Here is a 49,764-nt window from a genome sequence, read left to right as displayed (position 1 = left end):
TGCGGCGCGATCGCCCGGCCCAGGTGGTAGCCGAGCACCACCACCAGCGTGCCCAGCGCGATGCCACCGAGCTGGAACTCGTCGGTGATGTGCAGCGTCGTGTCGCCCACCGCGATCACGACGCCCGCCGCGACCGGCACCAGGTTCAGCGGATTACCGAAATCGACCCGGTTCTCCTTCCAGATCTTGGCGCCGAGCAGCCCGATCATGCCGTAGAGCACCACGGTGATCCCGCCCAGAACGCCGCCAGGCGTCGCGGAGATGACGGCGCCGAGCTTGGGCGAGCAGCCGAGCAGGATCGCGGTGACGGCGGCCACCACATACGCGGCCGTGGAGTACACCTTGGTCGCGGCCATCACTCCGATGTTCTCGGCGTACGTCGTCGTCGCCGACCCGCCGAACGAGGTCGCCAGCACCGTCCCCGCACCGTCGGCGGCCAACGCGCGCCCCATCAGCCCGTCGGTCTCGGTGCGGGTGATCTCGCCGATCGCCTTGACGTGCCCGGCGTTCTCGGCGATGAGCGCGATGATCCCCGGCACGATGAGCAGCACGAACGCCAGCGAGAAGTCGGGCGCGTGGATGCCCACCACGCCGGCGGCCTCATCCGTCATGGGCGGCAGCCCGATCCACGCGGCCTCCGCGACACCCGACCAGTCGACGCGCAGGTGCTCGGTGACCTCGCCGGCTCCGGCGCTGAACGAGGTGATGGGCCCGCCGACCAGGTCGAGCACCCACGACAGGACGTAGCCGAAGACCAGGGCGAGGAAGATCGCGATCCGCCCGGCGAACCCCCTGAGCCCCACCGTCATTCCGATGAGCACCACCATCACCGCCAGCGCGACCCACTGGTCCTGCGGCCAGTACGTGTCGGCCACCACGGGCGCGAGGTTGAAGCCGAGCAGCATCACGACCGCGCCCGTGACCACCGGCGGGAGGACCGCGGTGACCACCCGGCCGCCCACCACGTGGACGAGCAGGCCCACCACGAACAGCGCCGCGCCGGCGACGAGCATCGCGCCGGTCACCTCGGCGCTCGTGCCGCCCTGGGCGCGGATCGCCGCGACCGCCCCGACAAAGGCCACGGAGGTGCCGAGGTAGCTGGGGACCTGCCCCTTGACCACGGCCAGGAACAGGAGGGTGCACACGCCCGAGAAGAGGATCGCGAGCTGCGGGTTGAGCCCCATGATGATCGGGAAGACGAACGTCGCCCCGAACATCGACACCACGTGCTGCGCGCCGATCCCGATGGTCCGCGGCCAGGTCAGCCGCTCCATGGGGGCCACAACCTCCCCGGGCCTGACGTTCTTGCCGTCGCCGTGTACCGACCAGAGACCCACTACTGCCCCACTCTCGCTGCGTCCGCCCGTCCGCCGCGCGGGCCGTAGGCACAGTACAACGCGGTTACCGTGGGGCCATGTCCTCCCCGCCCGACCAGCCGACCCGCCCGTCCCCCGCCGAGTACCGGGGGCTGCTGCGCGCGCACCTGTCGCCGGTGCTCGACCGCGGCGCGCAGAGCACCCACCTCCCGCTCGCGGCGTGCGCGGACTCGGTGCTGGCGCGGGACCTGCGCGCGTCGGTCGACCTGCCCCTGTTCGTGAACTCGCAGATGGACGGCTACGCGGTGCGGTCGGCGGACGTCGCCGGGGCGGGGCCCGACTCGCCGGCGCGGCTCACCGTGGTGGGGGCCGTGCACGCCGGCCAGGGGCCGGGGCCGGGGGTCGACGACGACGAGGCCTGCAAGATCATGACCGGGGCGCCGCTGCCCGAGGGGGCGGACTGTGTGGTCCCCGTGGAGGACACCTCCGTCGAGGAGTCCGTCGGCCCGGACGGCCGAGCCGCGACGGTCCTGGTCCACGCGCCGCGGTCGCCGGGGGAGTTCGTCCGCCGGCCGGGCGACGACGTCCGGGCCGGCGACGTGGTGCTCCCCGCCGGGACGCGGCTGGCCGCACGACACATGGCGGCGGCGGCCTCCCTCGGCGAGTCGGGCCTCGACGTGCGGCCGCGGCCCCGGGTCGGGGTGGTGGCCACCGGCTCCGAACTCGTCGCGCCGGGCCGCCCGCTGGAGCCCGGCCAGATCTGGGAGTCCAACTCGATCACGCTCGCCGCCGCGCTCAGGGCCTGCGGCTGCGAGGTCACCCGGACCCTCACCTGCGGCGACGACCGCGCGGAGTTCACGGCGACCCTGGACGAGGCCGCCGGCGACGCGGATCTCGTGGTGACCGTCGGGGCCGTGTCGATGGGCGACGCGGAGGTGGTGCGCCAGGTGCTGGCCGCCCGGGAGGGCGCCCGCTTCGCCCCGATCGCCATGCAACCCGGCGGGCCGCAGGGCCTGGCGACGTGGGGCGACACCCCCGTCGTGTGCCTGCCCGGCAACCCGGTGAGCGCCCTGGTGTCCTTCGTGGTTCTGCTGCGGCCGGTGGTCCTCGAGGCCGTGGGCCGGGCGCCGATCCGTCCCGCCAGGGCCCGCCTGTCCCGTGACGTCACCTCCCCCGCGGGGCGGGTGCAGTACCTCCGGGCGACGCTGGCCCCGGACGGCACCGCGGACCCCGTCTCGGGCCCGGGCTCTCACCTCGTGGCGTCGATGGCCCGCGCGGACGTCCTGATCGAGATCCCCGCCGAGGTCACGTTCCTGCCCGCCGGTGCCGGGGTCGAGGTGCTCGCGCTGTAGGCGGGCGGACTGGGTTCCTGACCCTCAGCCCACGCTGTCGAGCGCCTGCTGCCAGAAGTCGCTCTCCAGCCGGGTGGCCGTGCGGAACACCTCGGTGAGTTGGTCGAGCCGGCGATCGCTGAGCCCCCCGGCCGCCAGCCGGTCGAGCTGATCGATCGCGGCGCGGGAGGCGGCGGTGAACTCCTCGCCCGAATACTCTGCGATCCACTCGCGGTAGGGGTGGTCCCCGCTGAGCCCGGGCTGCAACCGCGCGCCGATCTCGGCGTAGCCGATCGTGCAGGGCGCCAGCGCGACGTGCAGGTCGAGCAGGTCGCCTGACATCCCGCAGTCCAGCACATAGCGGGTGTAGGCCACGGTGGCCTGCTTCTCCGGCGCGGCCTCGAGCTGGGCGCGCGGGATGCCCCAGCGCTCGGTCAGCCGCAGGTGCAGCTCGGTCTCGGCGAGGATCGCCCCGGTCGCGGCGTGCGCGGCGGTGATGTCGGCCAGGGTGCGGCTCTTGAACGCCGCGAGGGCGGTGGCGCGCGCGAACTGCACGAGGAAGTGGAAGTCCTGCACCAGGTAGGCCTGGAACACCGCCGTCGGCAGGGTCCCCCGCCCGAGCTGCTCCACGAACTCGTGCTCGGTGTAGTCCACCCACTCGGGGCGGCAGCGGTCCTTCAGGCTCTCGAACAGGCCCATCACGCCCACTTCCCCCGCGTGTACTGGGGCGGGTACGGGGCCTGCCGCCAGTCCAGTCCGAGCTCGGCGGCCGCGCGCTGCGGCCACGCGGGCTCGCGCAGCGCGACGCGCCCCAGGAACACGACGTCCGCGCGGCCGTCGACCAACAACTGCTCGGCGTAGGCCGGGTCGCTGATCAGGCCCACGGCGCTGACCAACAGGGTGCCGGCCAGCACCGCCCCGGACGCCCGGACCTCCTCGGTGAGCGGCACCTGGTACCCCTGCTCGAGCGGCACCGGCGGCCGGTCGGGCGTGTTGGCGGCGGACGAGACGTCCACCAGGTCGACACCGTGCTCGGCGAGCCTGCCCGCCAGCCAGCGGGAGTCCTCCGGCGTCCACCCGCCGGGCACCCAGTCGGTCGCCGAGATGCGCACGAACAGGGGCTTGCCTTCCGGCCAGACCCCGCGGACCGCGTCGCAGACCTCCAGCAGCAGCCGCGCCCGGTTCTCCCGGGAGCCGCCGTACGCGTCCGCCCGCTCGTTGGACAGGGGCGAGAGGAACTCGTGGAGGAGGTACCCGTGAGCGGCGTGGATCTCCACCACGTCGAACCCGGCCTCGTCGGCGCGGCGGGCGGCGTCGGCGAACGCGGCCACCACGCCGCCGATGCCCTCCGCGTCCAGCGCCTCGGGCGTGGCCATGTCCCCGAACGGGACGGCCGACGGCGCGACGGTGGCCCACCCACCCTCCTCCGGCGGCATCGACCCGACGGGGTGGCCCGGCCACGCCCGGTACGCCGACGCCTTGCGTCCGGCGTGGGCCAGCTGGATCCCGATGGCCGCACCCTGTGAGTGCGCGAAGTCCACGATCGGGGCCCACGCGTCGCGCTGGGCGTCGTTCCACAGGCCGGCGTCCTCGGGACTGATGCGCCCCTCCGGCACCACGGCCGACGCCTCGGCGAGGATGAGCCCGAACCCGCCCTGCGCCCGCGCGCCCAGGTGCACGAGGTGCCACGGCGTGGGGACCCCGTCGCGGGCCTCGCACGAGTACTGGCACATGGGCGAGAGCCAGGCCCGATTACGGATCTCGAGGTCGCGGATGCGGATCGGGTCGAAGAGGTGCGCCATACCCGCGATTAAACCCTGCACACCCCGGGGACCGCCCACGCGGCCGACTAGCGTGGACACCATGGACGACGCGCACCCGACCAGCGAGCCGCAGCTCACCCACCTCGACACCGAGGGCCGGGTCCGGATGGTCGACGTGGGCGACAAGGCCGTCACCACCCGGACCGCCACCGCCGAGGGGATCTTCCGCACCCGCCCGGACGTGGTCCGCAGGGTCGCGGGCGACGCGCTCGGCAAGGCGGACGTGCTGGCCACCGCCCGCCTCGCCGGGATCGGGGCAGCCAAGAAGACCTCCGAGCTCATCCCGCTCTGCCACCAGATCCCGCTGGACTCGGTCAAGGTGCGCTTCGACCCGGACGAACCGGCCGGCGAGATCCGGGTGTCGGCCACGGCGAGGACGACCGGTCGCACCGGGGTGGAGATGGAGGCGCTCACCGCGGTCTCGGTGGCGGGGTTGACCTTGCACGACATGGTCAAGGCGGTCGACCCCCTGGCCACCATGGACGGGGTCCGCCTGGCCGCCAAGACCGGGGGGAAGCGCGGCGACTGGACGCGCGGGTCGGACGACCCGGGCGCTCTCGCGCAGCCGGAGCCCGCGGTGCTCGATCCGGGCCGCAGCGCCGTCGTCGTCGTCTCCTCCACCGCCGCCGCCCACGGTCGCCGCGAGGACACCACCGGCCCCGCCATCGAGGGCTGGTTCCTCGAGCGCGGCTTCTCCCCCGTCGAGGTCCACGTTGTGGCCGACGCCGGCATCGCCGCGGCCGTCACCGAGCATATCCGCCGCTCCCCGGCCGTCCTGCTCACCACCGGCGGGACGGGCGTCGCCCCGGACGACCGCACCCCCGAGGCCACCGCGCCGCACCTCGAGCTGGAGCTGCCCGGGGTGGCCGAGGCCATCCGCGCACGGGGGCTGACCGCGACCCCCACCGCCGCGATGAGCCGTGGCCTGGCGGGCTTCGCCGGACGTACCCTTGTGGTGAACCTCTCGGGTTCGGGGGGCGGGGTGCGCGACGGCCTGGCGGTCCTCGACGGGCTGCTGGACCACCTGCTCGACGTCCACGCCCACGGCGGTGGCCACTAGCGGCCCGCGCCTGCCGCCCGGGGCAGTCAGCGCGAGGAGGAACCGATCATGACAGTCCGCAGTCCGCTCGTGCAGATCACCGAGTCCGCGATCGACGCCCGAGACGTCGAGAGGGCCGTCTGGAGCGCCTCCGACGGGGCGATGGTCACGTTCAGCGGCGTGGTGCGCGACCACGACGGCGGCCGTGACGTCCTGGACATCGAGTACTCGGCCCACCCCACGGCCCGCGACGTGCTGGAACGCCTCGCCGGCGAGGTGGCCACCGAGCACATGTCGCGGACACGCGCGACCGGGGAGCCGCTCGACCCGATGCGTACCGTGCGCCTGGCCGCCGTCCACCGCGTGGGCGTGCTGCCGGTCGGCGAGACGGCGGTGGTCGTGGTGGCCGTGGCGCCGCACCGGGCCAAGGCGTTTGCCGCCTGCGCCGATTTCATCGACCGGATCAAACAGGGCGTCCCCATCTGGAAGCGTCAGCGCTTCACCGACGGGGTCGCGGAATGGGTGGGCGTCGGCGACTGCTGACGCCTCACGCGGGGCGGCCACGGGGTCTGCGCCTGTCCGCGCCCGGCGGATTGGTCAGCAGCCCGTCGTCGCCGATGAGACGGTCCGCGAACTCGTCCCACTCGCGTTCCCGGATGTCGTCCCGGGCCCTCGCCAGGGGGCCTCTCGGCCGGGTGCGGTGTTCGTGCCCGGTGTCGGTGGTGATGACCAGGTCGCCGAGGGGACCGAGACGGTAGGCGTTGGTGCCGAACGTCTTCTCCCGATGATGCTTGCGGCACAGGCACATCAGGTTCCATTCGGCGGTCGGGCCGCCGAGCTCGGGATCGGTTCTGTTGAACGCGATCACATGATCCACGTCGCAGTCCCGGGCGGCCACCGAGCACCCGGGGTGACGGCAGGTTCCGTCGCGCAGCCTGATCCTCTCGGCCATCGCCGGAGTGATCACGTAGCGGAGGGCGTGTTCCGGGGAATCCAGGGCACCGGGAGCGGGGTCGAGGAGCTCGAAGCGCACACTCGCGTCGTCGCCCTCCAACAGCTCCCGACAGAGCCATTCGAAGCTGCTGTACGTGCCGTGGACGAACTCGACGCGGTTGGGCAGTCCCCGCGACGCGGCGGCGATCACGCTGATGCGGATGGGCTGCCCGGCCGCTGCGGCGTTGCCCACCGTGGGCCGCGGCAGGTCCGCCCCGAGCGCCACGTCCCCGAGTTCGATGCCGTCGACATCGACTCCGTCCCCGCCGGCACGGTTCGTCGCAGACGCCCGTCCCGCGGGGGCGTAGACCGCCAGCGCGGCCAGGGCGTCGGCACGGAGCTGGTCCATGGTCCCGGTCAGCCCGTCCCGGGATGCGGCGGTGGCGTCGGTCTCGATCCGGCTCCGCAGCAGTTCGGCATCGGTGGCGGAGAGCTTGGCCCACATGGTGGCCATCCCGTTCCGCGCGCGGCGGAACCGGACCGTGCGGGCCTCGGCGGCCGCGGCCTCCGACTCGTCCGCCGTCGCGGGATCGTGGCGCCGGACGGAGTCGTCGATCAGCGAGTCCACCGCGGGGCGACCGGGCCGGTCCCCTCCGGCCAGGTCCTCGGCGATACGCGCCATCACGTCGTCCTCGACGTCGGTCACGATCGAGTCGGGAACATCGGCGAGACGACACGCGATGTCGACGGCCAACTGCTCGGGCACCAGCCCGCGGTCCACCGTCGAGCGCAGGCGGGGCAGGCGGCGGTGGATCTGGACCCCGGCCGTGACCAACCGCGCGGCGTGCCAACACGTGAGCTGACAGGCCGACGCCAGGTGATCGCGAGCCCTGGCCTGCGGATCCAGCCGCGCGTACGCCGGCCTCGAGTCCGCCTGATCGAGCCGGGCGTACTGCTCGACCAGGACGTGGGCCGCCTCCAGCCGCGTGGCCCCGGCCCGGTTCTGCGCGAGCGTCGCGGCCCGCGCGGCCTCGCTGACCACCTTGATGTCGACCATGCCGAGGGGCTCGGGAACGGCGAACAGCACTCTCGTCGTCATCGTCGTCGCCCCTCTCCATCCCCGGCCCTAGTCGAACTTTCATTCGATCCTACCCCTCCGACCGCGGTGGCACAAGTGTTCGATCGAGTCGGCCCCGCCGCTCAGCCCAGCCGGGTGCCGACCCACTCGGCCAGCACGCGGGAGAACGCGTCCACGCTCTCCACCCACGTGGAGCTGGCGACCTCGTCGGCCGTGTCGGACACGTGCTTGACCAGCCGCGTGGGCACGCCGAGCGCCGCCCCCGCCGCCGCCACGGCATATCCCTCCATGTCCACCAGGTCCGCGATCGACGCGAGGCGATCGCGCAGCGGCCCGCCGGCCACGAACCTGTCGCCGGACGCGAGCACCGGGGCCGTCGGACCGCCGGGCGCGGACGGCAGCACGTACCTCGGCTCCGGCATGACCGCCCGGACCGGCGACAGGGCGAGCGGAGGACCGTCGTGGCGGCCGGTGACGGCGTGGAGGGCGGGGTCGTCGAAGTCGTGCTGGAACACCATCGCGATCTCGTGCGTGCCCGCCATCCCCGGGTGCAGCCCCCCGGCGGTGCCCACGTTGACGAGCTCGCGCGGCCGGACCCCGCCCCCGAGCGCGTGCGCGACGGCCATCGCCGCGCGCACCTTGCCCACGCCGGTGACCAGGACGGGAAAATCGGTGACGAAGTGCCGTGCCTCCTGTTCGAGGGCGACGACGACGAGGGGGTGTGCCAGATCGACCGTTCCGAGGAGTTCCACGGCCCACACGGTAGCCGCCGCTGCTCGGTACCCTCCACCGTGTGCTCAGGAATCCGGTCGTCTACTGGGGGGTCGCCTCCTTCGCGTTCGCGTGCGAGTTGGCGCTCGCCGTGGGACTCGGCGTGGTGGCGTGGCGCCTCGCCCACCCCTCCGGCGTGACGATCGGGATCGTGGCGGCGGTGCTGGTGCCGACCGCCTTCATCGGGTTGTGGGCGGTGTTCATGTCGCCGAAGGCCCCGCGTCGGCTGCCGGCGTGGCCGCGCGCGACGATCGCCGGTGTCGCGTGCGTGGCGGTGGGTTCCGGACTGGTCGCGGTGGGGCTGCACGTGCCCGGGATCGCGCTGATCGTGTCCGGCCCGCTGCTGTCGGCGGGTCAGGTCGCCATGGGGTCCGGCCACCCCGACTGACCGCTCCCTCCCAGCGGGAGCCGCGCCACCACCTCGTGGCGTGCGCGCCCGCGCGGGCCCTCGCCGAGGAAGGACTCGACCAGCACGATCTCCGAGACCGTCCATTCGCTGCCGGCGAAGGTGCCCAGGACGCGAAGCCACGAGGTCGCGTCGTCACGGCCGCGCAGGCGCGCGAGGGTGAGGTGGGGCCGGAAGCGGGCGCCGTCCGGGCGGCAGCCGGCGGCGTTGGCGGCCGAGCGCGTCCCGGCCGCGAGTGCGTCCAGAGCCCCGGCGGCCCGGGCGCCCTCGACCCCCGCCCACAGGACCCTGGCCCGCTCGACCGAGGGGAACGCCCCGGCCCCGGCCAGGCGCAGCCGGAACGGCTCGTGCCGGCGGGCGACCGAGGAGAGCCGCTCGACCAACCCGTCGATGCGCCACTCGTCGACGCTCGGACAGAACGTCAGGGTGAGGTGCCACTGCGAGGGGTCGGTCCACGCCAGGCCCGGCCTCGGCTCGAGGAACCGCTCGAGCTCGTCCCGCGCCGCCTCCGGGGGGAGCACGGCCACGAACATCCGGTGTCCCATCACGCCGTGGCCCACACCGACCCGAGCCACAACCCCGCCAGGGCGGCCGCGATCGTCGCGAGCATCGTCCCGCCCCCGTACGCCAGGGCCGTCCCGCGATGACCGGATCGGGCGAGGCGGACCGTGTCGACGCTCGCCGTGCTGAACGTGGTGTACCCGCCCAGCACACCCGTGCCCACCAGGGCCATGGTCGTCGGGCCCGACGCGAGTCCGACGAGCAGACCCAGAACGAGTGACCCCGTGAGGTTGACGAGGAACGTCCCCAGCGGGAAGGTCCGCCGCCACCGTGACGACACCGCCGTGTCGACCGCATACCGCGCGGCCGCGCCCAGGCCGCCGCCCACCGCGGCCCAGCCGATCAGTGCGGCGCCGCCCAGCTGCGCCGCGCTCACGGCGCCGCCCCGCTCCGGCCGGACCCCGCCGCGGCAACACCCGCCGCCGCATTACCTGCCACCGCAACACCTGCCACCGTGGCCAGCGCCCCCGCCACGAGCGTGAGCAGCGCGTACGCGGCTGCGGTCACCGGCGCCGACCCCTGCACGAGCTCGGCTCCGTGCACCGCCACCGCCGAGTAGGTGGTGAACCCCCCGCAGAAGCCGGTCCCGAGGAGCAACCGGACGGCTCGTCGTCGTCGTTCGACGCCGGGGTCCCCACCCCCGGCCGCCCATTCCGCCAGCGCGCCGAACAGGAACGCGCCCACCACGTTGACCAGCAGCGTCGCCGCGGCGCTCGACCCGGGCAGGGCGAGCACCACCGCCGCACGGGACGCCGACCCGGCGGCCCCGCCGGTCGCGACCAGCAGCAGCGCCGTGGAGAGGTGCGGCCTCACGCCGAGAGCCCGGCCTCCAGCGCGGCGTCGAGGCCGGCGCGGTCACCGGCGATCTCGAGCCCGGCGGCGTCGGCGCGCACCCGGCCCCACAGGAGCAGCGCGAGGGTCTCCGGCGGCCCGACCACCTCGACCTCGGGGGCGCCGTCCCCGCCCGGCAGCACCCACTCGAGGACTCCGGGATCCGACGCGCCCACCGGCTCGGCGCCGGTCGCCAGACCCTCGGGAGCCTGGAGGACGGCCCGCAGGCGGATCGTCACGGGGAGCGGGGGCCTGGCGGCGGACGTGAGCGGGTACATCGCGGTGCAGAACTCGTCGACGGTGTCCACGGCCACGTCCTCCGGCAGGGGCGTGGTGGCGGCGGGGCCGCCCAGCGCGTGCTCGAGGTCCCAGCGGTGGATCGCGGTCTCGTGGAGCTGACGGCGTAGCCAGTAGTCGGCCCGTCCCGGCCCGGCGAAGGTCCAGGCGGGGGCGTCGGGGGCGGTGTCGGTGTAGGACCGGATCGCCTCGGCCGCCAGCCCCGCGTACCAGTCGGCGAGCGCGGACACCCCCTCGCCGATCGGCGGGGCCGACTCCATCACCCCGCGCATGCCCCGCGCCCGCGCCTCCGGGTTGCCCTCGCGGACGTTCGCGCCGCCCCACCAGTTGGCGGTCCCCAGGTGGACGACCAGATCGTGCACGGTCCAGCCCGGGCAGGACCCGACGCCAGCGGCCGGGTCCACGACCCCGGGGTCACCGCCACCGGCCAGCGCGAAGCGCACCAGTCCCGCCTGCGCCTCGACCGCGTCGAGCATCCGCTCCCTGGTCAATCTGCCGCTCATACTCGCGTCGCCTCCTCAGATGGGCCGAGCGATCCGCCGCCGTCGCCGGCCCGGCGCGCACCGAAGTCGATCTGCCGCCCCGCGTTGGACACGGCCACCACGGTACCGGTCCCGAACATGCCGTCGCGGTCGAACAGCGTGGCCGTTCCCACCGCCACGCCGGCCTCGCTGATGTGCTCGTCGGCCTCGATCCCGATGTCGCCGGACCGGGGCAGCCGGGCCAGGGCCACGGTGAGGTCGGCGTTGATGAAGCCGATCCCCTCGTCCCCCCAGTGGGTCATGAGGCTGGAGGACTCGGCCAGCGTCACCGCCCGCTGGAACGGGGTCGCGGCCTCGCCGACCACCACGTCGAGCGGGTGGATCCAGAACCGCTTGCGCTGGTCGTTCTGGTGCAGGCCCATGTCCCGGCTCCACGACTCCACGGAGTCTCCGCTGCCGAAGAACACATTTTTTCCGGGTGCCGCCTCGGCGGGGTCCGCGGCGGCGGGGGGCGCGACCTGCCGGCCCGACCGCCACACCCGCCCGGGCGGCTGCTCCCCGCGGCGCAGTTGCACGAGCGTGGCGCGCGCGACGGGTTCGCCGCCCTGGAGGAGCCGCACGTCGGCCACCCGGATGCGGTTGCCCGCCCGGACCTCCTCCGTCACCGCGACCAGCGGCTCGAACCGGACCGGTGCGAAGAGGTCCACGGTCAGCCGCGCCGGCTGGAAGCCCTCGGCTCCGTGCCCGGACTCGAGCGCACGGGCGGCCGCCACCACCACCGCCGGCCCGTTGACCATGGTCTCCGACCAGGCGCTCCGCGCATACCTGGTGGGGTTGTACGCCCCCGAGCCGTCGAGGGTGAAGAACGCGCGATCGCTCACCGGATCAGCCCGCCGTCCCGGTCGAGGAAGCCGCGGTGGGTCCGTCGGCCGCCCAGGACCGCAGTACCGCCGCGAGCTGGGTCTCGAAGTACTGCTCGGCGCTCGGCGACCCGCGCCACGCGCTCAGTTCGAGGGACACCACGCCGTGCAGCGAGGCCCAGATCGACGTCGCGGTCTCGTGGACGTCCGAGGACCGGAACGCTCCCTCGTCCACCAGGGCGTCGACGATCTCCAGCAGCGGCTCCCGCCAGCGCGGGTCACCTGACCCGGGCCCCGTCCGCGGCGAACGGGTCGGCTCCCCCACCACCAGTGCGTAGAGCCCCTCGTTCTCGAGCGCCCACCGCCTGTAGGCGCGGCAGAGGGAGCGCATGTCGGTCTCGAGGCTGTCGTGCCGCAACGCGCCCCTCAGGGTGGCGGCCAGGCTCCGGTCCGCCTCCACCGCGACCGCGGCCAACAGGCCCGACTTTCCGCCGAACATCGTGTAGATCGCCGTGGTGGAGGTGCCCTGCGAGGCGGCCAGCGGCCGCAGACCGAGCTTCTCCGGGACCGCGTCCCGGAGCCTGCGCGTGGCCTCCTCGAGAATCCCCTGCCGCAGGGCCTCGTCGTATTGGGCGTGTGTCGGGGTTCGGGTCACCCGGGCAGGGTACGACGACGGCGTGACGATCCCGTGATAGCACCGTGGCGTGTCCGCAGAACGGGCGACCGCGCAGGCCCCGGACCTCCCGTGACGGTGTTCTCGAGGGCCCGACGACCGCTCCGTCAGTTGGCGGCGGTGTAGGCCTCGATCACGTCGGCCGGGATGCGTCCACGATCGGAGACCTCGAAGCCGTTCTCGCGGGCCCATTCGCGAATGGCCTTGGTATCACCCGAGGACGCCTTGGACGCGGCCTTGCGGGCGGGCTTGGGCCTGCCGCCGGACTGGCGGTGACCTGCCTTGATATACGGGGCCATGACCTCGCGGAATGCCTCTGCATTCTCGTCGCTGAGATCGATCGAGTATTCCTTGCCCTCAAGCGCGAACGAGATGGAATTGGCCTCGCTGCCGAGATCCGTTCCATCGAGGTCGTCGATGTACTGAACCTGGAATTGCTGTGCCATTGGTTCTCCTTGATCAATGCCGGCTGTCTACCGTGGAGATATTATGCACCACAATTCCCGATAAGTGCACGCGCGGCTTATCGAGTGATTGTCGTTAATGTTTTCAGCGTTACTAATCCAGGATTAGTCCGGGCAATTCTCCCCGTATAGACGGACGATCAGATCGACGATCTCCGGGTGCGCGCCGAGCGGCGGCGTGGTCACGTCCGCGCCCGCGTCGGCGAGCCGGTCGGCGAAGAACCCCGGCGCCAGCACGTGGCTCGCGACCGCGATCCGCCGGTGGCCGTCCGCTCGGAACCCGGCGACGGCCTCGGCGACGGTCGGGGTCGCGGCGGAGGCGAAGGCGGCGGCCACCGGCACCCGGAGCAGCCGGGTGAGCGTGTCCGCGAGCGCGCGGGTCTCCGCCCGGGAGGACTCGTCCCGGCTCCCCGCCGCCCCCAGGACCACCGCGTCGGCGGCGTACGCCCCCACCGCCCCGGCCTCGGCCAGTCGCTGGACCAGGGCCCGCACCACCTCCGGCTCGGCGCCCAGGTGCGGGGTGAGCGCGACCGGGCCGGGTGCGCCCCTGCACGCCCCGGCCACGTCGTGGGTGACGTGGTACCCGCGGGCGAGGAAGGCGGGGACCACGACGGTCGGCGCACCGTCGGCGAGGATCCGGTCCGGGCCCGGAGACTGCACGTCCACCCAGGCGAGCCGGCACACCACCCCGTCGAGCCGCTTGCGCACCTCCAGCAGGAGCCGCCCGAGCTCCCGGCGGCCCGCGGAGGACCTGGTCCCGTGCGCCACCAGGAGGAGGCGGGGCCGCCGCCCCGTCGGCCCGGTGGTCGCGGAGCTCGCCGCGGTCCCGCTCGTCGTCATGCCCCGAGCATGCCGCAATCCGGGTGCATCACCGCCGCCGCTCGGCGAGACTGGGGGGATGAACGCAGGCGGCAGGCGGGGTCCGGCGCGGCCAGAGGTGACCGTGAGCAACTACGAGGCCGTCTACGACTTCTACGGGCCGGGCCGCCGCCGCGACGGGTTCACCCACCCCCTGCTCGCGTTTGTCGGCGCGCTGTACGCCCCCGAGCTGAGGATCGACCCGCGGACCGTGGCCGAGCTGCACCGCCTCCACGACGCCGGGGTGGGCATCATCGTGGCCGCCAACCATCCGTCCAAGCACGACCCGTTCGTGCTCTCCTCGGGGGTGTTCGACAAGCGGGTGCGGTTCCTCGCCGGCGGCACCGGCCTGACCAAGGACCCCCTCTTCCGCGGCCCGCTCCGCCCGGTGTTCGAGTACACGGGGACGGTCCCGGTGTTCCGGGCCAAGAACTACGAGGGCACCGCCCGGGAGGTGCACGACGCGGCGGCGGCCCGGCTCATCGGCGTGTGCGTGGACCGGCTGCTCTCCGGGGGCGTGGTGCTGACGTTCGTGGAGGGCACCAACTCCTCGGCGGACGACCTGCGCACGCTCCGGCTCGAGTCGGTGAAGAAGGGCGTGGGCCAGATGGTCCGCGGGGTCCGCGAGAAGGGCGGCCGGGTGGCGGTCCTGCCGGTGGGCATCGTCTACCACGGGCGGGAGCACGCCAGGACGCCGCCGCGTCACCCGGCGGTGGCCGCCGGCCCGCCCATCCTGTGGGAGGGGCCCGGGGCGGCGCCGTCCATCGACGAGGTCCGGCGCGCGGTCCGCGACGGGATCGGCGAGGCCCTCACCCGGGCCTGGGGGTGAGTCAGGCGCCGCCCTCGATCACGCCGGGGATCACCTCGAAGCGCACCCCCACGCCGTCGAGGTGACGGGACTCGGCGGCCAGATCCGCCGCCCCGGCGATCCGCACCACGCCGTGACCGGAGGCGAACCGGGCGGCCACCAGGCGCGCGACCCGATCGGCGGGCAGGTCCGTCCCGACCTCGAGCACCTCGACGTCGTCGTCGAGCTCGGCCAGGAGCCCCGGATCGGGCGCGCCGTCCACCACCAGCACGTCCGCGGCGTGGACGAGGCGCCGGGCTCGCACGGTGAGGAGGTCGCCGTCGTCGCCGCGGCCGCCCACCAGGGCCACCCAGCCGGCATCCGGGCGGCGCCGCGCGCGCAGGCCCGCGGGCGCGGTGGCCAGGGAGCGCGCGACGTGCCGGCCGACCCGCACGGAGCGGCGTGGATCGCCGGAGTCCACGGCGATGCGCACGAGCCCGGCCGGCGTCGCGACCGCCGTGCGCGCGGGGACCCGGGCCGATCCGAGCGCGGCGTCGCCGGCGGTCACGCACCAGATCCGGCGCTGCTCGCACAGCGCGGCCACCCGGGTGTCCACGACGGGGTCGCCGGTGGCGACGTGCACCATCCAGGGCGTGTCCAGGTCGGCGGGGGTGAAGTGCCGGGCGACGACGACGAGCCGGTCACCCGCCCGCGCGGCGAGGTCGGCCATCGCCGGGTCGACACGGGGGGCCACCACCCGGACCGTGGCGCCGGCGTCGAGGAAGGTCCCCGCCCGGCGGGCCGAGACGGGCCCGGCGCCCACGACCAGCACCTCGCGGCCGGCCAGGCCCACGGTCAGCGGGAGGCCGTCCAGCGTCGGGGCGGCGAGGGCGGCTGTCACAGGTGGATGCCGCACTCGGTCTTGGACGACCCCGCCCAGCGACCGGAGCGCGGATCCGCCCCGGCCTCCACGCGCCGGGTGCACGGCTCGCAGCCGATCGACGGGAAGCCGTCGTCCAGCAGCGGGTTGAGCAGGCAGCCGTGCTCGGCGGCGTACGCGTGGACCCGGTCCAGGGTCCAGGCCACCAGCGGGTTGATCTTGATCATGGAGTGCTTGGCGTCCCACTCGACGATCGCGGCGCCGGCGCGGTGGTCGGTGTCGACCCGGCGCAGGCCGGTGATCCACGCCTCGTACCCGGAGAGCGCGGCGTCGAGCGGCTCCACCTTGCGCAGTCGGCAGCAGAGCTCGGGGTCGGTCTCGAACGGGCGCGGGCCGAGCGCGGCCTCGTGCTGGGAGCGGCTGGCCGGGCTGCCCACGTCCACCACGGTGAGCCCGGGCGTCGACGCGAGCGCGTCGCGGACGCCGACCGTCTCGGAGAAGTGGTAGCCGGTGTCGAGGAACAGCACGTCCACGCCGGGGGCGTACCGCGCGGTCATCTCCGGGACCACCGTGTTGGCCATGGAGCAGGCCACTGCCAGGGAGTCCCCGAAGGTCTCCCCGGCCCAGGCCAGGACCTCGCCGGGGTCGATCTCCCCGTGGTGGCCGTAGAGGCCGCGGTCGTCGAAGCGGCGGGCCGCGTCGTGGGCGATCGCCTCGAGCTCCTCGGCGGTCCGGCGCCGGCCTGGTCCGGGGGTGAGGACCGTGCTGCGGGGCAGGAGTTCCAGTCCGACCGCGGTCATACCAGGACCTCCTCGTCCACCCTGTGCGCCCACTCGGCAAAGGTCTCGCCGTTCTCACCGGTCTCCACGTACGTGCGGATCACCCGCTCCACGTAGTCGGGGAGCTCGGTGGACGGCACGCGCAGCCCGCGGACCGTGCGTCCCAGGCCGCCGGACTCCTGGTCCTGCGAGGCCAGCCCGCCGCCCAGGTGGACCTGGAAGCCCGGGGTGTCGCCGTCGAGCAGCTGACCCTTGAGGCCGATGTCCGCGGTCTGGATGCGGGCACAGCTGTTGGGGCAGCCGTTGAGGTGGATGGACAGCGGCGTGCGCAGCGGGGCGTCGTCGGCGAAGCGCCGCTCGAGCTCGCCGATCAGCGCGGTGGCGGTGTCCTTGGTGTCCACAAACGCGAGCTTGCAGAACTCGATGCCGGTGCACGCCATGGTGGCGCGGCGGAACGAGCTGGGCCGGGCGTGCAGCCCGATCGCGGCCAGCCCGTCGACCAGCTGGTCGACCTTCCCCGGCTCCACGTCCAGGACGATGAGCTTCTGGTGCGGGGTGAACCGGACCCGGCGGGAGCCCGCGGCCTCCGCCAGGTCGGCGACCCGCGCCAGCTTCTCGCCGCCCACGCGACCCACGGTCGGCGCGGCTCCCACGTAGTAGCGGCCGTCCTTCTGCTCGTAGACGCCCACGTGATCGGCCGACCCCACGCCCCGCTCGGGCGCGGGGCCGTCCGGGAGCTCCCGGCCCAGGTACTCGTCCTGGAGGACCTGGCGGAACTTCTCCGCGCCCCAGTCCTTGATGAGGAACTTGAGCCGCGCGCGGGTCCGCATCCGGCGGTAGCCGTAGTCGCGGAAGATGCCGATGACCGCGGCCCACACCTCGGAGGCCTCGGACTGGCGGACGAACACGCCAATGCGGGTGGCCAACTGCGGGTTGGTGGACAGGCCGCCGCCCACCCAGAGGTCGTAGCCCGGGCCGAGCTCGGGGTGCTCGACGCCGACCAGCGAGATGTCGTTGATCTCGTGCACCACGTCCAGGCTGGGGTGCCCGGTGATGGCGGACTTGAACTTGCGCGGCAGGTTGGAGAACTCCGGCGTGCCGATGTATTTGGCCTTGATCTCCTCGATCACCGGGGTCGGGTCGAGGATCTCCGACCGGGCCACGCCGGCCACCGGGCTGCCGAGGATCACCCGGGGACAGTCGCCGCAGGCCTCCACCGTGTCGATCCCCGACTCCTCGAGACGACGCCAGACCTCGGGCACGTCCTCGATCGCGATCCAGTGGTACTGGATGTTCTGCCGGTCGGAGATGTCCGCGGTCCCCCGGGCGAAGTCGGTCGAGATGCCGGCGAGGACGCGGAGCTGGTCGGTGGTGACCGCCCCGCCGTCGGTGCGCACGCGCATCATGAAGTACTCGTCCTGCAACTCGTCGGCCTCGAGCTTGGAGGTCCGCGAGCCGTCCAACCCCTGCTTGCGCTGGGTGTACAGGCCCCACCAGCGCATCCGGCCCGAGAGGTCGTCGGGCGGGATGGAGGCGAACCCCTCCTTGGAGTAGGTGTCGAGGATCCGCTGGCGCACGTTGAGCGCGTCGTCGGAGAGCTTGAACTCCTCGTTGTGGTTCAGCGCGAGCTTGCCGTCGATCTTCCACTGCCCCTGCGGCTTGGCCGCGCGCGCGGGACGGGCGGGACGAGGGGCGGCTGCGATATCGGTCATGCTGGCGAGAATAGGTCAGAACAGACCGGTCTGTCTAACAGGGGCGGTCTCGCCCGGACCGACGCCGACGGCCGCCTCCCCGGAGGGGGAGGCGGCCGTTGGCGGTTCGTCCGGGCGACTCAGACCGGCATCGACGAGCCCAGATCCCCGGCGACCCCGAACACGAGCTGCCAGACCACCTGGACGACATGGAACGGGAGGAAACTGAGCGTGTCGACGATCGTCGACCCCGTGTCCTGGACCAGGCTGCCGGCCGCTTCCATCGACGAGCCGGCGAGTTCCGCGATGCTACCCATAACTACTGACTCCTCTTGGAGCGGTTGTGGTGGACCCACCGGTTGGGCCTGCAGACGCTCCGACACGGGTTTAGGCGTTTCCTCACCGAGACGGAACCCTCCTGCGCATGAGGCTCACGGTTCCCTGAGCGACCCGCTCGGACGCGTTCGGGAGGTGGCGCACTTCCGGTGGGAGCCTTAGCGTTCGGGGTGTGGCCCACTCCGACGGGCCCCGACACGAAAGGACTCACCATGATCTCTGACTTCTGGTACGGCCTCTCCGCCGGCTCCGCCGACCTCGTCCCGAACGTCGGCTCGGCGGCCGTCGACGGCCTGCTCGGCCTGCCGGCCTACATCCTCAAGACCCTCGGCGGGGGCGCGGAGCTCTTCGGCTCCTGACAGCCGGTCGGATGCCCCGGTGGTTCGCCACCGGGGCATCTCACATCCCGCAGAAGTCGAGCCAGGTGTCGACCTCCCGCCGCGCCTGCTCCCTGCCCAGCACATAGGCCTCGGCCAGGCGGTCCACCCGGCGCTCGTAGCTGCGGATCATCACCCGCTCCGGACGGAACACCACCGCATCCCCCGACTCCTCCAGGGCCTCGATCTCGTCGAGGGTCTCGTTGTAGAGGGCCCAGCGGTGCTGCAGGGCCTCCCCCACCGCCGGGAACCGCCGGAAATAGGAGCGGTAGAACGGCGTGAGGCGCCGCGGGGGGATCTTCCGATACCCCCGGGGCTGCGTCAGCACCACCAGAAACCTCTCGTATCCGGCGTCCCGGGCCGCCGACAGCGGGATCCCGCCGTCACGCCCCAGGGCCCCGTCCACGTAGTACTCGCCGTCGATCAGCACCGGCGGCATCCACACCGGCATCGTCGACGACGACCTCACCATCCGCATCAGATCGGACATCGTCGAGGAGTCCTCCTCGGTCCAGTAGACCGTGGCGCCGTCCGAGCACCGGAACGTCCCGATCCTGGCCTGCGTGCCACTCGCGGCGTAGGTCTGGAAGTCGTACGGCAGCACCTGGTCGGGGAGCCCGGTCTGTTCGTAGATGTACTCCGCGTTGAACAATCCCTTCCCGCGGGCGAAGCTGCGCCAGTCACCGAAGTTGGGGTCCGCCGCGAGTTCGACGAAGCTCTTGCGGGCCCGGACGCTGTCGCGCGAGACGTAGTTGGCGAGGTGGGAGGCGCCGGCGGAGATCCCCGCCGCCAGTCCGGTGTGGATCCCCGCGTCGATCAGGGTCTCCACCACGCCGGCCGTGTGCACCGCGCGCATCCCTCCGCCCTCGAAGAGCAGGGCGACGTCGGGGGCGGTGGGCGCGAAATCGTTCACGCCTCCAAGGGTAGGTCGCCCGGCGTCGGGCCCGCCCGTCCGCTACGGTCACAGTGTGAGCGCCGTCACCGATTTCATCGTCTCCGTCAACGACGTCTACTGGTATGGGGTCATCGCGCTACTCGTGGGCGCCGGTCTCTACTTCTCCGTCACCACCCTGATCGTCCAGATCAGGATGTTCCCGGAGATGCTCAAGACGATCGTCGAGAAGCCCTCGGATATCGAGGAGGACAAGAAGGGCATCTCCGCCTTCCGGGCGTTCACCATCTCGGCGGCGTCCCGCGTGGGCACGGGCAACGTCGCGGGCGTGGCCATCGCGATCACCGTCGGCGGGCCGGGCGCGGTGTTCTGGATGTGGTTGCTGGCGATCATCGGCGGCGCCACCGCCTTCATCGAGTCCACGCTCGCGCAGCTCTACAAGGTCAAGGGCAGGGACTCCTACGTGGGCGGGCCCGCCTACTACATCCGTGACGGGTTGGGCTGGAAGCCGGTGGCCGTGCTGTTCGCCGTCATCATCACGGTCACCTACGGGTTCGTGTTCAACGCGGTCCAGGCCAACTCCATCGCCCAGTCCGTCCGCAACCAGTTCTCGCTCGAGGGCTTCGCTCCCGGCCTGATCATCGGACTCGTGCTCGCCCTCGTCGTGGGGGTCGTGATCTTCGGTGGCATCCGTCGCCTGTCGGCGGTCACCGAGATCATCGTCCCCGTGATGGCGGTGGCTTACATCATCGTCGCCCTCGTGGTGGTGGCGCTGAACATCTCCGAGGTCCCGGGGATGATCTCCCTCATCGTCGGCCACGCGCTCGGCTTCCGCGAGGTGGCGGGGGCCGCCGTCGGAGCGGCCATCATGCAGGGCATGCGCCGCGGGCTGTTCTCCAACGAGGCCGGCATGGGCTCGGTCCCCAACGCCGCCGCCACCGCGTCCGTCTCCCACCCCGTCAAGCAGGGCCTGGTCCAGGCCCTCGGGGTCTACTTCGACACGATCGTCGTGTGTTCGGCCACCGCGTTCATCATCCTGCTCGCCAACCCGGAGTTCGGCGGTGATCGCGAGGGCATCACCCTCACCCAGAACTCGCTGGCGGCCTCGGTCGGCGACTGGGGCGTGCCCTTCCTCACGGTGGTGATCTTCTTCCTCGCGTTCTCCTCCATCCTGGGCAACTCGTACTACGGCGAGGCCAACATCACCTTCCTGCGCGGGAACCCCGCGTCGCTCCTGACGTTCCGGCTCCTCGTGATCCTCGCGGTCCTGGGCGGGAGCCTGGGCTCGGTCGACCTCATCTGGAACCTGGCCGACCTGTTCATGGGCGTCATGGCCACCATCAACCTCATCGCGATCATCCCGCTCGGCGGTCTCGCGGTGGCCCTTCTGCAGCACTATCTGCAGCAGAAGGCCAAGGGCCACAACCCGGTCTTCCACCGGGACGACCTGCCCCGGGCCAGGAACGTCACATGCTGGGACGGTTCCGATCCGATGACCCTCCAGCACGTGGCCAACCAGGCCCGCGACGTCGAACCGAAGGCGTGAGCGCGCGGGCGACCACCGGACGTCCCGACCCGGCCGGCCGCTACGCCGGGCTGCCCAAGGCGCACCTCCACGTGCACCTCGAGGCGGCGATGCGCGAGTCGACGCTGCGGGAGTTCTGCGCGGAGGACCGCATTGAGGTGCCCCCGCTCGTGGAGTACGCGGACTTCACCGCGTTCCTCGACGCGTACGGACTGCTCATCGGGCTGCTGCGCACCCCGGAGCGGGTCGAGCGGCTGCTCGACGAGGTCGTGGCCGACGCCGCCGCGCAGGGCGTCGTGGCGCTGGAGTACGCCTCCATCCCCGAGAAGGCGGCCGCCTTCGACTCCGCCGAGGCCGCGCTGGAGTTCATCCTCCCGGCCGCCGCCGCGGCCGGGCGACGTCACGGGGTGTGGACCGGGGCCATAGTGAGCATCGACCGCGGGGCCGGCCCCGAGCACGCGCTCGCCGCCGCCCGCCTGGCCGCGCGCTTCGCCGACCGTGGCGTGGTGGCGGTGGGCCTGGTGGCCGACGAGCGGGCCAGCCCGGTCGGCGCGGCAGCGGAGGCGTTCGGGATCGCCCGCGACGCCGGACTCGGGGTGGTGCCCCACGCCGGCGAGCTGGCCGGCCCGGAGGAGGTGCGGTCCGCCATCGAACTGGGCGTGGACCGCATCCAGCACGGCGTCCGCGCCGTGGAGGACCCGCGGGTGGTGGAGCTGCTCGCCGAGCGCGGGATCTGCCTGGACGTCTGCCCCACCTCCAACGTGGTGCTGGGCGTGGTCCCGGCGCTCGAGGACCACCCGCTGCCGGCCCTGCTCGAGGCCGGGGTGCGCTGCTCGATCAACGCCGACGACCCGCTGCTGTTCGGCGTGGACGTGGTGGACGAGTACGTGCTGGCCGGCGAGCGGATGGGCGTCCCAGACGCCCGGCTCGTCGACTGCGCCCGGACCTCGATCGAGTGCTCCTTCGCACCCGACGACCTCAAGCGCGACGCCCTCGCCCGGATCGGCAGATCAGCGGACCTCCGGCAACACCCGCTCGCCGAGCAGCCGTAGCGACTCCCACCCCGCCTCGACCGGGAGGCCGCCGCACAGCGGGTGGGTGGCGATGAGCCCCAGGTCGCCGTCGCGCACGAGCCGTACCAGCTGGTCGGGGGTCGCCACCAGGTAGACGCCCTCGGCGCGCAGCTCGTCGACGGTGCGGGCGTCGGAGTGGACGAAGGAACTCCGGGTGCCGCCGGCGTCGCCGGCGCCGGTCTGCCACGCGCGGTACCCGAGGGCGTCGGCCAGGAGGTGGTGGCCGTGCCGCGCCCAGAACTCATCGGGGTCCTCGGCGCAGAAGACCGTCGCGGGGCCGGGGACGGGTTCGACGACGAGGCCGGGCCGGTGCCCGTGTGCGAGGCACTGCGACCGGTAGAGCGCGGCGAGCGCGGGATCGTCGACCTGCGGCTGGAAGTGCATGCCGAGCCGCCCGGCCCGCCGGGCGGCCGCGGCGCCGCCGCCGAGGAAGATGAGGGGGTGGGGGTCCGAGAACGGCCGCGGGGTGGGCGAGGACCGCGGGGAGCCGTCGGCCGGGTCGTCGCCGACGGGCTCGCCCCGCCAGGCGGCCAGCAGGGTCTCCAGCTGGTAGTCCAGACGGGCGCCCCGGGTCCCCCACTCGCGTGAGTGCAGCGCGTACTCGCTCGGGCGGTAGCCCAGGCCGAAGGTGAAGCTCACCCGGCCCGAGGCGATGTGGTCGAGGACGGAGATGTCCTCGGCCAGCCGGACCGGGTCGTACAGGGGCGCGATCAGGGCCCACACCGTGATGGGGATGCGTCCGGTCACCGCCGCCACCGCCGCGGCCGCGACGAGCGGCGAGGGCAGGTACCCGTCCTCGGAGCCGTGGTGTTCGGAGAGGTTGACGGCGTCGTGGCCGCACTCCTCCGCGTAGCGGGCCATGTCGAGGGCGGCGCGGTAGCGGTCGCGGCGCTCCTCCGGTCCCGCGCCCGGGGCCCGGAAGTCGAACCGGGTGACGACGAAGACCATCAGGGCGCGCCCACTAGTCCCGCGACCCGGACAGCTCCGAGTAGGCCGTGCCCCGCTCGTCGCGCTCCCACCAGGTGTCGGCGGCCGCGCCCGCGCCGACGCCCTCCCTGACCAGCTCCCGCTTGAGGATCTTGTTGGTGGCGGTGGTGGGCAGGGACCCGGCCACCCGCACCCAGCGCGGCCACGCCTTGGTCGAGAGGTCGGCCTGGGCGCCGAGGAACTCCTCGAAGCCCTCGGGGTCGAGGTCGGCGTCGTGCCGGGGCACGATCGCGGCGGCGAGCTGATCGCCCACCCCGCGCGGGTCCGGCAGGCCGTAGACGGCGACCCGGGAGACCGCCGGGTTGCGCAGCAGGATCTCCTCGACGATGCCGGTGGCCATGTTCTCGCCGTCGACCCGCAACCAGTCCCCGCTGCGGCCGGCCATGTAGACGTAGCCGTCCGCGTCGCGGTAGGCCAGGTCGCCGGACCAGTACATCCCGTCGCGCATCCGGTCCGACGTCGAGCGATCGTCCTTGTAGTAGCCGGCGAAGAACCCCGCCCCCTGCGTGTTGACGAGTTCGCCCACACACTCGTCGAGGTTGACCACGGCCCCGTCGTCGTCGAACACCGCGCGGGGACACTCCTCGCCGGTCGCGGGGTCGTACACGGCGACCCCCGGGAACGGTTCCCCGATCGACGCCGGCGGCGAGTTCTCGGTCCGCACGATGATCACCGCGAGCTCGGTGGAGCCGTAGGCGTCGCGGACCTCGCACCCGAACCGCTCCGCGAACGCCGGGATGTCCTTGGCGGCGGCCTCGTTGCCGAACGCGGCGCGAAGCGTGGTCTGCGCGTCGTCGGGCCGGGCCGGGGTGTCGAGGATGTAGGCCAGCGGCTTGCCCACGTAGTTCATGTACGTCACGCCGTAACGGCGGACGTCGTCGCCGAACCGGGTCGCGCTGAAACGGCGGGCCAGCGCCATGGTGGCGCCCGCCGCGATCGCCGGGGAGAAGCCGCTCATGATGGCGTTGGAGTGGAACAGCGGCATGGACAGGTACAGCACGTCGTCGGAGGTGAGGCCGAAGGACGGGGCGAGGTTCTCCCCCGACATCGTCACCGTGAAGTTGCCGACCTGGACCGCCTTGGGGTCGCCCGAGGTGCCCGAGGTGAAGATGAGCATGAACGGGTCCATGGCCCCCACCGGCGGCGGGTCCTGGGGTGCCGAGGACGCGGCCACGATCGCCGCCCACTCGTCGGAGTCGGTGTCGATCACCCGGACGTCGCCGAGGTCCAGCCCGTCGAGCAGCGGGCCGAGCCGGGAGTCGGTGAGGATGATCTGGCACTCGGACCTGCGGATGTCGCTGGCCAGCCCCTCCCCGCGGCGGGTGGCGTTGAGGCCGACGGTGACGTATCCGCCGAACGCGCCGGCGGCCAGCGCGTAGAGCATCTCCGGGGTGTTCTCGAGGAGGGTGCCCACGTGCCGCGGCCGCGTGTCGTCGAGCATCCCCGTGACGGCGCCGGCGCGGGCGTCGGCCCCGGCGAGGTAGTCGCGCCAGGTCACGGCGAGGTCGTCGTAGCGGATCGCGACGACGTCCGAGTCGGCGTGACGGCGCAGTTGCTCGCGGACGGTGTCGGCCATGGGGGAATCCTTCACGTAGGCGGGTGTGATCCAGATCATAGCGACCCCACCTGACATGCGTCAGCACTTGCCTCGGCTCAGTGCGGACCCGCCGGATCGCTGTCGACCTCTACTGTGGCGGGAGACCACGGACCCGACCCGAAAGAGGACCTCACAAGGACGGGCCCCCCCGGGCCCCCCCCGCACCGGGAGGCCCCCCGGGGGAGAACCCGCTCCGGCGGCAGGGGACCCGCCCGGCCGACGTGCTCATCGAGATCGAGTACGCCGGCATCTGCCACTCCGACATCCACCACGTCCGCGGCGAGTGGGGCCGGACCACCTACCCCGTGGCGCCCGGGCACGAGATCGTCGGCATCGTCCGCGAGGTCGGCTCCGAGGTCACCCGGCACGCGGTCGGCGATCGCGTGGGCGTCGGGTGCCTAGTGGGAGCCTGCCACGAGTGCTCGCCGTGCGCGTCCGGTCAGGAGCAGGAGTGCGAGCGCGGGTCGGTCGCGACCTACGGCTCACCGCTGCCCGAGGGCGACCCGGAGGGGCCGGTGACGAACGGCGGCTACTCAACGCACATCGTGGTGGAGGAGCGCATGGTCGTCTCCGTCCCCGAGGGCCTCGACCCGGCCGCGGCCGCACCGCTGCTGTGCGCGGGGATCACCATGTTCTCCCCGCTCAAGCAGTGGAACGTCGGCCCGGGCACGAAGGTCGCGGTGATCGGCATGGGTGGGCTCGGGCACGTCGGCGTGAAGCTCGCGGTGGCGATGGGTGCCGAGGTGACGGTCCTGTCGCAGACCACCTCCAAGCGCGACGACTCGCTGCGGTACGGCGCCGTCGAGCACTACGCCACCGCCGGCGACGAGGGCAAGCAGACGCTCCGCGAGCTCCGGGGCGCCTTCGACGTCATCCTCAACACGGTCTCCGCTCCCCTCCCGCTGGACCGGTTCCTCGCCACGCTCAAGCCGCGCGGCGCGATGGTCGAGATCGGCATCCCGAGCGAGCCCATGACGCTGCGCGCGGGCTCGGTGACCGGCGGCCGCAAGATCCTCACCGGCTCCATGATCGGCGGCATCCCCGAGACCCAGGAGATGCTCGACTTCTGCGCCGAGCACGGGATCACCGCCGAGATCGAGCTCATCTCGGCGGACCGGATCAACGAGGCCTACGACCGCGTGGTCCGTTCGGATGTCCGCTACCGGTTCGTGATCGACGCCAAGACGTTCTGACTCAGCGCCTCGCCACCGCCCCGAGCAGCCCCGCGACGTCCTCGTCCGACGCCTCGAGGAGACGGTGCGCCCCGGCGGCGAAGTCCGCCAACCCGGTGAGCCTGCCGGCGCTGCGTGCGGCGCACGCCGCCGCCGCGCCGCACGCCCGGTCCACCGCCGAGGCGATCGCCGACCCGCCGGGGAGCGCCGCCTCCACCCCCGCCGCCACCTGCGGAAACGTGACCCCCGCCGCCGCATCGCCGGCGTGCCGGAACACCGGGACCGCGCTCGCGATCCGCCCGGCGTCCGCCCTGATCGTCCCGTCGGGCATGTGCTCACCTCGTCGTCGTCGCCCCTACGTCGTCATGGGGTACGACGTCCCCGCCGCACCGATCGGTTCCACCCGCGCCGGCGCGGACCGCTCCGCGCCCCACATGTCGTACCCGTGGTGTCTACTGCAGGTGTGGGAGACGAGCCCCGGCTCTGAGCCCACGACCCGGCGGCGTCGCCCGGCGCCGGGCCCCCTCCCCAGAGGAGTGCACCATGTCCCTGACCTGGACCCCCACCATCGACCGCGCGCTCGCGGTCGCCGCCCGCTGCCACGTCGGCCAGACCCGCAAGGACGACCCGACGCCCTACATCGCCCACCCGGTGGCGGTGGCGATGATCGTGTCCGACTTCACGGACGACCAGGACGTGGCGGTCGCCGCCCTGCTCCACGACGTGCTCGAGGACGTGCCGCCGTCGGTCTACTCGGCCGACGACATGACGGCCGAGTTCGGCGAGCGGGTCACCGAACTCGTCCGCGGCGTCTCCGAGGAGAAGACCGCCGGCGAGGAGACCCCGCCGTGGCGCGTCCGTAAGGAGGGCTACCTCGCGGCCCTGCTCGACGACTCCGAGGAGTGCCTGCTCATCTCGGCGGCCGACAAGATCCACAACCTGCGCTCGATGGTCGCCGCGCACGACAAGCTCGGCGACGAGATGTGGGGGATCTTCAACGCCGGGCCGGAGGAGAAGCTGTGGTTCTACGGCGCCATCGCCGACGCGATCGCCGAACGCCTGGGTGACTGCGCGGCCTCGCGCGAGCTGCGCCGGGCGGTCGACGACGTCGCGGCCCTGGCCCCGTCGGCGTGACCCCCGTGAGTGGTCGGCTCGCCGGCCACGGGGGCTCCCCGCCCCGTCCCACGTCCGATCCGTGGGACGGGTTCGAGCGGTCACTCGCCGTGCATCTCGGTCGCCCGGGGAGCTCCGGGGCGATCGAGTTCTCGGGGCCCCCGGAGCGCTCGGGGCGACGGGGGCGGTGCGTCGTCCACCTCGGCGGTGGCGGGTCCCCCGCCTGGGTAACCGTCGGTACCTCCGATCACCCGCTGGCGCAGGAGCTGCTGGTCCACTCCTCGCCCCCCGACGCCGGCCCCCTGGCGCGGGCGGTCGTCGGCGCCTGCCGGGACCGGCTCGGGGTCCCCCATCCGCAGCTGCTCACGCTGCGGTCGGAGGGCCCGGTCGGGCGTGGCGTCGGGCGCCTCGGATTGGTGCGCACGGACTGCGTGCCCATCGGCCTCGACCCGGCCGACTCCCCCCACCCGGTCGACGTCGCCGTCGAGGTGACCGGCCACGAGGACGTCCGGGAGCGGATCGAGGTGATCGTGGAACGGATCACGGGACGCCCCACGATCGTCGACGACGACGGGGACCTGGTCTTCGACCACGACGGCCACCCCGTGCACGTCACCTGCGCCGAGGACGACGCCTCCGCCCGCATCTGGGCGTGGGTCGCCCGCGGGGTCCGCTCCCGGACGGACGCCGCGGTCGAGTTGGTCCGGCTGAACCGCGAGGAGGAGTGGACGACCTGGGTGCTCGACGGCCGCCACGTCATGCAGCGGACCACGCTGGTGGTCGGACCGTTCCTCCCCCGGCACGTGCAGTTCTCCCTGGAGCATTTCCTGCTCACTTTCGCCACCACCCGAGCCGACCTCGCCGCGCGGCTGGGGCGTCGCTGAGTCACACGGCCGGGAACTCGGCCTTGATCCTCAGCAGGGTCTTGGCCTGGGTCCGCCCCTCCAACCCCAGCACGAGGCCGGCGGACTTGAGCCGCCGGGCGAGGTCGGAGTCCGCGGCGAACTCCGACTCGCTCTCGATGGTGATCTCGACCCGGCGCCCGCCGTTGAGCAGCACGGACTGCTTGGCCGCGTCGAGGCCGGGGATGTTGGTCCACCGGAGCGGCCCGGGGTCGCGGGGCGAGGCCCCGGTACCCGAGAACGAGTAGTCGAAGTCCGTGCTCTGGGTGCGGGTCACCTTGCCCCACCCGGCCATCGGGCCCACCCCCACGCGCGCCGCGACCGCGTTGCGGCGCGCACTGTAGGTCGCGCACTCGATCTCGCAGGCCCCGAGGGTGTTCATCACGCGCAGGGCCTCCTCGAACCGCTGCCGCAGGCTCCAGGCGTCGTACTGGCCGAACGGCACGAGCAGCGGCCGCCCCTCGATGGGTGCCTGGACGTAGACCACGCGGGGGACCACCTCGCCCTCGACCACGTCGTACCCCGACCGCACCTGCATCGGCCGCTGGATGACGTCCGTGAGCAGACCGCGTCTGTCGGTGACGGGCGCGGTCTCGTAGAAGGACACGAGCTGACTCACGTGCGCTCACCTCACTGTTCGGGGTCGGTTCTGGTCGGGAGGGCGGGCTCAGCCGGCCCAGAAGTCGACCATCGGCTGGTCGGAGATCAGGACTCCGCCCTGATAGATCAGCATCCCACCGGGGTCGATCGAGTAGACGACGTCGTTGTTGCTCACCGACGCGTAGTCGCCGGCGACCACCGGGTCGTCCACCTCGACACCGGCGCCACCGGAGGACCCCCGGTAGTAGTAGCGGCCGTTGTCCGGGTTGACGCAGATGGCGAACGCGGACTGCGTGGTACGCCCGATCATCGCGGCGGGGTCACCGGCGTTGCACCGCGCCTGCCGGTCGGAGATCCATCCGGAGCCGTCGGCGCCGGCGGGGTACCCGGCGTTCCGCTGCGGCGGTGCCGCCCCCGGTGCCGGCCGGGTGACCGTGACGGTCTCCCGTTCCGGCGGGGTCGAGTACGCGGTCTCCGTCACCGGGGCCGGCCGGAGGGGCGCCGACGCCGGGCCGGGCGCGTCCCCGGAGAACCCGCCGGGACGGAGGAGGAGGTAGGCGATCGCGCCGACGAGGACCAGGACGAGGACCGCCAGCAGGACGATCATGGCGACCAGCACCGGTGAGGTCCCCCGGTCGGGCTCCTGCCGGTAACCCCGCCCCTGCCACTGCGCGCCGGGATCCCCCCACCCGCCGTCCCCGCCCTGCGACATGGTGCTGCTCCCCCGGTTGATCCGACCACGGTCCCGGTCGGGCTGATCGGAAGATAGCAGGAGGGTGGGAGCGACCCGGACTGTCGTACCCGTCGGGCACGATGGCCCCGTGAACGGATCCCAGGACTCGCCCTCCCCCCTCGCCCCCCTCGTCGCCGAGGTCCGTCGGCTCCGGGGGTCGGACCCGATGGGCCGGATCACCGTCATCGTGGCCTCGTTCGGAGCCGCGAGGGACCTCGTCCGCGCGATGGCGCTGTCCGGGGGCGCGGTCAACGTCGCCGTGCGGACGGCCGCCCAGGTGATCACCGAGCTGTCCGGTCCCGCCCTGGCCCCTCGCGCGGCACTGCCACTCCCGCTTCTGGAGGCGGCGGTGGAGAAGGCCCTCGACGCCGACCCCGGTCGGCTGCGCGCGGTCGCGTCCGAACCGGTGACCGGTCTGGCGGTGGCCCAGGCCTGCCGGCGCCTGGGGACGGTCGAGGAGGGCTCGGTGGCCCCGGAGACCCCGCTTCACGGCGAGGTCCTGCGGCTGGCGGAGCAGGCCCACGCGATGACGGGTCGCACCTACTTCACGCCGTTCGAGGCGGTGTCCGCGGCGCTGGAGCGGCTGGACCTGCTGGGGCGGATCGTGCTGGCGGCGCCGCTCCGGGGGACCGCGGCCGAGCGGCGTCTCCGCGGTGCGCTGCGCGAACGCGGGATCACGCCGGTCCCCGGGACCGGCGCCGACCATCTGGCGTCCGCTGCCGAGCCCGGGGCCGAGAGCGCCGTCACGGGGACCCATGTGCTGCACGCGTCCGACGCGGACGACGAGGTGAGGGCCATCGTCCGGTTCGTCCGCGCGCGGCTGGCCGCCGGGGTCCCCGGGCATCGGATCGGGATCTACTACCCCTCCCCGGACCCCTACCTGCGGTTGCTGCTCCGCGCGTTCGCGGAGGCGGAGATCGCCGTCAACTCCCCCGGGATCACCGGGCCGGGGCGCACCCCCGCCGGCCGCACCCTCACGCGGCTGCTGGGCCTGGACCCCGACCTCATGATGCGCGCCGAACTGCTGTCGATCGTCGCCGAGGGGGCGGTGATCGTCCCGGATGCCGAGGGCAGACCGGTCTCGTCGCGACGCCTCGAACTGCTCACCCGCACGCGGTTCCCCGTCATCGGCGGAGCCGATTGGGATCGTCTGCGGGACCACCTCTCCATCACCTCGGACGCGGCGCCGGGGTTCTCCGACTCCGATCGCGCGGCCGCGGCCGCGCTGCTGCGGCTGATCGATCAGCTCCGCGCCGGCCTGGCCCTCCTGGACTCCGCCCGGACCTGGTCCGAGGTCGTCACGGCGGTCGACTCCCTGCTCACCGGGGTGTTCCGCTCGAGCCCCGACCGGTCCGGGGTACGGTCCGCGGTCCGTTCGCTCGCCGACCTCGACACGATCGCTCCCTCGATCTCCCGCGAACGGATCGTCGGGGCCGTCACCACCCGGCTCGACTCGATCGGCCTCAGGGTCGGCGAGGAGGGCGCGGGGGTGGCCCTGGGGCCGATCGACGACGCGGTCGGCAGGGACCTCGACACGGTGTGTGTGGTCGGGATGGCCGAGGGTCTCCTGCCCTCGCTCCACCGGCCCGACCCGCTGCTGCCCGAGGGTGCGGTCGAGCCGCCCGCGTCCGAGCTCCTCGACGAGCGGTACCGGGTTCTCCAGCTCGCGCTGGCCGCCGGCACGACGCATCGGATGTGCTCCTTCCCCCGGGGCTCCATGCGGGGCGGCGGCAACCGGATACCGTCGCGCTGGCTGCTGCCCACCCTGTCCGCCCTCGCGCGGACGGCGGTCGACGCCACCCACTGGCAGGAGGACGTGGCCGGGTGCCCCTCCGTCACGGCGATCCCGTCCTTCGTCGACGGTGTGCTCACCCCGCCGGCCGTCCTCGGTCCGGACCCCGCGACCACGACCGAGCTCCGTCTGAGAGCCCTCGCCTCCGACGGCTGGCGGGCCGGTCCGGACGCACCGGAGCCGCTCGTCCGCGCCCATCGGATGCGCCGGGATCGACGGCTCGGCGTGTTCTCGCGTTACACCGGTGACGCGTCGTCGGCGAGCGACCTGGTGACGGTCCTCGACCGCCCCGTGTCGCCGACCAGGCTCGAGGACTGGGCCCAGAGTCCCTACCTGTTCTACCTCGGGACCGTGCTCGGGGTGCGCACGCTCGACGACCCGGCCGCGGACATCGAGATGGACCTGCGGGACTACGGCGACCTGGTCCACGCGATCCTGCAGCGCTACGTCACCGCACGGATCGCCAGCGGGGGCGCACCCGACCGTGAGGCGCTGATGGACGCGCTCCGGGTCGAGTGCGAGGCCGCGGTCTCGGCGGCCCCCGGGTTGCTCGCCCCGCTGTGGCGCCGGCGGCAGATCCTTCTCGCCGCGGAACTCGGTCGGTGGTTCGACGAGGACGCGGCCGATGCGGAGAGCGGTTGGCGCCCCACCGACACCGAACTCGGATTCGGCCGGAACAGCCCGGACGCCCCCTCGGTCGAGGTCCCGTTCGAGGTGACGACCTCCCGCGGCCGCCGGACCCTGCTTCTGACCGGATCGATCGACCGTCTCGACGCGCGGGCGGGCACCCAGCGCGTCACCGACTACAAGACCGGGAAGCCACCCGGGGCGGAGGATCGCCCGAGCCAGGACGACCCCACCATGACCGGCACCAGGTTCCAGCTCCCCCTCTACGCCGCGGCCGCCACCAGCGCGCGGGACCTGCCCGTGAGCGAGGTCAGGTACTGGTACTGCACCGAGAGGGGCGAGTTCGAGCAGGTGTCCCTCACCGTGTCGGACGGTCTCATGGACCGGGTCCAAGCGGATGTCGGGCACCTGGTCGACGCCGTCCAGAGGGGATGGTTCCCCCTCAAGGGCGGGCGCGGTTCCCACCGGGACCTGGCCGACCTGCTCGGGGGCAAAGACCTGGACCGCGCGTGGGAGAGGTTGTCGAGGCGGGAACCCCTGGTCTCCCATCCCGCCTTCGCGGGAATCCTCTCCGAGGCCCAGACGGACACCGGATCGGAATCGAGCTCATGACCACGCTGCCAGACCAGACCGCCCGGGACCGCGTCGAGAACGACACCGCGGCCACCCTGTTCGTCGAGGCCGGGGCCGGCACGGGGAAGACCCGCGCCCTCGTCCACCGCCTCAGCGCCCTGATCATCGCCGACGGCGTGCCCATCGAGCGGATCGCCGCGATCACCTTCACCGAGAAGGCGGCCGCCGAGCTGCGCGACCGGCTCCGCGTGCATCTGGTCGGCCAGCGCGGTGTGCCCCGTGCGGACGCCGCACTCGCGGGGTTGGACACCGCGGCGATCGGGACTCTCCACTCGTTCGCTCTGCGACTGCTCTCGGAGAACCCCCTCGAGGCCGGGATCCCCCCGCGGGTCACCGCCCAGCAGGACACCGCCGAGGCGGCGGCCCTCGACGCCATGTGGCAGGAATGCGCGACCGTCCTGTTCGGCGGCGACCGGGACGGCTCCCGCACAGGGGTCCTGGCCCAGGCGGTCGACGACATGCTCGACGCCGGGGTCGGGACGGTCGCCTTCCGCGAGGTCGTCGAGGCGCTCCACCGCGACTGGGACCGGTTGCCCTCCGACCCCCTCCACCCGGTGGGCCCCCGGGACGCCCGATTGGCGTCCTCGCCGGACCTGTCCGAGGTCGTCGCGGCCGTCGGCTCGATCATGGGGTGGCGGGACTCCTGCCAGGACGAGACCGACAAGCTCTACCAGACCCTCGGTCGACACGAGACGTGGCTGACGGACCTGCAAGCCGCCGCCACCGATCCGGCGGCGTCACCGACGTGGGTCGAGCTGCTGGCCAAGCCCGTCGGCCCCGGCAACGGCGGGAGGGGACCCAACTGGGGAGGCACCCAGAACGTCAAGACCATCAAGGACGAGATCAAGGAACTGCCCTCGCTGTGCACGAAGATCCTCGCCGAGCACTGGCGACCCCGCATCGCCGTGGTCCTCGACGCGCTCATCCCGGTGGTCCGCAGGCACGCCGACGCCCGCCGCAGGCACGGAACGCTGCAGTTCCACGACCAGCTCGTGCTGGCCCGTGAACTCCTCCGGCAGGACGCGGTCCGCGCGCGGGTCAGGGGACAGTACACGCGAATCCTCATCGACGAGTTCCAGGACACCGACCCCATCCAGCTCGACCTCGCGACGCTGCTCACCGCAGACGAATCGGGGGACGGCCCGGAGGCGGGCAGGCTCTTCACCGTCGGTGATCCCAAGCAGTCCATCTACCGCTTCCGCCGTGCGGACATCTCCACCTACCTGCGCGCCCAGGGCGGGCGCGGGGTGGAGATCGAGCGGCTGAGCACCAATTTCCGCTGCTCCAGGGCCGTGCTCGACTGGGTGAACGCCGTGTTCGACGAGGTGCTCCTGGCGGCGGAGGGCGTTCAACCCGAGTACCAGAAGCTCGACCCCGCACCCGACAGGCCGGCCCACGACCCCCGCCACGGGCCCGGCCCGTTCATCTTCCGGACGGAGGACGTGCCCGAACAACCCGACCACTGCCCCCCCGACGCGAACGACGATCACCGGCGCCACTGGACCGAGGCCTCGGATGTCGCCCGGGTGATCGCCACCGCCATCAGTCAGGGGTGGACGCACGAGGCCAAGAACGGCGACCAGACTCCCCTCCGGCTCGGCGACATCGCGATCCTGCTGCCCTCCCGCGGCTCGCTCCCCATGATCGAGACATGCCTCGACCACGCCGGGATCGACTTCCGGACCGAGGCGTCGTCGATCGTGTACGGCACCCCGGAGATCCGCGACCTGCTGCTCGCCGTGCGCGCCGTCGCCAACACCGCGGACGAGGCATCCCTCGTCGGTGCGCTGCGCTCCCCCCTGTTCGGCTGCGGCGACGACGACCTGCTCCGCTGGCGCGCCGCCGGCGGATCGTGGGTCTCCGCCGTCGCCGCGTCGCCCGAGGGCATGTCCGGCTCCCCGGTGGCGGAGGGGATCCGGTACCTCTCGGCGCTCGCCGCGGACACCCGTCGGCCGGGGGAACTGCTGGAGCGGCTCGTGCACGACCGGATGGCCTTCGAATCGGCCGCCGAGTCCCCGCGCCGCCGGGATCTGTGGCGGCGCATCCGCTTCGTGATCGAGCACGCCTGGCAGTGGGAGGACTCCGCCGCCGACCCCGCTCGCGCCGACCTGCGGGACTACGCCAACTGGGCGCTGTCCCTCACCGCCGAGGACGCCCGGGTCCCGGAGGCCGCCATCCCCGAGATCGGGGTCGACGCCGTTCGGATCACCACGATCCACGCCTCCAAGGGGCTCGAATACCCGATGGTGATGCTCGCCGGGATGAGCCGCGGCTGGCCCGCGGACAGGGACAGGGTCCTGTGGACCGACGACGACCCGCCCCGTCCCGCCGCGTCCTTCTCCACGTCCGTCCGCGATCCCCGCTTCGGCGCCGCGGCCGAGCGCGAGGCGGAGCAGTCGCTGGCCGAGCGGATCCGCCTGCTCTACGTGGCTACCACCCGCGCCGAGAGTCGGCTCGCGGTCTCCGGCCACGGGTACGTGCTCACCAAGTCCGCCACACCCCAGCCGAGGAAGCTGTGGGGTTCCCTTTTCGGTTCCGTCATGGAGATCCCCGACGCCCCGGAACTCGTCGCCTACGGCGAGAACCTGCTCGACCCCGCCGTCGCACCCCCGGTCGTCGTTCCGGAGGAGAGCGGATGGCTCCGGAGGAGCCGGGCGATCACCTCGCTCTCCGCCGAGCGTGCGGGTTGGTCGGCGACCCGGATCGTGCACCCCGACCCGGCGGTCCGGCCTCCGCTGCCCGAACGATTGGCCGTCGCGCTCCGGGACCGCGTCGCCCCGACCCCCGCGCGCGCCGAGGAACTGCCCCCCGCCCCCCGTAGCGTCCCACTCGCGTCCGGACCCGACGTGGGGACCGCGGTCCACCACCTGGCCCAACACACCGACCTGGCGCGGCTGCTCGATCCCACAGCCGACCCCGCCTCCGCGCTGGCCGACTGGGAGAAGTGGGCTGCGGGTCAGCTCACCGCCCTGTCCCTCGGGGGCGGGCTGAACGGGACCCCGACGCCGGAGGCTGTCGCGGAGATGGTCTCGGTCGCACGGACCGCCCTCACGTCGGAGCCCGTCAGGCGGGCGGCCGGGAGACCCCGCTGGACGGAATTGCCGATCGCCGGACCACTGTCCGCCGCCGACGGGGAGACGGTCGCGGTCGACGGGGTCGTGGACCTGGTCGTGGAGGAACCCGACGGCTCCCTGTCCGTCATCGACTACAAGACCGACGTCGGCGTCACCACCGGGACCGTCGACGAGTACCTGCTGCAGCTGTGCGCCTACGCCGACCTGCTCGGCACCGCCACCGGCCGGACGGTGTCGCGGATCGAGTTGGTGTTCTGCCGAGGCGGCCGTGCCACGGTGGTGACGCGCGACCTCAGCTAAGGGTGGTCCACACGACGCGGCGCTCCGGCCACCCCACTGTGACGGAGCTCTCCGCCCCGAGCGGGCCGCTGACCAGCGTCGATGCCGATGCCGGGGAGATCTCAGGAGCAGGCCAGTGTGTCACCAGGAATCGTCCGTATGGTCCGGTTCATGAGTCGACGTCTGATGCTCGAGAGCCGGGAGCCCGATCACGCGGCCCCGCGGGCTCCTGCCGTGGGCGACACCGCCGATCGCGACGGATCGGTCCCCGCCGCCGTCCTCCCGTCCCCGTTGACCGCCGTCGCGTCCGCCGTCACCGGCGGGGCGATCGGGGTCGCGATGGTCTACGGGGTGGCGGCGCGCCTGGCGGACACCCTGGCAGGGGTGGCGGTCATCGTCCTGGTGTTCGCCATGACGATGGCGGGGCCCCGGGTGCACGCCGTGAGCCGGACCGAGGCGGGTCGCGCGGTCGCGGTGGCGCTCGAGGCGATCGCCTTCGGCGGCGCGCTCGGCGCGCTCATCGTCCTGACCTGAGCCGTGCCCCGAGGTCGTCCACCATGGGCTGGTCCAGCCCGGCACCCTCGACCAGGTACCGCCTGACGTCGCCGAACTCCCTGTCCAACGCGTCAAGGGAGCGCCGGAGGTTGCTCTCCTCGACGCCGATGAGGACGTCGATCGCCTCGTACCGCCCGGGCATCTCCGCCCGCACGTAGCTCCGGATGGCCGCGACGAACTCCACCGACATCTCGCGGGTGAGCAGGTAGTCGGCTATCACGTCCTCCTCCCGCACCCCGGCGAGCAGCTGGAGGACCGCCGAGATCCAGCCCGTGCGGTCCTTGCCCGCGGTGCAGTGGACGATCGCGGGACCGGAGGACACCGCCACGGTGTGCACCGCGCGGCCGAACGCGGCCCGCTCGTGGTCTCCGAGGACGAACCTGTCGTAGGTCGTGGCCATCTCACGGCGCGCGTCCTCGACGCTGAAGGTCCCGGCCCCGGTCAGGGTGGCCGCCGACGTGTGCCCGGCGAGTACGTCGATGGCCACGTAGTCGGCACCGTCGGGGATGACGTCGGGTTGCTTGGTGATCTCTTCGGCGGTCCTCAGGTCCACCACCGTGCTCACCCCGAGTCGCTCGAGGATCCCGAGGTCCTCCTCGCCGACCGACAGGGTTGTGGAGCGGTAGACCAGGCCGCGGGCCATGGTCCCGGACGGGTGGAGGGCGTATCCGGGTCCGGCCACGTCGCGGAAGTTGTGGATGCCCGTGGGTCGGAGGTCGCCCACCGCCAACCCGGGCGTGTCGACCCGGTCGGAGCCGCCTACGACGGTGTCCACGCCTGGCTCCGCACTCATCCGGCATCCCCTCGTCCGCCGCTCATCCCCGTGACGAGCCGACCTCTCGTTCCTACCCGATCACGGCTGCCCGCGCCGCTGCGGCCACCCGCGTGGTTGGATCCGACCCATGACCACCACACCGAGCGGCCGGGAGCCGAACCCGCGGACGCGACCTGCCCGACGACTCACCGCGTCCGCCGCGGCGCTGGCTCTCGCCCTGGTGACGGCCGCGGTCCCCGCCGCCGCGGGGGCGTCGCCGCTCGGGTCGCTGGCCCCGCTGACCCCGTGCGACGGGCCCGCTCCGCGTGTCGCGACGTTCGGCGAGGCCGGCACCCCGGTGCTGGGCTGGCGCGAGAACCTGGCCTTCGACGGCCGCGGCCGCATGTGGGTCACCAGTCTGCTCGGCGACCGCGTGGAGGCCTTCGACTCCACCGGCCATCGGGTGGCGTCCGTCCCGGTCGTGGCCCCCGGGGGTGTGGCCGTCACCCCGGCGGGCGAGGTCGCGGTCGTCACGGGTGCGTCACCCACCTCCACCCGGTCCACGATCGTCGCGTTTGATCCGGACGCCGCCGACCCCATCCCGAGGCTGGTCGCCACGGTGCCCGCCGGGAAGAACGGCCTCGCCGTGGACGCCGACGGCAACATGTACACCACCGGTGTGCTCGCCCCGACGGTCATCAAGGTCCGACCGGACGGGTCGATCGACGAGGAGTGGTCCGCGCGGGCGGCGATCGTCGGGTCCAACGGGATCGCCATCCGCGACCGGACCGCCTTCGTCACCGTCACCACCTCCGTCGACACGGCCGTGCACGAGGTGCCGCTGGACGACCCGGCCGCGAGCCGCGCCACCGCGCTCACCCGCCCGCCGGCGCTCCCCCGCGGGCTGGACGACCTCGCCGTCACCGATCGCGCGATCTACGCGGTCGCCTTCACCGGGGGCGAGGTGCTGCGCATCGATCGCGCCTCCGGCGCCGCGTGCGTGCTCGCGGGCGGCATACCGGCGCCGACGAGCGTGCGGGTGGCCGAGGGGTTCGGCGGATTCGGGCCCACCGACCTCTTTGTGACCTCGGCCGACGGGTCCACCCGGCACATCGCGACGACCTAGGCACCCGCGGGCCATGCCAGGGTCGTCCGCTCGATCCGGCCGCGCAGCTCCACGTCATGCCCCGTGGTCCACAAGCCGGACTCCGCCCGTGTCGCGGCGCCGAGCGCCGGACCCGCCGCGAGCACGCGCGCGGGGTGCTGCTTGGCCATCTCGCACAGCCTGGCGGCCTCGTTCACCGGGTCACCGATCACCGTGTACTCGAAGCGGGTCGCGGACCCGACATAGCCGGCCACCACCTCCCCGTAGGAGACGCCGATCCCGGTCCCGCAGTCGGGCAGTTGGTCGACCAGCGCCGCGGCCAGGCCACGCGCGGCCGCCAGGGCCGCCGTGGCCGGGTCGGCGAGAGGCGCGGGGGCGCCGAACACGGCGAGCGCGGCGTCACCCTGGAACTGGTCGATGAACCCCCCGTTGGCCTCGACCTGCTCCACCACCACCTCGAAGAAGGCGTTGAGCACCTCGACGACCTCCAGGGCGGGTCGCGTCGCGGCGAGCGTGGTGGAGCCGACCAGGTCCACGAAGAGGACACCGACGTGGGTGGTATCGCCCCCGAGGTGCGGCTCCTGCAGTTCCGCGGCCCGCGCGACCTGACTGCCCACGTGGAGCACGAACAGGTCGCGGAGCCGCTGGCGTTCGTCCACCATCTCCGCCATGTCGTTGAAGCCCCGCTGGAGCTGGCCGAGTTCGGTGGCGTCGAACACGTCGACGCGGGTGTCGAGGCGCCCGCCCGCGAGTTCGTCCATGGCCCAGCGGACCGAGCGGATGGGGGCGATCATCGCGGTCACGAGCAGCCAGGTCGCCGCGACGCTCACCACCAGTCCCCCCACCCCGATGAAGCCGAGGATCGCCGCGAGCCGGGACACGGGGAGCTCGTCGCCGGACACGGCGTAGAAGGCCAGGACCACGAAGCCCGTCACGGGCAGCCCCACGGTGACGGTCCAGATCCCGTACACGCGGGCCCGGATGCCCACGATCGGGCGGTCCCGGACCGCGCCGGCCTTGAACGCGATCGCGGTGAGCGGCCGCAGGGAGATCTCCGCGACGATGTACCCGAGCCCGCAGGCCATGGCCCCGCACGCGATCGTCGTGATGACCAGCACGGGCAGGACCGCCGGGTCCTGGACCCCGTACGCGGCCGTCGTCACACCCCCGCCCACCAGCCACAGCGCCGCCGTGAGCAGGGTCAGCCGCAACGGGACCAGCAGGCAGAGCTCCTGCTCCTCCCGGGTCGGCGGCCTGCCCTCGTCGGGCCACCGCAACCAACGACGGACCACCACGGTCAGACCCGCCAACCCGGACACCACGGTCACCCCCACCACCACGGGCGTCACGACGAGCGCCGCGGTCCGGTAGCGGCCGGACACGAGCTCGTCGACCGGCAACAGCAGCCACTGGAAGCCGATCACCCCCAGGATCCCGAGGGTGTGGGTGATCAGCAGGGTCGTGGTGAGCACCCGCTGGACCCGCCGCTTCCGGTAGCGCGGCGGCTCGACAACCGCGCCGAGGAGCCGCGTGCCCCACGGGGGCCGGGACTGCTCTCGATGGGTGTTCACGGCGCGCGTCCTGGTCGGGCGGCCCTCACGGCGGAGGGATCAGCGCCATTCTCCTTCTCCCTCGCCGAATCTCGGAGCGTTCCGGACAGATCCGGGGCCGCGGGTCAGCTCAGGACGCGCAGCTGGAAGGGGTAGTCGATGGACCGCCCCTGCGTGGCCCGCACGGTGCCGATGGCGTGGCCGACGATCTGCGCGATGAACGAGATCGCGAGCAGGACCAGGCCGATCGGGATCCCGATCACCGTGAGGATGAGGATCCACCCGACGATGTTCATGATCCACAGGCCCAGGTTGAAGTTGAAGGACCCCGCCGCGGCCTGCCGGACGAACGCGCTGCGGTCCTTGTAGATCAGCCACATCACGAGCGGGCCGACGAAGGACAGCCACCCGGCGGACAGGGCCATCGCGATGAGGCTCGAGGCGTGGGCGAGCGCCGCGGGGGTGCGGTCCTCGGGTCCGACGACGGGCTGTGCGAACTCGGGTTGCTGGGTCATGCCCCCAGTGTCCTCCCCTCGCGACGGGCGGGCATCGGGGACATCCCCGGTTTCCCGGCCCACGCCGACGACCTACGACGGCCGGGTTCGGCTTCACCCACATGTCACATGCCGCGCCTACCCTGGCGCCCATGGCCGACCCCACCCAGTCCGAGCCGCTCGAGCCCGACCCGCTCGAGCAGGCCGTCGCGCCGCTGCGCGACGACGTCCGCTTCCTCGGCGCGCTGCTCGGGGACACCGTGCGCGAGCAGTCGGGCGAGCGGATCTTCGACCTGGTGGAGACCGCCCGCCGCACCGCCTTCGCCGTGCGGCGCTCGCAGGCCGACCGCGACGAGGTGGCCGCGTTGTTCACCGACGTCGGCACCGGGGACGTGATCCCGGTGATCCGCGCGTTCTCCCTCTTCGCGCTCCTGGCCAACGTGGCCGAGGACCTGCACCAGGAGCGCCGTCGCAGAATCCACACCGCGGCGGGCGAACCGCCCCCGGACGGCGACCTCGAGGCCACCTGGTCGCGGCTGGAGAGCGCCGATCCCGCGCCGGGGAAGCTGGAGGCCGTCCGCGCCACGGCCCGCGTCTCGCCCGTGCTCACCGCCCACCCCACCGAGACCCGCCGCCGCACGGTCTTCGAGGTCACCCGCCGCGTCCACGAGCTCATGCGCCGCCGGGACGCGCTGCACACCGGTCGGCAGGACCGCGTGGCGCGGGCCGAGCTCGCGGAGATCGAGCTGGACCTCCGCCGGCAGGTGCTCACCCTGTGGCAGACGGCGATCATCCGCAGCGAGCGCCCGCGCATCCAGGACGAGGTCCTGTCCGGGTTGCAGTACCACGAGGCCACCCTGCTCGAGGTGATCCCGCCGCTCAACGCCGAGATCGCCGACCGCCTGGGCACCGGTGACCGCGCCGTCGTCCGGCCCGGGTCGTGGATCGGCGGCGACCGCGACGGCAACCCCTACGTCACCGGCGAGGTGGTGCGGTTCGCCACCGAGCGCGCGGCCGACCTCGTCCACGGCCACTACAGCCGGCAGCTGCGCTCCCTCGAGAGGGAGCTGTCCATGTCGATGCGGATCGTCGAGGTGCCCGGGGAGCTCCTCGCCCTGGCCGACTCGCTGGCCGAACCGGGGGCCGAGGTCACCGCCACCCGCGGGGACGTGCCGTTCCGCCGCGCCGTGCGGGTGGTCCGCCGTCGCCTCGCCGCGCGGGGGAGGTCCTCGTCGTCGTCGCCGTCCGCGGTGTCCCCCGCGTTCGGTCTGGACGACGACGAGCCGTACACCTGCCCGCAGGAGATGCTGGCCGACCTGGACGTCATCGACGCCGCGCTGGCCGCCGGCGGGTCCGGGCTGCTGCGCACGCCCCGCCTCCGGGATCTGAGGTGGGCGCTGCGCACGTTCGGGTTCCACCTGCAGGCGCTCGACATGCGGCAGAACTCGGAGACGCACGAGGAGGTGCTCACCGAGCTGTTCGCGCTGGCCGGCGTGAGCGGGGACTACTCGGCGCTGGACGAGGACGCCCGGGTGGAGCTGCTGCTGCGCGAGCTCTCCCACGACCGGCCGCTCCTGGGCCCGCGGGCGGAGCTGTCCGCGACGGCGGCGAGGGAACTCGGCGTGATGCGGGCGGCGGCCGCCGCCGTGGACCTGCTGGGTCCGGAGGTGGTGCCGCACTACATCGTCTCCATGTGCGGGTCGGTGTCGGACCTGCTGGAGCCGGCGGTGCTGCTGCGCGAGGTGGGGTTGTTCTCCGGAGACCCCGCCGAACCCCGGTCCGGCGTGCGGCTGATCCCCCTGTTGGAGACGATCGACGACCTCGCCGCCGGGCCGGGGATCCTCGACGCCGCGCTGGCGCTGCCGCAGTTCCGGGCGCTGACCCGCGCGCAGGGCGACGTGCTCGAGGTGATGCTCGGGTACTCCGATTCCAACAAGGACGGCGGGTACCTGGCCGCCAACTGGGCGCTCTACCAGGCGGAACGCGATCTCGTGGCGGCGGCCGACCGGGCCGGGGTGCACCTGCGCTACTTCCACGGGCGCGGCGGCGCGGTGGGCCGGGGCGGCGGCAACTCCTACGACGCGATCCTCGCCCAGCCGCCGGGCGCGGTGCAGGGCGCGCTGCGGATCACCGAGCAGGGTGAGGTGATCTCCGCCAAGTACTCCGAACCGCACCGCGCCCGTCGCAACCTCGAGGCGCTGGTGGCGGCCACCCTCGAGGCGTCGCTGCTCGACGTGGAGGGCCTCGGCGACCGCGCCGACGAGGCGTACGGGGTGATGGCCGAGCTCGCCCGGCTCGGCCGCGAGGCGTACGCGTCGCTCGTGCACCACGACGAGGGGTTCATCGAGTACTTCACCTCCTCGACCCCGCTCAGCGAGATCGGCGAGCTCAACATGGGTTCCCGCCCGGCCTCGCGCAAGCAGACCTCGACCGTCGACGACCTGCGGGCGATCCCGTGGGTGCTGTCGTGGTCGCAGTCCCGGGTCATGCTGCCGGGCTGGTTCGGGGTGGGCACCGCGCTGCGGAACTGGGTGGACCAGCGGGGGGAGGCGGGCTCCGGGGAGCGACTGGCGACGCTGCGCGGGCTCTACACCAACTGGCCGTTCCTGCGCACGACCCTGTCCAACATGGCCCAGGTGATGGCCAAGGCGGACATGGGACTGGCCGCCCGCTACGCGGGGCTCGTCCCGGACGCCGGGGTGGGCCGGCGGATCCACGGGATCATCTCGGACGAGTTCGACCTCACGCGCGAGATGCTGCTGGCCGTGACCGGTCACGAGACCCTGCTCGACGACAACCCGGCGCTGGCGCGGTCCGTGCGCAACCGCTTCCCGTATCTTGAACCCCTGAACGTCCTGCAGGTGGAGCTGCTGCGGCGCTACCGCGCGGGCGACGAGGACCCGGCCGTGCGGACCGGGATCCAGTTGACCATGAACGGTCTGGCGACGGCGCTGCGGAACTCGGGCTGACCCGGCGAGCGCGCCGCCTGCTCCCTTCGTCGAAGCGAGAACACCATGACCTCCCCGGACCCCGTGGGCGCGGACACGGCGCGGTGCGCGGCCGACCACGTCACCCGTCGTGTCCCCCTGGCGCATCCCGGAGATCCGGCCGCGCGCGTCCTCGACGCGCTGCGCGGAGGCCACTTCGACAGCGCGTCGACGATCGTCGTGGTGGACGGCGACCGGCTGGTCGGGCTGGCCCCGACCGAACGCGTCCTCGACGCCGACCCCGACACCCCCGTCGGGAGTCTGGTCGCACCGGGACTGCCCACCGTCGCGCCCTCGACCGACCAGGAGCAGGCGGCCTGGCAGGCGGTCCAACACGGCGTCCACACCATCGCCGTGGTCGACCGGGGCGAGTTCGTGGGCCTCATCCCCTCCGAGGCGCTGCTCGCGATCCTGTCGGCGGAGCACGACGAGGACATGGTCCGCCTCGGCGGGTTCCTCAACTCCAAGTCCACGGCGCAGACCACCACCCTGGAGCCCGTCCTGCGGCGGCTCTGGCACCGGTTGCCCTGGCTGATCGTGGGCCTGGCCGGCGCCCTGCTCGCGGCCATCGTGGTGGGGAGCTTCGAGGCGACCCTGGCCGACACCGTGCTCATCGCCTTCTTCGTCCCCGGGGTGGTGTACCTGGCGGACGCGATCGGCACGCAGACCGAGGCGCTGGTGATCCGCGGACTGGCCGTGGGCGTGGGCATCCGACGCGTCGCCGTCCGCGAGATCGTCACCGGCGTGCTCCTCGGGACGATCCTGGGCACGGTGGCGTTCCTGCTCGTGGGGGTCCTCTGGCAGGACTGGAGGGTCGCGCTGGCCGTCGGGGTGTCGCTGTTCGCCGCGTCGTCCATCGCCACCGCGGTCGCGCTGGTCCTGCCGTGGCTGATCGACCGGATGGGCAGGGACCCGGCCTTCGGCTCGGGACCGCTGGCCACGGTCCTGCAGGACCTGCTCACGGTGGCCATCTACCTGGCGACCGCGACGGTTCTCACGCGCTGACGAGCCCGGCGCCGCCGCTACCCCAGCCGGCGCTGCGTGAGCGGGACGAGCAGCGCGCACACCACCGCCAGCCCGGCGATCCACGGCACGGGCCCGCCGAGGCGGGACAGTTCGGCGAGCACGTACGGGGTCGCCATCCCGAGGTAGGCCAGGACGTAGAACACGGCGACGAGTCCGGCGTGGTCGCGTGGCCCGGACTGGACCTCGACCTCGACCAGGCCGGCCACGAGCAGCGTCGCGTAGCCGATGCCGAGCAGCACGGCGACGGGCAGCAGCCACAGCGCCCGGCCGGGCAGGCCGGGTGAGGCGGCCAACACGGCGCCGGCGGCCATCCCGAGCGAGGCGGCGGTCAGCCCCATGACCGGCGGCCGGGAGGGGGGCGACGAGTCGGCCAGGCGACGGACCGCGGGTTGGACCAGGACCCCGGCGCCGAGGGTCACGCCCACCATCACGCCCGCGTACAGGGTGGGTCGCCCGCCGGCGTCCCCGCCGAGCAGGTCCGCCAGCACCGCGAACGACATGCTGGCGCAGCCGAACACCAACGGGGCCCACGGCGCGACGCCCAGCAGGAACCTGCGGGTACCCGCGCTGGCCGGGATGAGCGGGGCCCGCTCGGGTCCGCCTCGCGGTTCGTACGGGTCCGCGGCGTTCCACGCGGCGAGCAGCGCGACCGTCCCGAGCACCAGGTGGGGCACGTACGGCGTGAGGGTGGGCGCGGGGGCGAACTCCCCCACCACGCCCGCGACCAGGCCGCCGAGGCCGAAGCCGCCGGTGAGCGCGATCGCGGCGCGGCGGGCGCCGGTGCCGGGCGGGGCGCCGGCGGAGAGTTCGCGCACCCACGCGCTGCCGGCACCGAACGCCGCGCCGGAGGCGAGCCCGGCGAGGAACCGGCCGAGGTAGAGCCACAGCGGATCGGCGGGCCCGAACAGCATGAGGACGGTCGCGGCCAGCGACAGCACCAGCACGGGGCGCATGAGGACGCGGCGACCGTGGCGGTCGGACCACCGGCCCGCCACCAGCAGCGCGGGCAGCAGCCCCACGATGTACACGCTGAACATGGCGGTGACGTCGGACTGCGCGAGTCCCTGCTCGGTGCGGTAGAGGAACAGCAGCGGCGCGAACTGGTTGGCGCCCCAGCCCACGGCGAACACCGCGAGGGCGGCGCGCACCCAGCCGCGGTGGTCGACGGGAGAAGCCATGGGGCAGAACCTAGTCCGCCACGCTCAGCCGAGCGCGGCGATCACGAACGCCACCCCCACCGCCACGAACAGCGCGCTCGCCAGCAGCCCGACCCACGGCTGCGCGCGCCCGAGACGCCGGTTGACGCTCGGGTGGGAGGCCGCCACGGCGACCCCGCAGAACCATGCCAGGGCCACCCCGACCATCGCCGAGACGAGCGCGAGCGAGGCGACGGCGGACACCTCCCCGCGCAGGAACGGGGTGAGGACCGCGCCGAAGAACACCATCGCCTTGGGGTTGGCGAGGTTGGTGGCCAGGCCGAGCGCCACATCCCCGCGCGGAAGCGGACCCGCCGGGCGGGCGGCGGCGCGGGACCGTCGCCACCCGCGCAGCCCGAGCACGCCCAGGGTCGCGAGCAGGAGCCCGCCGGCCACCTGGAGGCCGGTCATGAGCCCGGGGTAGGCGCGGACCAGGGTGGCGAGGCCGGCGAACGCGGCCACCAACCACACCGAGATCCCCGAGACCACCCCGAGCGCCGTCGCGACCCCGTGGCGCCGGCCGGCGAGCGCACGGTCGAGGACGACGACGAGGTCGGGCCCCGGCGAGATCACCGCGATCGCCCAGACGCCGAACAGGGCGGCGACCTGCCCCGCCGTCACCCCGCCGATTCCATCGCGAGGAGGCGCCGCTTGGCCTCGAGCCCGCCGCGGTATCCGCCGAGCCCGCCGTCCGAGCGCAGGATCCGGTGGCACGGCCACACCAGCGGGAGCGGGTTGGTCGCGCACGCCGTGCCCACGGCGCGGACCGCGCCGGGCCGCTCGAGCCCGGCGGCGAGCTGCTTGTACGTGGCCGTCCGCCCGTAGGCCACCTCGGTCAGGTGCCGCTGCACCTCGCCCCGGAAACCCGTGGCCAGCCGGGTGTCGAGGGGCAGGTCGAACTCGCGGCGGCGACCGGTCAGGTACTCGTCGATCTGGTCGGCGGCGGCGTCCAGGGCGCGCGACCGCCCCTGTGCCCGGAGGACGCGCGGCCCGATCGTGGAGGCGAGCATGTCGAGGACCGCCCGCTCGTCCTCCACCTCGAAGGCCACGTAGACCAGCCCGCGCCCCGTCGCCGCCAGCACCAGGGCGCCGATCGGCGAGTCGACGGCCCGGAACAGCACGTCGACCAGGCCCTCCCGCTCGGCGTCCCGCGCGAGGCGCTCGCGCAACCCCGCGGTGTCCGCCGGGGCGGCCCGGAGCATGCTCGTGGCCCTGTCCGTCATGGTCCTGTCCGTCATGGCGTGCACTCCTCCCTCTCGCGCAGCGCGGCCACCCCGTCCGAGGCGGCGCGACGGGCCGCCGCCTCGGTGCCGCCCGTGAGCTCGGCGATCTCGGCGTAGGGGAGTCCGCCCAGGTACCGGTAGGCCACGCAGATCCGCTGCCGGGTGGGCAGGGCCGCGACGGCCGCCCAGATCCCGGCGGCGGCGGGCTCGTCGTCGTCGACCGTCCCGGTTCCCCGGGCGCCGCCGCGCACCCACCCGTCGAGCAGGGCGACGTCGTCGGCGCCGCCCGCCGGCGTGGCCGCCCGGGCCGACCGCCGGACCACATCCACGGCCCTGCGGTGGGCGACCCGGACCAGCCAGGCCTCGACGTTGGTCTCCTCCGGCAGCTCCGGCCAGGCCCGCAGCGCGGACAGGAACGTCTCCGACCACGCGTCGTCGGCGTCGGCGCCCGGCCCCAGAACGGCCCGGCAGACGCGCAGCACGGTCGGACCGTGGCGCTCCACCGCGGCGTCGAAGGGTGCCCTCATGGCTGAGATCCTCCCTCGTCGCCCGCGCTGTGGCCCGGTGTGGCCCGCCCGGTAGTCGTCCCGCGCCGCGGATGTGTGAGGTCGGGGCGCGCAGCGGTTCCCTCTCGGCCGCGGGGCTCGCATACTGGTCACATGCTGCCACGTCATTCCGCCCGTCCGCGGCTGGCCGGGGCCCTCGCGGCCGTCGCCCTGGCGGTCCCGCTCGCCGCGGGGCTGACCGCCGCCGGGTCCGCCTCGCCCGCGCTCGCCCCGCGGGCCCAGGCCGGGCCGGTCGAGGACGCGGTCGCCGCGCTGGACCCCACGGGCGAGCTCGGGCCCTACGTCACCGAGGCGCTGAACGGGGCCAACGGACCGCTGGGGGCGCCCGGACCGCCGGCCCCCGTGGACACCACGGTCCCGTGCCGACCCACGCCCGCCCATCCGCGGCCGGTGATCCTGGTCCACGGCACCTTCGACACCGGACCGAACACCGCGCCCCGGCTGGGCGAGCCCCTGCGCCGGCAGGGGTTCTGCGTGGTCTCCCCGACCCTCGGGGCGTACGCGGGGAATCCGCGGCGCGGCGGGCTCGACTCGATCGCCGGGGCGTCCGGCCCGCAGCTCGCGGGCGTGATCGACCACGTCCGCGCGGTCACCGGCGCCGGGCAGGTGGACCTGGTCGGGTACTCGCAGGGTGCCGCGATCGCCGGGTACACCACCAAGGTGCTGCGGCCGGGCGCGGTGAACCGCGTGGTCTCGGTCGGGGGCTACTGGGGCGGCGACCACGGCGGGTTGATCCCGAACGACCTGCCACCCCAGGCCGCCGGGGCCGCGCTGTGGGCCGCGAACCTGCGGGGGCTGGCGGAGCTGGCGCCGGGGAGCCCGCTGCTCGCGGCCTGGTACGGACCGGACCGGAGCCCGTTCCTCCCGGGCGTCGGGTACACGCTCATCGCCACCCGCGGCGACCACCTGCTGCCGCCGGAGCGGAGCTTCGTCCCCGGCCCGGGCGTGGTCTGGCGGGTCCCGGAGGACGCCTGCGGCGGCGCGCCCACGTCCCATCCGGGCTTGGCGGTGGATCCGCGGACCCACGCCCTCGTGGCGGGCGCCCTGGGCGGGGCCGGGGGCTGCTGAGCCTCGGCCGCCCGACGGTGGGCCCCGGCCCCGTCAGGTCCGCGACACCTGCTGCGGCACCCCGGCCTCGTACCCCGCCGCCGCCAGCAGTTCCCGCACGCGCGGGATGACCTTACGACCGTAGAGGTCGATGGAGTTCATGAGGTGCTCGTGGGGGGTGGGGCCGCTGGCGTACTTGAGGTCGAACCGGTCCAGCCCCAGCGTGCGGACGGTGGCGGCGATCTTCTGCGCGACCGTCTCCGGGGATCCGACGTACATCGCGCCGGATCTGACCTCGCTGTGGAAATCGGCTTCCACGGCGTCGCCCCACCCGCGCTCGCGGCCGATCTGGTTGCGGTTGACCAGCCAGTGCGGCATGGCCAGCGCGGCGGCCTTGGCGTCGGTCTCGGCGATGAAGCCGGGCGAGTGGACGGCGATGGGCAGCCGGGGCGCGCCCGTGCCCGCGAGCTGGGCGTTGGCCTGCCGGTAGAGGTCCGCGAACGGGGCGAACCGGCCGGCGGGCCCGCCGATGATCGCGAGCATCAGGGGCATCCGGTAGCGGGCGGCGCGCACCACGGACTCCGGGCTGCCGCCCACCGCGATCCACGCGGCGAGGCCGTTCTCGGTCTTCGGGTAGACGTGCTGCTCGACCAGCGGCGGCCGGAGGTCTCCCGACCAGGTGACCGGCCCCTCGGGCAGCAGCGCGGCGAACAGGTCGAGCTTCTCGCTGAACAGCTGCTCGTACTGCTGGAGGTCGAAGCCGAACAGGGGGAACGACTCGGTGAACGACCCGCGGCCCAGGACGACCTCCGCGCGGCCGTTCGACATCGCGTCGATCGTGGAGAAGCGCTGGAACACGCGGATCGGATCGTCGCTGGAGAGCACGGTGACCGCGGACCCGAGGGTGATGCGCTCGGTCCGGGTGGCGATGCCGGCCAGCACGACGTCCGGGGCGGAGACGGCGAAGTCGGGACGGTGGTGCTCGCCGACGCCGAAGGCGTTCACCCCCACCCGGTCCGCGAGTACCGCCTGCTCGACCACGTCGCGGATCACCTGCGCGTGGGGGACGGGCGCGCCGTCCCGGTCGACGCTGGTGTCGCCGAAGGTGTCGAGGCCGAACGCGACGGCGTGCGCCGGGGACCCGGGGGTGGGGGGCGTGGGAGGAGTCATGCCGACGATATTAGTTGATCTGTCAATCAGAGTGGGTTCCCGACCCTTCCCGCCCGGTTCCGCCGGGTTCTCCCGGGGGCCCCGGCCGGACTAGGGTTCGGCCATGACGTTCACGGAGGCCATGGAGACCGTCGGCAAGACGATGGACGTGATCGGGGTGGCCGCCATCGTCGTGGGGGCGCTGGTGGCGGCGGTGCTCACGCTGAGCCCGGGCCGCCGGTTCGGCTCCGAGGGCGACGCCTACACCGCCTTCCGCCGCCGCCTCGGGCGCGCGATCCTCCTGGGCCTGGAACTGCTGGTGGCGGCGGACATCATCCGGACCGTGGCGATCTCCCCGACCTTCGAGTCGGTACTGCTGCTCGCCCTCATCGTTCTGATCAGGACGTTCCGCAGCTGGTCGCTCGAGCTGGAGATCTCGGGCCGCTGGCCGTGGCAGAAGAAGGCGGCCCCGCCGCAGTCGCCTCACGGCCCGACGGGGGACGGCATGATGGGGGTGACCGAACGAGCGGACCCGCCGGC

General features: G+C 73.4%; 49 protein-coding genes and 1 pseudogene (1 of these 50 only partly in view). 19 read left to right on the top strand and 31 right to left on the bottom strand.

What is annotated here, in order from left to right:
* Positions 1 to 1,337, bottom strand: a 1,337-nt coding sequence (locus Q0444_RS11435; RefSeq protein ID WP_299023277.1) for a uracil-xanthine permease family protein, incomplete at its 3' end; no start/stop codon positions are given.
* A gap of 77 nt (positions 1,338 to 1,414) precedes the next feature.
* On the opposite strand from Q0444_RS11435, the gene glp reads away from it, so the two are divergent.
* Positions 1,415 to 2,668: a gephyrin-like molybdotransferase Glp gene (gene glp / locus Q0444_RS11430; RefSeq protein WP_291080969.1), complete on the top strand. Its 1,254-nt coding sequence runs from the start codon at positions 1,415 to 1,417 to the stop codon at positions 2,666 to 2,668.
* 24 nt (positions 2,669 to 2,692) lie between these two features.
* On the opposite strand, the gene Q0444_RS11425 is transcribed toward glp, so the two are convergent.
* On the bottom strand, positions 2,693 to 3,346 hold the full coding sequence (locus tag Q0444_RS11425) for a TenA family protein (protein ID WP_299023279.1): 654 nt from the start codon (positions 3,344 to 3,346) through the stop codon (positions 2,693 to 2,695).
* The gene (locus Q0444_RS11420) at positions 3,346 to 4,449 is read right to left on the bottom strand and encodes an NADH:flavin oxidoreductase/NADH oxidase (RefSeq protein ID WP_299023276.1); all 1,104 of its coding nucleotides are present in this window, start codon (positions 4,447 to 4,449) and stop codon (positions 3,346 to 3,348) included. Before Q0444_RS11420 ends, Q0444_RS11425 begins: the two co-directional genes overlap by 1 nt.
* Before the next feature lie 61 nt (positions 4,450 to 4,510).
* Between Q0444_RS11420 and moaCB the strand changes: the two genes are divergently transcribed.
* Entirely contained in the window at positions 4,511 to 5,530 is a 1,020-nt protein-coding gene (moaCB, locus tag Q0444_RS11415; protein ID WP_299023275.1) for a bifunctional molybdenum cofactor biosynthesis protein MoaC/MoaB, read from the top strand.
* A gap of 48 nt (positions 5,531 to 5,578) precedes the next feature.
* A complete protein-coding gene (locus Q0444_RS11410; protein ID WP_299023274.1) occupies positions 5,579 to 6,052 on the top strand; it encodes a molybdenum cofactor biosynthesis protein MoaE in 474 nt (157 codons plus the stop codon).
* A 4-nt stretch (positions 6,053 to 6,056) separates the two neighbouring features.
* On the opposite strand, the gene Q0444_RS11405 is transcribed toward Q0444_RS11410, so the two are convergent.
* On the bottom strand, positions 6,057 to 7,541 hold the full coding sequence (locus Q0444_RS11405; RefSeq protein ID WP_299023273.1) for an HNH endonuclease signature motif containing protein: 1,485 nt from the start codon (positions 7,539 to 7,541) through the stop codon (positions 6,057 to 6,059).
* A 101-nt stretch (positions 7,542 to 7,642) separates the two neighbouring features.
* Positions 7,643 to 8,272 (bottom strand): nucleosidase, encoded by a 630-nt coding sequence (locus Q0444_RS11400; RefSeq protein WP_299023272.1) that lies wholly within the window; start codon positions 8,270 to 8,272, stop codon positions 7,643 to 7,645.
* A gap of 41 nt (positions 8,273 to 8,313) precedes the next feature.
* Between Q0444_RS11400 and Q0444_RS11395 the strand changes: the two genes are divergently transcribed.
* Complete coding sequence (locus tag Q0444_RS11395) at positions 8,314 to 8,679, top strand: YrdB family protein (RefSeq protein WP_291080959.1); 366 nt, start codon at positions 8,314 to 8,316, stop codon at positions 8,677 to 8,679.
* Here Q0444_RS11395 and thpR read toward each other — a convergent pair.
* The 8 genes from thpR to Q0444_RS11355 form a co-directional block, all read right to left on the bottom strand.
* A complete protein-coding gene (gene thpR / locus Q0444_RS11390) occupies positions 8,646 to 9,230 on the bottom strand; it encodes an RNA 2',3'-cyclic phosphodiesterase (protein WP_299023271.1) in 585 nt (194 codons plus the stop codon). The genes Q0444_RS11395 and thpR overlap by 34 nt on opposite strands.
* Positions 9,231 to 9,241: 11 nt before the next feature.
* On the bottom strand, positions 9,242 to 9,634 hold the full coding sequence (locus Q0444_RS11385) for a CrcB family protein (protein WP_291080955.1): 393 nt from the start codon (positions 9,632 to 9,634) through the stop codon (positions 9,242 to 9,244).
* On the bottom strand, positions 9,631 to 10,071 hold the full coding sequence (locus Q0444_RS11380) for a CrcB family protein (RefSeq protein ID WP_291080953.1): 441 nt from the start codon (positions 10,069 to 10,071) through the stop codon (positions 9,631 to 9,633). Before Q0444_RS11380 ends, Q0444_RS11385 begins: the two co-directional genes overlap by 4 nt.
* On the bottom strand, positions 10,068 to 10,889 hold the full coding sequence (locus tag Q0444_RS11375) for a maleylpyruvate isomerase family mycothiol-dependent enzyme (RefSeq protein WP_299023270.1): 822 nt from the start codon (positions 10,887 to 10,889) through the stop codon (positions 10,068 to 10,070). Before Q0444_RS11375 ends, Q0444_RS11380 begins: the two co-directional genes overlap by 4 nt.
* Positions 10,886 to 11,749 carry an acyl-CoA thioesterase domain-containing protein gene (locus Q0444_RS11370; RefSeq protein ID WP_299023269.1) on the bottom strand — a complete coding sequence of 288 codons (864 nt, stop codon included), beginning with the start codon at positions 11,747 to 11,749 and terminating at the stop codon, positions 10,886 to 10,888. The genes Q0444_RS11375 and Q0444_RS11370 overlap by 4 nt, the downstream gene beginning before the upstream one ends.
* Positions 11,750 to 11,753: 4 nt before the next feature.
* Positions 11,754 to 12,383 (bottom strand): TetR/AcrR family transcriptional regulator, encoded by a 630-nt coding sequence (locus tag Q0444_RS11365; RefSeq protein WP_299023268.1) that lies wholly within the window; start codon positions 12,381 to 12,383, stop codon positions 11,754 to 11,756.
* 125 nt (positions 12,384 to 12,508) lie between these two features.
* The gene (locus Q0444_RS11360) at positions 12,509 to 12,847 is read right to left on the bottom strand and encodes an Lsr2 family protein (RefSeq protein WP_299023267.1); all 339 of its coding nucleotides are present in this window, start codon (positions 12,845 to 12,847) and stop codon (positions 12,509 to 12,511) included.
* A gap of 123 nt (positions 12,848 to 12,970) precedes the next feature.
* Positions 12,971 to 13,705 carry a sirohydrochlorin chelatase gene (locus tag Q0444_RS11355; protein ID WP_299023266.1) on the bottom strand — a complete coding sequence of 245 codons (735 nt, stop codon included), beginning with the start codon at positions 13,703 to 13,705 and terminating at the stop codon, positions 12,971 to 12,973.
* 103 nt (positions 13,706 to 13,808) lie between these two features.
* On the opposite strand from Q0444_RS11355, the gene Q0444_RS11350 reads away from it, so the two are divergent.
* Positions 13,809 to 14,552 carry a 1-acyl-sn-glycerol-3-phosphate acyltransferase gene (locus Q0444_RS11350; protein WP_299023265.1) on the top strand — a complete coding sequence of 248 codons (744 nt, stop codon included), beginning with the start codon at positions 13,809 to 13,811 and terminating at the stop codon, positions 14,550 to 14,552.
* A gap of 1 nt (position 14,553) precedes the next feature.
* Here Q0444_RS11350 and Q0444_RS11345 read toward each other — a convergent pair whose 3' ends face one another.
* The 4 genes from Q0444_RS11345 to Q0444_RS11330 form a co-directional block, all read right to left on the bottom strand.
* Positions 14,554 to 15,411, bottom strand: coding sequence for an NAD(P)-dependent oxidoreductase (locus Q0444_RS11345; protein ID WP_299023264.1), 858 nt, complete (start codon positions 15,409 to 15,411; stop codon positions 14,554 to 14,556).
* Positions 15,408 to 16,190, bottom strand: coding sequence for a phosphoadenylyl-sulfate reductase (locus Q0444_RS11340; RefSeq protein WP_291081515.1), 783 nt, complete (start codon positions 16,188 to 16,190; stop codon positions 15,408 to 15,410). Before Q0444_RS11340 ends, Q0444_RS11345 begins: the two co-directional genes overlap by 4 nt.
* Entirely contained in the window at positions 16,187 to 17,881 is a 1,695-nt protein-coding gene (locus tag Q0444_RS11335; RefSeq protein ID WP_291081514.1) for a nitrite/sulfite reductase, read from the bottom strand. Before Q0444_RS11335 ends, Q0444_RS11340 begins: the two co-directional genes overlap by 4 nt.
* Positions 17,882 to 18,000: 119 nt before the next feature.
* On the bottom strand, positions 18,001 to 18,177 hold the full coding sequence (locus Q0444_RS11330) for a hypothetical protein (RefSeq protein WP_291081513.1): 177 nt from the start codon (positions 18,175 to 18,177) through the stop codon (positions 18,001 to 18,003).
* Between the two features lie 231 nt (positions 18,178 to 18,408).
* Between Q0444_RS11330 and Q0444_RS11325 the strand changes: the two genes are divergently transcribed.
* Positions 18,409 to 18,555, top strand: a complete 147-nt coding sequence (locus Q0444_RS11325) for a hypothetical protein (protein WP_291081512.1) — start codon at positions 18,409 to 18,411, stop codon at positions 18,553 to 18,555.
* A 40-nt stretch (positions 18,556 to 18,595) separates the two neighbouring features.
* On the opposite strand, the gene Q0444_RS11320 is transcribed toward Q0444_RS11325, so the two are convergent.
* Entirely contained in the window at positions 18,596 to 19,486 is an 891-nt protein-coding gene (locus tag Q0444_RS11320; RefSeq protein ID WP_291081511.1) for a patatin family protein, read from the bottom strand.
* 55 nt (positions 19,487 to 19,541) lie between these two features.
* Between Q0444_RS11320 and Q0444_RS11315 the strand changes: the two genes are divergently transcribed.
* Positions 19,542 to 21,011, top strand: a complete 1,470-nt coding sequence (locus Q0444_RS11315) for a sodium:alanine symporter family protein (protein ID WP_299023263.1) — start codon at positions 19,542 to 19,544, stop codon at positions 21,009 to 21,011.
* Complete coding sequence (add, locus tag Q0444_RS11310) at positions 21,008 to 22,042, top strand: adenosine deaminase (protein WP_299023262.1); 1,035 nt, start codon at positions 21,008 to 21,010, stop codon at positions 22,040 to 22,042. Before Q0444_RS11315 ends, add begins: the two co-directional genes overlap by 4 nt.
* Here add and Q0444_RS11305 read toward each other — a convergent pair.
* Together Q0444_RS11305 and Q0444_RS11300 are read right to left on the bottom strand one after the other, a co-directional pair.
* Positions 22,001 to 23,011: an LLM class flavin-dependent oxidoreductase gene (locus Q0444_RS11305; RefSeq protein WP_299023261.1), complete on the bottom strand. Its 1,011-nt coding sequence runs from the start codon at positions 23,009 to 23,011 to the stop codon at positions 22,001 to 22,003. The genes add and Q0444_RS11305 overlap by 42 nt on opposite strands.
* A 13-nt stretch (positions 23,012 to 23,024) precedes the next feature.
* Complete coding sequence (locus tag Q0444_RS11300; RefSeq protein WP_299023260.1) at positions 23,025 to 24,626, bottom strand: AMP-binding protein; 1,602 nt, start codon at positions 24,624 to 24,626, stop codon at positions 23,025 to 23,027.
* Between the two features lie 233 nt (positions 24,627 to 24,859).
* Here Q0444_RS11300 and Q0444_RS11295 point away from each other — a divergent pair.
* Positions 24,860 to 25,840: pseudogene (locus Q0444_RS11295) on the top strand (NAD(P)-dependent alcohol dehydrogenase); the annotation flags it as partial.
* A 1-nt stretch (position 25,841) separates the two neighbouring features.
* On the opposite strand, the gene Q0444_RS11290 reads toward Q0444_RS11295, so the two are convergent.
* Positions 25,842 to 26,150: a hypothetical protein gene (locus tag Q0444_RS11290; protein WP_299023259.1), complete on the bottom strand. Its 309-nt coding sequence runs from the start codon at positions 26,148 to 26,150 to the stop codon at positions 25,842 to 25,844.
* Positions 26,151 to 26,362: 212 nt separating this feature from the next.
* On the opposite strand from Q0444_RS11290, the gene Q0444_RS11285 reads away from it, so the two are divergent.
* Entirely contained in the window at positions 26,363 to 26,953 is a 591-nt protein-coding gene (locus Q0444_RS11285; RefSeq protein ID WP_291086207.1) for an HD domain-containing protein, read from the top strand.
* Positions 26,950 to 27,816, top strand: coding sequence for a T3SS (YopN, CesT) and YbjN peptide-binding chaperone 1 (locus Q0444_RS11280; protein WP_291086209.1), 867 nt, complete (start codon positions 26,950 to 26,952; stop codon positions 27,814 to 27,816). The genes Q0444_RS11285 and Q0444_RS11280 overlap by 4 nt, the downstream gene beginning before the upstream one ends.
* A 1-nt stretch (position 27,817) precedes the next feature.
* Here Q0444_RS11280 and Q0444_RS11275 read toward each other — a convergent pair whose 3' ends face one another.
* Both Q0444_RS11275 and Q0444_RS11270 read right to left on the bottom strand, forming a co-directional pair.
* A complete protein-coding gene (locus tag Q0444_RS11275) occupies positions 27,818 to 28,453 on the bottom strand; it encodes a hypothetical protein (protein WP_291086211.1) in 636 nt (211 codons plus the stop codon).
* A 48-nt stretch (positions 28,454 to 28,501) separates the two neighbouring features.
* The gene (locus Q0444_RS11270) at positions 28,502 to 29,146 is read right to left on the bottom strand and encodes a hypothetical protein (RefSeq protein ID WP_299023258.1); all 645 of its coding nucleotides are present in this window, start codon (positions 29,144 to 29,146) and stop codon (positions 28,502 to 28,504) included.
* 109 nt (positions 29,147 to 29,255) lie between these two features.
* On the opposite strand from Q0444_RS11270, the gene Q0444_RS11265 reads away from it, so the two are divergent.
* The 3 genes from Q0444_RS11265 to Q0444_RS11255 all read left to right on the top strand — a co-directional run bounded on the left by Q0444_RS11265 (position 29,256) and on the right by Q0444_RS11255 (position 36,106).
* A complete protein-coding gene (locus Q0444_RS11265) occupies positions 29,256 to 32,198 on the top strand; it encodes a PD-(D/E)XK nuclease family protein (RefSeq protein WP_299023257.1) in 2,943 nt (980 codons plus the stop codon).
* On the top strand, positions 32,195 to 35,593 hold the full coding sequence (locus Q0444_RS11260; RefSeq protein WP_291086221.1) for an exodeoxyribonuclease V subunit beta: 3,399 nt from the start codon (positions 32,195 to 32,197) through the stop codon (positions 35,591 to 35,593). Before Q0444_RS11265 ends, Q0444_RS11260 begins: the two co-directional genes overlap by 4 nt.
* A gap of 150 nt (positions 35,594 to 35,743) precedes the next feature.
* Positions 35,744 to 36,106 (top strand): hypothetical protein, encoded by a 363-nt coding sequence (locus Q0444_RS11255; protein WP_291086224.1) that lies wholly within the window; start codon positions 35,744 to 35,746, stop codon positions 36,104 to 36,106.
* On the opposite strand, the gene Q0444_RS11250 is transcribed toward Q0444_RS11255, so the two are convergent.
* The gene (locus Q0444_RS11250; RefSeq protein ID WP_291086226.1) at positions 36,090 to 36,902 is read right to left on the bottom strand and encodes a tyrosine-protein phosphatase; all 813 of its coding nucleotides are present in this window, start codon (positions 36,900 to 36,902) and stop codon (positions 36,090 to 36,092) included. The genes Q0444_RS11255 and Q0444_RS11250 overlap by 17 nt on opposite strands.
* 127 nt (positions 36,903 to 37,029) lie before the next feature.
* On the opposite strand from Q0444_RS11250, the gene Q0444_RS11245 reads away from it, so the two are divergent.
* Complete coding sequence (locus tag Q0444_RS11245; RefSeq protein ID WP_299023256.1) at positions 37,030 to 38,007, top strand: SMP-30/gluconolactonase/LRE family protein; 978 nt, start codon at positions 37,030 to 37,032, stop codon at positions 38,005 to 38,007.
* Here Q0444_RS11245 and Q0444_RS11240 read toward each other — a convergent pair.
* Positions 38,004 to 39,557 carry an adenylate/guanylate cyclase domain-containing protein gene (locus Q0444_RS11240; protein ID WP_299023255.1) on the bottom strand — a complete coding sequence of 518 codons (1,554 nt, stop codon included), beginning with the start codon at positions 39,555 to 39,557 and terminating at the stop codon, positions 38,004 to 38,006. The two genes, Q0444_RS11245 and Q0444_RS11240, sit on opposite strands and share 4 nt — an antisense overlap.
* 104 nt (positions 39,558 to 39,661) lie before the next feature.
* The gene (locus tag Q0444_RS11235) at positions 39,662 to 40,051 is read right to left on the bottom strand and encodes a DUF4870 domain-containing protein (RefSeq protein ID WP_291081548.1); all 390 of its coding nucleotides are present in this window, start codon (positions 40,049 to 40,051) and stop codon (positions 39,662 to 39,664) included.
* Between the two features lie 131 nt (positions 40,052 to 40,182).
* Here Q0444_RS11235 and ppc point away from each other — a divergent pair, with 131 nt between their 5' ends.
* Positions 40,183 to 42,999, top strand: a complete 2,817-nt coding sequence (gene ppc, locus Q0444_RS11230; protein WP_299023254.1) for a phosphoenolpyruvate carboxylase — start codon at positions 40,183 to 40,185, stop codon at positions 42,997 to 42,999.
* A gap of 45 nt (positions 43,000 to 43,044) precedes the next feature.
* Positions 43,045 to 44,022 (top strand): magnesium transporter, encoded by a 978-nt coding sequence (locus tag Q0444_RS11225; RefSeq protein WP_291085756.1) that lies wholly within the window; start codon positions 43,045 to 43,047, stop codon positions 44,020 to 44,022.
* Between the two features lie 17 nt (positions 44,023 to 44,039).
* Here Q0444_RS11225 and Q0444_RS11220 read toward each other — a convergent pair whose 3' ends face one another.
* The 4 genes from Q0444_RS11220 to Q0444_RS11205 are packed head-to-tail and all read right to left on the bottom strand — an operon-like array spanning position 44,040 to position 46,989.
* Entirely contained in the window at positions 44,040 to 45,221 is a 1,182-nt protein-coding gene (locus tag Q0444_RS11220; protein WP_291085759.1) for an MFS transporter, read from the bottom strand.
* Positions 45,222 to 45,245: 24 nt separating this feature from the next.
* Entirely contained in the window at positions 45,246 to 45,860 is a 615-nt protein-coding gene (locus Q0444_RS11215) for a LysE family translocator (RefSeq protein ID WP_291085763.1), read from the bottom strand.
* Entirely contained in the window at positions 45,857 to 46,477 is a 621-nt protein-coding gene (locus Q0444_RS11210; RefSeq protein WP_299023253.1) for a methylated-DNA--[protein]-cysteine S-methyltransferase, read from the bottom strand. Before Q0444_RS11210 ends, Q0444_RS11215 begins: the two co-directional genes overlap by 4 nt.
* A complete protein-coding gene (locus Q0444_RS11205) occupies positions 46,474 to 46,989 on the bottom strand; it encodes an RNA polymerase sigma factor (protein WP_291085766.1) in 516 nt (171 codons plus the stop codon). The genes Q0444_RS11210 and Q0444_RS11205 overlap by 4 nt, the downstream gene beginning before the upstream one ends.
* 132 nt (positions 46,990 to 47,121) lie before the next feature.
* Here Q0444_RS11205 and Q0444_RS11200 point away from each other — a divergent pair, with 132 nt between their 5' ends.
* On the top strand, positions 47,122 to 48,096 hold the full coding sequence (locus Q0444_RS11200; protein ID WP_299023252.1) for a triacylglycerol lipase: 975 nt from the start codon (positions 47,122 to 47,124) through the stop codon (positions 48,094 to 48,096).
* Positions 48,097 to 48,129: 33 nt separating this feature from the next.
* On the opposite strand, the gene Q0444_RS11195 is transcribed toward Q0444_RS11200, so the two are convergent.
* Entirely contained in the window at positions 48,130 to 49,245 is a 1,116-nt protein-coding gene (locus tag Q0444_RS11195; protein ID WP_299023251.1) for an LLM class flavin-dependent oxidoreductase, read from the bottom strand.
* Between the two features lie 103 nt (positions 49,246 to 49,348).
* Here Q0444_RS11195 and Q0444_RS11190 point away from each other — a divergent pair, with 103 nt between their 5' ends.
* A protein-coding gene (locus Q0444_RS11190) for a DUF1622 domain-containing protein (protein WP_299023250.1) crosses the window boundary here: on the top strand, positions 49,349 to 49,764 show its 5' portion. Its footprint extends 49 nt past the window's final position; only the first 416 of its 465 coding nucleotides appear in the window; its start codon is at positions 49,349 to 49,351; its stop codon lies beyond the right edge, outside the window.

This window comes from uncultured Dietzia sp. (assembly GCF_937873725.1).
In the GTDB taxonomy this organism is placed as follows: Bacteria; Actinomycetota; Actinomycetes; order Mycobacteriales; family Mycobacteriaceae; genus Dietzia.
Note: the sequence above shows the minus strand (reverse complement) of the source record. Positions and strands in the feature narration are given on the sequence as shown.

What these genes read in the sequence shown, in the direction of transcription:
- Q0444_RS11200 (WP_299023252.1), top strand. Translation starts at nt 47,122, where the DNA reads ATGCTGCCACGTCATTCCGCCCGTCCGCGGCTGGCCGGGGCCCTCGCG.
- Q0444_RS11420 (WP_299023276.1), bottom strand. Translation starts at nt 4,449, where the DNA reads ATGGCGCACCTCTTCGACCCGATCCGCATCCGCGACCTCGAGATCCGT.
- Q0444_RS11425 (WP_299023279.1), bottom strand. Translation starts at nt 3,346, where the DNA reads ATGGGCCTGTTCGAGAGCCTGAAGGACCGCTGCCGCCCCGAGTGGGTG.
- Q0444_RS11220 (WP_291085759.1), bottom strand. Translation starts at nt 45,221, where the DNA reads ATGGCTTCTCCCGTCGACCACCGCGGCTGGGTGCGCGCCGCCCTCGCG.
- thpR (WP_299023271.1), bottom strand. Translation starts at nt 9,230, where the DNA reads ATGTTCGTGGCCGTGCTCCCCCCGGAGGCGGCGCGGGACGAGCTCGAG.
- Q0444_RS11355 (WP_299023266.1), bottom strand. Translation starts at nt 13,705, where the DNA reads ATGACGACGAGCGGGACCGCGGCGAGCTCCGCGACCACCGGGCCGACG.
- ppc (WP_299023254.1), top strand. Translation starts at nt 40,183, where the DNA reads ATGGCCGACCCCACCCAGTCCGAGCCGCTCGAGCCCGACCCGCTCGAG.
- moaCB (WP_299023275.1), top strand. Translation starts at nt 4,511, where the DNA reads ATGGACGACGCGCACCCGACCAGCGAGCCGCAGCTCACCCACCTCGAC.
- Q0444_RS11405 (WP_299023273.1), bottom strand. Translation starts at nt 7,541, where the DNA reads ATGACGACGAGAGTGCTGTTCGCCGTTCCCGAGCCCCTCGGCATGGTC.
- Q0444_RS11290 (WP_299023259.1), bottom strand. Translation starts at nt 26,150, where the DNA reads ATGCCCGACGGGACGATCAGGGCGGACGCCGGGCGGATCGCGAGCGCG.
- Q0444_RS11210 (WP_299023253.1), bottom strand. Translation starts at nt 46,477, where the DNA reads ATGACGGACAGGACCATGACGGACAGGGCCACGAGCATGCTCCGGGCC.
- Q0444_RS11205 (WP_291085766.1), bottom strand. Translation starts at nt 46,989, where the DNA reads ATGAGGGCACCCTTCGACGCCGCGGTGGAGCGCCACGGTCCGACCGTG.
- Q0444_RS11195 (WP_299023251.1), bottom strand. Translation starts at nt 49,245, where the DNA reads ATGACTCCTCCCACGCCCCCCACCCCCGGGTCCCCGGCGCACGCCGTC.
- Q0444_RS11225 (WP_291085756.1), top strand. Translation starts at nt 43,045, where the DNA reads ATGACCTCCCCGGACCCCGTGGGCGCGGACACGGCGCGGTGCGCGGCC.
- Q0444_RS11325 (WP_291081512.1), top strand. Translation starts at nt 18,409, where the DNA reads ATGATCTCTGACTTCTGGTACGGCCTCTCCGCCGGCTCCGCCGACCTC.
- Q0444_RS11235 (WP_291081548.1), bottom strand. Translation starts at nt 40,051, where the DNA reads ATGACCCAGCAACCCGAGTTCGCACAGCCCGTCGTCGGACCCGAGGAC.
- Q0444_RS11360 (WP_299023267.1), bottom strand. Translation starts at nt 12,847, where the DNA reads ATGGCACAGCAATTCCAGGTTCAGTACATCGACGACCTCGATGGAACG.
- Q0444_RS11340 (WP_291081515.1), bottom strand. Translation starts at nt 16,190, where the DNA reads ATGACCGCGGTCGGACTGGAACTCCTGCCCCGCAGCACGGTCCTCACC.
- Q0444_RS11305 (WP_299023261.1), bottom strand. Translation starts at nt 23,011, where the DNA reads ATGGTCTTCGTCGTCACCCGGTTCGACTTCCGGGCCCCGGGCGCGGGA.
- Q0444_RS11375 (WP_299023270.1), bottom strand. Translation starts at nt 10,889, where the DNA reads ATGAGCGGCAGATTGACCAGGGAGCGGATGCTCGACGCGGTCGAGGCG.
- Q0444_RS11300 (WP_299023260.1), bottom strand. Translation starts at nt 24,626, where the DNA reads ATGGCCGACACCGTCCGCGAGCAACTGCGCCGTCACGCCGACTCGGAC.
- Q0444_RS11260 (WP_291086221.1), top strand. Translation starts at nt 32,195, where the DNA reads ATGACCACGCTGCCAGACCAGACCGCCCGGGACCGCGTCGAGAACGAC.
- Q0444_RS11335 (WP_291081514.1), bottom strand. Translation starts at nt 17,881, where the DNA reads ATGACCGATATCGCAGCCGCCCCTCGTCCCGCCCGTCCCGCGCGCGCG.
- glp (WP_291080969.1), top strand. Translation starts at nt 1,415, where the DNA reads ATGTCCTCCCCGCCCGACCAGCCGACCCGCCCGTCCCCCGCCGAGTAC.
- Q0444_RS11330 (WP_291081513.1), bottom strand. Translation starts at nt 18,177, where the DNA reads ATGGGTAGCATCGCGGAACTCGCCGGCTCGTCGATGGAAGCGGCCGGC.
- Q0444_RS11270 (WP_299023258.1), bottom strand. Translation starts at nt 29,146, where the DNA reads ATGTCGCAGGGCGGGGACGGCGGGTGGGGGGATCCCGGCGCGCAGTGG.
- Q0444_RS11285 (WP_291086207.1), top strand. Translation starts at nt 26,363, where the DNA reads ATGTCCCTGACCTGGACCCCCACCATCGACCGCGCGCTCGCGGTCGCC.
- Q0444_RS11410 (WP_299023274.1), top strand. Translation starts at nt 5,579, where the DNA reads ATGACAGTCCGCAGTCCGCTCGTGCAGATCACCGAGTCCGCGATCGAC.
- Q0444_RS11245 (WP_299023256.1), top strand. Translation starts at nt 37,030, where the DNA reads ATGACCACCACACCGAGCGGCCGGGAGCCGAACCCGCGGACGCGACCT.
- Q0444_RS11255 (WP_291086224.1), top strand. Translation starts at nt 35,744, where the DNA reads ATGAGTCGACGTCTGATGCTCGAGAGCCGGGAGCCCGATCACGCGGCC.